The sequence below is a fragment of the Pseudomonas sp. Y39-6 genome (assembly GCF_023651955.1).
Taxonomy (GTDB): Bacteria; Pseudomonadota; Gammaproteobacteria; order Pseudomonadales; family Pseudomonadaceae; genus Aquipseudomonas; species Aquipseudomonas veronii.
On record NZ_CP069594.1, the window covers coordinates 6,931,959 to 6,988,997 of the forward strand.

The following is a 57,039-nucleotide window of genomic DNA, read 5'->3' on the forward strand; positions in this document are numbered from 1 at the left end:
CCGCTCGCTGTTCCTGAAAGCCAAGCCTCAGCCCTCAGCCTGACCGGTCCAGGCCTGGCGCAACCGCGCGAGCGCCTGACGGATCGCCGCCTCGGGCACTGCGGCAAAGCCCAGCACCAGGCCGGCGCGTTGATCGTCCGGGGGCCCGGCCTGCGCCAGCCAATAGCTGCTCAGGCCATTGACCTCCACGCCCACTGCGCGGGCCTGCGCCACCAGTTGTTGTTCGCGGGCAAGGCTGTCCACCCGCACAGTGAGGTGCAGGCCCGCCGCACTGTTCGGCAGGCTGCCGACCCCCGGCAGCTCGTCCGGCCAGCCGTTCAACAGGACGTTGCGTCGACTGAGCGCAGCGCGACGCATGCGCCGGATATGCCGCTGAAAGTGCCCCGCCGCCATGAACTCCGCCATCACCGCCTGGGTGCTGACCTCCGAGTGCCGCACGTCCACGGCGCGGCGCTGGGCGAATGCGTCGACCAGCGTCGGCGGCAACACCAGGTAACCCAGGCGCAGCGCCGGGAACGCGACTTTGCCGAACGTCCCCACATACAACACCCGCCCGCTGCGATCCAGGGCCGCCAGCGGGGCCAGCGGCGCGCCGCTGTAACGGTACTCGCCGTCGTAGTCATCCTCGACGACCCAGCCACCGCTGCGTTCGGCCCAGGCCAGCAACTCCAGGCGCCGGGCCAGGCTCATGACCACGCCCAATGGGTACTGATGGGACGGCGTGACATAGGCCAGGCGGCAGTTGTCGAGGCCGCTCAACACGCTGCAGTCGATCCCCTCGCTGTCCACCGCCACACCTTGCAACTGCGCACCGGCCAGGGCGAAGGCATGACCGGCGGCGCGGTAGCCGGGATTTTCAATCGCCACGCCATCACCTGGGCTCACCAGCAACTGTGCACAAAGGCTGATTGCCTGCTGCGCGCCACTGGTGATCACAATTTGCTCAGCCGTACACTGCATGCCCCGCGAGCTGCGCAGGTAGGCGGCAATCAGGCTGCGCAAGCGCTCGTCCCCGGCCGGGTTGCCATAGCACAGTTGCTTGAGGTCCGGCTTGCGCCAAAAAGCCGCATTCAGCTTGGCCCAGACGTCAAAAGGGAACAGGTCGAAGGCCGGAACCCCCACCCGAAATGCCCGTGGAGGCCCCGTGGGCGGCAAGGGCAAATGGTTGTTTTCGAGGCGCTCCAGCGCCGCGCTGTGGATAACTTTTTCGCTCGAAATATCGGCGTTTTTCAGCTCGATTGTGGATAAGGCTGGGGATAAGCCTGTTGAAAACCCTGTGGACAGTTTTGTGGATAGTTTTTTTGAACTGGGCAGTTGGGCGACATACGTCCCGTCGCCGACCCGGCTTTGCGTAAAGCCCTCGGCATACAGCTGATCGTAGGCACGCACCACGCTGTTGCGCGAAATCGACAACGCCGCCGCCAGGTCGCGCGTGGCGGGCAAACGCGTGCCGCCGGCCAGTCGCCCGTCCAGCACGCGTTGGCGCAAGGCTTCGTACAGCTGGCGGGTCAGCCCCTGACGACGATCCAGCTCGATTCCCGCAGGGTTGAACGACAACGGCGGCGCAAGGGACGACATTGGGCAGGCTCCGGAATTGGACCCATGAAATGGGTCATAGATGGCTCTTACAACGAACCATTAGCCTGCCTAGGATGCAGGCATTCGCCAAGGAATACTTTTATGTACACACCACGCGCCTTTGCCCTCGACGATTTGCCCGAACTGCAGCAACTGATCCAGCACACGCGTCTGGCGCAGGTGGTGACCGTGGGTGAACACGGCCTGCTAGCCAGCCACCTGCCACTGCTGCTCAACCCCAACGAAGGCCCGAACGGTACGCTCTACGGCCACATGGCCAAGGCCAACCCGCAGTGGCACGACCTGCAGAACGGCGGCGAAGCGCTGGTGATCTTTGCCGGGGCCGACGCCTATGTCAGCCCGGCGTTTTACCCGAGCAAGGCCGAGCACGGCAAAGTGGTGCCCACCTGGAACTACCTGGCCGTGCATGCCTACGGCACGGCCGACGTGTTTACCGACGCCGAGCGCCTGCGCGGCGTGGTCAGCGCCCTCACCGACCGCCACGAAGGCCGCCGCGCCCAGCCCTGGAAGGTCAGCGACGCCCCGGCCGACTACATTGAAGGCATGCTCAAGGCCATCGTCGGTTTCGCCTTGCCCATCGAACGTCTGATCGGCAAACGCAAACTCAGCCAGAACCGCAGTGCCGCCGACATCCAGGGCGTGCGCGAGGGGCTGGCCACCAGCCTCGACGTGCGCGACCAGACCCTCGCCCGTTTCATTCCCCAAGGAGCCCCAGAATGAGCCCGATCGACATCCGCCCCGTCACCGCCGCAGACCACGCCGCCTGGCTGGCGCTGTGGCACGCGTACTTGCAGTTCTACAACACCGAACTGCCAGACGCCGTCAGCCAGAGCACCTGGCAACGCCTGATCGACGCCCATGAGCCGACCCACTCCGCGCTCGCCTGGCAGGACGGCAAAGCGGTAGGCATGGTCAACTTCATCTACCATCGCTCCAACTGGAGCATTGAAAACTCCTGCTACCTGCAAGACCTGCTGGTGGCGCCGGCCCAGCGCGGCGGCGGCGTGGGCCGCAAATTGATCGAACACGTCTATGCCACGGCCAAAGCCGACGGCTGCTGCGAGGTCCATTGGCTGACCCACGAGACCAATGCCACCGCGATCCAACTGTACGAACGCATCGCCGAACGCCCTGGTTTCATCCAATTTTGCAAAGGTCTTTAAGGAGCGCAGCATGTCCACCTCTCTCGCCGACTGGCAAGGTGCCCCGGCGCCCACGGTCCAACTGCTCGAAGGGCGTTTCATCCGCCTGGAAAAACTCGACCCGGCGCGCCACGCCGACGGTCTGTGGCAAGCCCTCGAAGGCCCCGGCGCCGACCCCAAGCTGTGGGACTATTTGCCGTATGGCCCGTTCAGCGACCGCACCGCGTTCGATGCCTGGCTGAACAACCATGCCCAGCACAACGAGCCGTATTTCTTCAGCGTGATCGACCGCGCCAGCGGCGATGTGCAGGGCATCCTCAGCCTGATGTCCATCGTCCCGGCCCACGGGCGCATCGAAATCGGCCACGTCACCTTCGGCGCGCCGATGCAGCGCTCGCCGAAAAGCACCGAGGCCGTGTATCTGTTGGCCAAGCATGCTTTCGAACTGGGCTACCGCCGCCTGGAGTGGAAATGCAATAACGGCAATGCCCGCTCCAAATACGCCGCCGAGCGCCTGGGGTTCAGTTTTGAAGGGGTGTTCCGCCAGCACATGGTGGTCAAGGGGCAGAACCGGGACACGGCGTGGTATTCGATTCTGGACTCGGAATGGCCGCCGATCGGGGCAGGGTTTGAGCACTGGCTGTCGGAAGCCAATCAGGCAGGTTCAGGCCAATTGAAAAGCCTGGCGGAGTGTCGCGCCTAAATCCCACAGACAGCGCAGCACCAGAATATGAGAGCGGGCTTGCCCGCGAGGCGGTGGGTCAGTCGAGATTGATTTTCGACTGGTCTACCGCTATCGCGGCGTAGGTATCTACACATCCGATGACGCTGAAAACCCCGGTCGTATCGCGAGCTGTTGCTCTGTTTTTGCTCTGTTTTTGATTTTGATCTTAGGCGCCCCGTTAACCACGCTGGCCGAACGCAGGCTTGAATCCGTGGGCAACCCGGCAGGACGCCGGGTTAGCCGTCCTGGGCCAGGGATGGCCCATGACGGCGGCCCACGGATTCAAGCCTGCGTTCGGGCATGCCGAGCCTAAGCGAGGCACCGAGTGGTGGGGCAAGAGCGTTTTGCTTACTTTTGCGCTTTTCAAAAGTGAGCCGCCGTAAGGGCGGAACCCATAGCGGCCGTCATCTGAATAATGGATATGTACTCATTCCAACCCGAGCGAAGGGTCGGCCCACAGGCCGCCACGGGAGCAAGCTCCCTCCCACACTCGATCGTCAGTGCAATCCGCACTGGGTGTCAGTCGGCAAGCTGCTCGGCCAACACCGCAATATGCTCCGGTCCGATCCCGCAGCAACCGCCCAAATGGCTGGCGCCGCGCTTCTGCCAATCGGCAGCCCATTGCAGGTAGCCCGGCGGGTCGAGGTCGTCGCGCAACGGGTCGAGGCCGTCGTTGGCCGTGGCCTCCTTGGGCTGTGGCGGGAAGGCGTTGGCATAGGCGCCGATCTGGATCGCCACCCCCAGGCGCTCGAAGGTCTGGCGGGCCGCATCAATCGCCGCGCCGATCACCTCCGGCTGGCTGCAGTTGAACAACAACACCTGCACGCCCAGTTGCGCAGCCGCTTCGGCCGCCTCGGCCACCGGCTCGCCGGAACGCAGGCGCGGCACCTCGTCGGTGTCTTCGTCCTTCAGGGTAAACGACAGCCAGAACGGTTTGCCGTCCGCCGGCAGACCGGCATGAATGGCCCGCGCCTCGACGATCGAACTCTGGGTTTCTGCCAACCATAGGTCGACATAAGGCGCCAGGCCGGTCACCAGGGGCGTCAGCAGTTCGCTGACCCGGTCGGCCTCGAACAGGTCAGGCCGATACGAGCCGAACAGCGGCGGCAGGGAACCGGCCACGCGCACTGCTTGGCCGGACGCCACCACCGCGCGCCGCGCCAATTCACCGGCCAACGCCGCCAGGGCCTGGCCCTCGGCGGCAAACCGCGCTTCGCCGATATGAAACGGTACGACGGCATAGCTGTTGCTGGTGATCACGTCGGCACCGGCCTGGATGTAAGCCGCGTGTACCGCTTCCACCGCCTGCGGCGCTTCGCTCAACGCCAGCGCCGACCACTCCGGCTGTCGGAACGGCGCGCCGCGACGTTGCAGTTCGCGGCCCATGCCACCATCGAGAATTACTGTGCGTACTGCGGCCATATGCTTTTTACTCATAAGCTTATGAAAATAACTCACTATGAGAGTCGCTCTTATAACTATTTAATACGGTAAATTCGCTTCATAACAACTTCTTTTTTTATTCGGGTGCCTCTCTTGAAACTCAAACCGCTACTGGCCCTGGGCCTGACCATGCTGGCTGCCTCCACCCAAGCCTTCGGCGGTGCAACCCTGGACCGGGTTGAGCAAAACCACGAATTGGTCGGCGTGCTGATGGAAAGCTATCCGCCTTTCTCGTTCCTCAACGAGCAGAACCAGCTCGACGGTTTCGACGTCGACGTGGCCAAGGCCGTCGCGCAAAAACTCGGGGTCAAACTGCGCCTGGAAACCCCGTCCTGGGACGTGATCGCCGCCGGCCGCTGGAGCGGGCGCTACGACATCTGCATCTGCTCGATGACCCCAAGCAAGGCCCGCGCCGAAGTGTTCGACTTCCCCGTGGAGTACTACGCCTCGCCTGCGGTGATCGTGGTCAATGCCAAGGATGAGCGCATCCACGGCGCCAAGGACCTGAGCGGCAAGAAAGTCGGCCTCACCAGCGCCTCCAGCTACGAGAGCTACCTGAACAAAAACCTGGTGATCGAAGGCGCCGAAGACACCCAACTGCAGTACCCGTTCGAGAACGTGCAGATTGCCCCCTACGACACCGACAACGTGGCCTTCCAGGACCTGGGCCTGGGCGCCGGCGTGCGCCTGGATGCGATCCTCACCAACCTGGTCACCGCCCAACCGCGCCTGAGCCAGGACAAGCGCTTCAAGCTGGCCGGCGAAGCGCTGTACGCCGAGCCCAACTCGGTGGCCATCGAAAAAGGCGACCCGCAGTGGGACAGCAAAGTGCGTGAAGTCTTCGCGCAGTTGAAACAGGACGGCACCTTGAGCAAGCTGTCGCAAAAATGGATCGGCGCCGACATCAGCCAATGACCGCGTTCCCCACCCCACCCAAACCACCGATCAGCGCGTCGCGGCTACAACGATTCTTCGGTTTTCGCACGCGCCTGTACCTGACCTGGGCCGCGCTGTTCTGCCTGTTCGCCAGCTTCTTCCTGAGCTTTGACCTGAAGTTCTCGATCATCCTCGACAAGCTGCCCAATCTGGTCGGCGTGCATCTGGCGCCCAACGGGTTTCTGCAAGGCGCGGCGCTGACGGTGTTCCTGTGCCTGTGCTCGATCGTGGCGTCATCGATACTGGGCTTTATCACCGCCCTGGGGCGCCTGTCGAAAAGCGCGGTGGCCTTTGGCGTCGCGAGTTTCTATGCCTCATTCTTCCGTGGCACACCGCTGCTGATCCAGATCCTGCTGATCTATCTGGGCCTGCCGCAACTGGGCCTGGTGCCGGGGGCCATCGTCGCCGGGATCATCGCGCTGTCGCTGAACTACGGCGCCTACCTGAGCGAAATCTTCCGCGCCGGCATCCTCGGCGTGCCCCACGGCCAACGGGAAGCCGCCCTGGCCCTGGGCATGCGCGACAGTGCGATCTTCTGGCACGTCACCCTGCCCCAGGCCATGCGTACCATCGTCCCGCCCGCCACCAACCAGTTCATCTCGATGCTCAAGGACTCCTCCCTGATCTCGGTGATGGGCGTGTGGGAAGTGATGTTCCTCGCGCAATCCTACGGCCGCTCCAGCTATCGCTACATCGAAATGCTCACCACGGCGGCGATCATCTACTGGGTGATGTCCCTCGGCCTGGAACTGATCCAGGCGCGCATGGAGCGGCATTACGGCAAGGGGTATGTGCGACGGGGGTGAGGACTCAGTCATCCCACTCGCGACGCACCTTGACCACGCCCATCTGTAAGCCAAAGGGGCGGAACACGGCGTTCAGCGATTTCAGGGTTTGATTGCCCTCGCCGTGTTCGATATGCACCAGGGTACGCACGGAAATCTTGCACATCTTGGCGAACTGGCTTTGGTGCAGGCCAGTGACTTCGGTGCGCAGGCGGCGCACGGCTTCGCCAATTGCAAGGGAACCGTCAGCCAGCCCCTGTTCGACACGTTCGATTAACAGGGCGCGGGCATCCAGGGTAATGGTCATTTCAGCCCCCATTGCTTCAGACGCATGTCCAGTTTCCCCAACGGGACGCTGGGGTGGTTCAAGGTGACCGCTGGCAAACCGCCTGCAGCCAAGATGTCCGGCAGAGCTCGCAAGTGTTCGGCGTCTTGTCGCAGCCGCTCAAAACTTTGCTCAGGGTCAATAATCTCGGCCAGTGCATCGCAGACCCCTCGCCAATTGATATCACCTGCCACTTCCAGCGCTTTGGGCCACTTGGTCGTTCGGGTAACGCCCTCGGCATCCATCACCATGGGGGCCAAGTCATAAATCGGCGCCAGACGCAGAGAGTCGGTACCTCGGATGATCGACATATTTCGCCCGTGGTTATCCGAGTTACCCAACACCTTGTTCAACAGGTCTCGGCGTAGGTACTCCGCAACCAGATCGGCAACCTGCTCTTCTTGCCCAACCGCGCGCCATTGATTCACCAGCAGTCTGATCACCTCAAGATGATCCATGTAACTGCCAGGCGTCGTCACTCCCGCCAAGGAATAAATCGACTCAACGGCCAATCGTTCGACACCGGCGTTACTGACCTTGCGATCAAAGCGGTGCATCCAAAGGCTCGGCTTAGTGGCCTCTTCCAATGCTAGCCCTTCGGCACCCACCGCCTCTATTCCCAGGGCCTGAAGAGCTCTGTAGTAGTGATACTCACTTCTCAGGATGTCTTGATCATTCTGGGTCGCCTGGTTACGTGCGAACTTGATAAACCAATGTTGGGTAACCTCGGCATCGTTCAGGGTAGCGTCCGGGTACAGCAAACCATCAGCATTCTGCGTCATCAACAGTTTCGGAGCCTCACCGCCCGCGCCCGTTGCCCCGCCGATTGCCGCGCCTTGTTCATAGGCATATTCCAGAAAGCTGTTATCGCGGTTGATCACTTCCCGACGAGGGAAACCAATCGGTGCGGTACCGTCCAGTACCTGCACGGATTCCTTGACCCGCATATGGCCAATGGGGGCCGGCGTACTGCGACCCAGTAGAAACAAATCGGCACTGACGCCCTCCGGCTTCTCATGGCCGATACGTTTCATCAAAGAACGTTTGGCGGCCCCTGCCGGTGCAATATCGTGCAAAAAAGCAGGCGCTTTCTTGAGAACCGCAACATCCCACTCCAGTGGAAACCGCGCACTGACAGATTTGGAAAAAGGCAATCGGACAGCGTCCAGGTTATCGACTAGATAATCCTGTCGATAATGAAACCTGCAAGGTCCATCAAAACCCTTTTCAGGCTCCGAGAACTCCAACCGCATAGCGTCACGCCAATGACCAGCGGTGAAAATCTGCAGTATCAAAGAGTAGGTCGTTTCCATCTGCATTTAAGTGCACCTGGCAAGCAATGTTCGGGACGCGTACTGCAATATAGTGCATTTCCTGCTCAGCAGATGACCAGATTTACGCATTAAAATGCATTTGTATCGCCAGAATTAATCTAAAAATGCATTTTAATGCAAATGAGATGGCCATTTATCCTGTCGCGGACAAAGCCCGATGCGTTTTTAATCGCACCGCACTACAGACAACTCCCGCAAACCAGGGGTCGATAGCCTGACAGTTATCGCCCCGCCATCTCGCTAAATTTCCGGCCTCATTCATCAGAGGTTGGGATCACATGCCCTTTACACCCCCACGATTTGCACTTGTCATGGCGCTTGCGATCAGCGCCGCCAGCCTTCAACACGCCCAGGCGCGGGGCGATATCGAATACCGGCCGTACCATTTCCAACCCTATGAGGCGCTTGATAATGAGTGGGCCGACGCAGCGTCTGAAAAAGCCGAACCCATCGACGGCTACCTCACTCAGCGCGCCACCACGCACAATGGCCTGCAGCTCGCCAAGGCCCTGGAACCTGCGCTGGTTCAGTTGCTGGAGTCCGGCGAACTGACCTCCGAACAGATCAAAGCCCTGGAAAAATTCGCCGACGCGCTGGACAAGCAGCCCGGCGGCATCGGCGCGGCCCTTGAGCAATTGGCCGCCAGCCAGAACGCCAACCTCGCCGCCGCGACCCAGAACACCACGCAGCAACTGAGCAGCCAACTGTTGTCGATCCTGCGCACCCTGCCCGCCGACGACGCTGGCCACTTCTGGGTGCAAAGCCTGGGCAACGACGGCACGCTCGACAAAAAAGGCGGCAGCGCCGGTCTGAAACATGGTACCCAAGGCCTGTTGCTGGGGGCCGATTGGGCGCTGGACCACGCCTGGCGTGTCGGCGTGATGGGCGCCAAATCCAGCAGCCACCTCGACGCCGCGCGTTTTTCCGCCGACCTCGACAGCTGGCACCTGGGCAGCTATGCCGTGCGGCAGGACGGCCCGTTGGCCCTGCGCCTGGGAGCGATCTACAGTAGCCATGACGGGCAGAACAAGCGCAGCGTCAAGTTGCTCGATTACACCGAGCAGCTCAGGGCCAATTACAACGCCAACAGCCAAACCGTCTTCTCCGAAATGGGCTACCAATTGGGCACTGCGGATTTGAGCGTGGAACCCTTCGCCGGCCTCGGTTACCAGCGCTATCACCGCGACGGCTTCAAGGAGCGGGGTGGCCTGACCGCGCTGAACGTCGGCTCGCAAAACCAACAGAACCTGAGCAGCACCTTCGGTCTTCGCCTGGCGTCGCTGTATCGGTTCGATAACCAGATGAGCCTGGCCCCCCACCTCAGCGCCAGTTGGAAACACCTGTACGGCGACGTCGACAGCCGGGTCAGCCAATCCTTTCGCGCTGCGCCGGGGCTGATTGACAGCTTCACTGTCCAGGGCACGTCGCTGGACCGCGACAGCCTGAACGTCCGAGCCGGCCTGGACCTCGCGCTCTCGCCGCAACACACCGTGGGCCTGACCTACGCCAGCGAAACAGGCAACCATAGCCGCAACCAGGGCCTGATGGGCCAATGGCAAATGCGGTTCTGAGCCCACGCTGCGCGCGCCGGCCAAATTACGGGCGAAAAAAAAGGGGAGCACCTGCTCCCCCGAGGATTAAACGGTAGTGTCGAAGGCTGGATCAGCCTTCGATTTCAATCAGGATTTCGCCAGGGTTCACCCGGTCGCCCTTGGCTACATGAACGGCGGTCACCTTGCCAGCAATCGCGGCCTGCACTTCGGTTTCCATCTTCATCGCTTCGGTGATCAGCACCGCCTGGCCGGCCTTGACGACGTCGCCTGGCTTGACCAGCACGTCGACGATATTGCCCGGCATCGTGGTGCTCACATGGCCTGGCTCGGTGGCTTGCTTGCGCTTGCTGCCGCCACCGCCGACGAACTCGTTGAGCGGTTCGAACACCACTTCTTCGGGCATGCCGTCGATGGACAGGTAGAAGTGACGCTTGCCTTCAGCTTTCACGCCAACACCGGTGATGTCGACGCGGTAGCTTTCGCCGTGGACGTCGATGACGAACTCGGTCGGTACGCCTTCGCCACCCGCACGGGCCACGCCGCCGGCTTCCGGGATCGGCAGCAACACTTCCGGAGTCAGGGTGCCGGCGTCGCGTTCTTCGAGGAACTTGCGGCCAATGTCCGGGAACATGGCGTAGGTCAGCACGTCTTCTTCAGATTTGGCCAACGCACCGATTTCGCCGCGCAGCTTGTTCATTTCCGGCTTGAGCAGGTCGGCCGGGCGCACGTCGATCACGTCTTCGCTGCCGATGGCCTGGCGACGCAGTTGCCCGTTCACCGTGCCCGGCGCTTTGCCGTAGCCGCCTTGCAGGTAGAGCTTCACTTCGTTGGTGATGGTCTTGTAGCGCTCGCCGGCCAGCACGTTGAAGAACGCCTGGGTGCCGACGATCTGCGAGGTCGGGGTGACCAGCGGCGGGAAGCCCAAGTCTTCACGCACCCGCGGAATTTCAGCCAGCACTTCGCCCATGCGGTTGAGTGCGCCCTGCTCTTTGAGCTGGTTGGCCAGGTTGGAAATCATCCCGCCCGGCACTTGGTTGACTTGCACGCGCGTGTCGACCGCGGTGAATTCGCTTTCGAACTGGTGATACTTCTTACGCACGGCGTAGAAGTACAGGCCGATTTCCTGCAGCAGTTCCAGGTCGAGGCCGGTGTCGAATTCGCTGCCTTTAAGGGCGGCGACCATCGACTCGGTGCCCGGGTGGCTGGTGCCCCAAGCGAAGCTGGAGATCGCGGTATCGATGTGCTCGGCACCGTTTTCGATGGCCTTGAGTTGGCACATCGCAGCCAAACCCGCCGTGTCATGCGAGTGGATGAACACCGGCAGGCTCTGCTCGGCTTTCAGTGCCTTGACCAGCTCGCCGGTGGCGTATGGCGTGAGCAGGCCGGCCATGTCCTTGATCGCCACCGAGTCGCAGCCCATGGACTCCATTTGCTTGGCCTGGGCCACAAACGCGTCGATGGTGTGTACCGGGCTGGTGGTGTAGGCGATGGTGCCCTGGGCGTGTTTGCCGGCGGCCTTGACCGCTTCGATGGCCACGCGCAGGTTACGCACGTCGTTCATCGCGTCGAAGATCCGGAACACGTCGATACCGTTGACGGCGGCCTTGGCGACGAAGGCTTTGACCACGTCGTCGCTGTAGTGGCGATAGCCCAACAGGTTCTGGCCGCGCAGCAGCATTTGCAGGCGGGTGTTAGGCAACGCAGCGCGCAATTTGCGCAGACGCTCCCACGGGTCTTCTTTCAAAAAGCGCACGCAGGCGTCGAAGGTCGCGCCGCCCCAGACTTCCAGGGACCAGTAGCCGACTTTGTCGAGCTTGTCGCAGATCGGCAGCATGTCGTCAGTACGCATGCGGGTGGCCAGCAACGATTGGTGAGCGTCGCGCAGGATGGTGTCGGTGACAAAGATCTTCTTGCTCATTGTTATATTCCTCACAGGCCTGCGTGGGCGGCGATGGCGGCGGCGATGGCCAGGGCCAGCTCTTCGGGTTTGCGCTTGATCGAGTAGTTGGTCAGCTCAGGGTGGCTTTCCACGAAACTGGTGTTGAACTGGCCGCTGCGGAATTCCGGGTTGCGCAGGATTTCCTGGTAGTAGGCGGCGGTGGTCTTCACGCCTTGCAGGCGCATGTCATCCAGGGCACGCAGGCCGCGGTCCATGGCTTCTTCCCAGGTCAACGCCCACACCACCAGTTTCAGGCACATGGAATCGTAGAACGGCGGGATGGTGTAGCCGGTGTAGATCGCCGTGTCGGTACGCACGCCGGGGCCGCCGGGCGCGTAATAGCGGGTGATCTTGCCGAAGCTGGGCAGGAAGTTGTTCTTCGGGTCTTCAGCGTTGATCCGGAACTGCAACGCAAAACCACGGTGCTGGATGTCTTCCTGCTTCACCGAGAGCGGCAGGCCCGAGGCGATGCGGATCTGCTCGCGAACGATGTCGATCCCGGTGATTTCTTCGGTGATCGTGTGTTCCACCTGCACCCGGGTGTTCATCTCCATGAAGTACACCTCGCCCTCGGCGAGCAGGAACTCCACGGTGCCAGCGTTTTCGTAACCCACGGCCTTGGCTGCGCGCACCGACAGGTCGCCGATGTAGGCGCGCTGTTCAGGGGTCAGTTGCGGGCTCGGGGCGATTTCGATGAGCTTCTGGTTACGGCGCTGGATCGAGCAATCGCGCTCGAACAGATGCACCACGTTGCCAAAGCTGTCACCGAGGATCTGCGCTTCGATGTGCTTGGGGTTGACGATGCATTTTTCCAGGAACACTTCCGCCGAACCGAAGGCCTTGGTGGCTTCGGAGATCACGCGGGGGAAGGCTTGTTCGAGTTCTTCACGGCTGTTGCAACGACGAATGCCGCGACCGCCGCCACCGGAGGTGGCCTTGAGCATCACCGGGTAACCGATGCGGTCGCCTTCGGTGAGGGCTTCGGCGATGTCGGCGACGTTGCCTTCGGTGCCGGGGGTGACCGGTACGCCGGCCTTGATCATGCTGCGGCGCGCTTCGGTCTTGTCGCCCATGCGGCGAATCACTTCCGCGGATGGGCCGATGAATTTAATCCCACGTTCGGCGCAAATGTCCGCCAGTTCCGCGTTTTCCGAGAGGAAACCGTAACCGGGATGCAACGCATCGCAACCGGTTTCCACGGCCAGGTTCACCAGCTTGCGCGGGTTCAGGTAACCGGCAAGGGGCTCGGCCCCGATGCTGTGGGCCTCGTCGGCACGCTTGACGTGCAACGCGTGGCGGTCGGCGTCGGAATAGACCGCGACCGAGCGAATGCCCATCTCGGCGCAGGCACGCACGATTCGCACGGCAATTTCACCACGGTTGGCGATCAGGATCTTTTTTATCACTTGGAAATTCCCTTGAGCCGATTGCTGCGTTCTTCGACCCGCTAGACTCGGGTCGGCGCGTGACTAAATGTTTCAAGCCAGTCGCGAGGCACACACTAAGCCTGCTGAGGGATTAACAAAAATCAATAATTATTGGGTCATGCATAAGTAAAGACTTATAGTTTGCGGACCGGACGCCGCCAAGAGGCTTGAAAAAATGCGTAAGTCATTGATGAGACTGACATTACGTCAACTTCAGATCTTCAATGAGGTGTGTGATTTGCGCTCCTACAGCCGGGCGGCCGAGGAAATGTCCCTCACCCAGCCGGCCGTCAGCCTGCAAATTCGTCAGCTGGAAGAGCTGATCGGCCAGCCGTTGTTCGACTACGTCGGTAAGAAACTTTACATGACCGAGGCGGCCGAAGCGCTGCAACGGGCCAGCCGCGATATTTTCGGACGCCTGGAAAACCTCGATATGCAGCTGTCGGACATGCAGGGCTCGCTGCAAGGCCAACTGAAACTGGCGGTGGAGTCCAGCGCCAAGTACTTCGTGCCGCACCTGTTTGCCGCGTTCAAGCGCCAGCATCCGGAGGTGCAATTGCATCTGACGGTGGTCAACCGCGCCCAGGTGATCCGCCGGCTGTCGGACAACCGTGACGACTTGGTGATCATGTCCATGGTGCCCCAGGACATGGGCCTCGAATTCCTGCCGTTCCTCAACAACCCGATCGTCGCCGTGGCGCTGCCCGACCACCCCTTGAGCCAGCAAGGAGCGCTGCGCCTGCGCGACCTGGAGCCTTACACGCTGTTACTGCGCGAACCGGGTTCCGGCACGCGGCTGGCTTGCGAGGAGTACTTCAAGGAAAAACGCGTTCACTTCAGCCAGACGGTGGAAGTCGCCTCGGCCGAGGCGCAGCGTGAATGCGTGTTGGCCGGGTTGGGCGTGGCCTTGTTGACACGCCACGCCCTGAACCTGGAACTGGCCACCGGCGGGCTCAAGGAGCTGCCGGTGGAAGAGCTGCCGCTGTACCGCAGTTGGTGCCTGGTGCAGGCCAAGGCCAAGCGCCTGTCACCGGTGGCCCATGCGTTCCTGGGCTTTATCCGCAGCGAGCGGGTGCAGATCAGCGCGCTGGCTGAGCGCTTCGCTGGGCAGCCGCGGGTGCCTGCCAGTGCAGTTCCGGGTAGTCCGTGATGCTTTGCAGCAATTGGCGTTGATCACAGCGGTCTTCGATTGCGCGACGGAACGCCATGCGGCGCTGGTCTTCCTGCTGACGACGGGTCTTGACGGAGCTGTTGCTATCTTCGTAGGGCCGGGCCATTTGGAGTCTCCCAATGCGAGTGCGGGGAGTTCAGAATGGGCGCGAGGGATGACGGTTTGGCGGCGCGGGGATGACAGGACGATGAATCTTCTGGACAGGTGAGACATGCACATGTGGGAGGGGGCTTGCTCCCGATGGCAGAGTGCCAGTCGATGCATCTGCGACTGAACCACCGCTATCGGGAGCAAGCCCCCTCCCACATTTGGATCGCTGTATCGCGCTCAGTCGTCGAGGGCTTTGACGGACTTGGGCGACAGACGAAGGCTGCGCAGGCTGCGCTTGACGCTCTTGAGGTGGTTGACCAGGCTCGGCCCGCGCGCCATGGCCACGCCCATCGCCAGCACGTCGATCACCACCAGGTGGGCGATGCGCGAGGTCAACGGGGTGTAGATTTCGGTGTCTTCGTGGACATCGATCGCCAGGTTGACCGTGGACAGTTCCGCCAACGGCGTCTGGCTCGGGCACAGGGTGATCAGCGTGGCGCCGCTTTCACGTACCAGGTTGGCGGTGATCAGCAAGTCCTTGGAGCGGCCGGACTGGGAAATACAGATGGCCACGTCGGTCGGCTTCAACGTCACGGCCGACATCGCCTGCATGTGCGGGTCGCTGTAGGCCGCCGCCGTAAGCAGCAGTCGGAAGAATTTGTGCTGGGCATCGGCCGCCACCGCACCCGACGCGCCAAACCCGTAGAACTCGACACGCTGGGCCTGGGACATCGCCGTCACGGCCTTTTGCAGCGCCACCGGGTCGAGCTTCTCGCGCACTTCCATCAGGGTGTGCAGCGTGGTGTCGAAGATCTTGAGGCTGTAGTCGGCGACGGAATCGTCTTCGTGAATCGCAAACTGCCCGAAGCTCGCGCCGGCGGCCAGGCTTTGGGCCAGCTTGAGTTTCAGGTCCTGGAAGCCGGAACAACCGATGGCACGACAGAAGCGCACGATGGTCGGCTCACTGATGCCCACGCTGTGGGCCAGGTCGGCCATGGAACTGTGCATTACGGCCGCAGGGTCAAGCAGCACGTGGTCGGCAACCTTGAGTTCCGATTTGCGTAACAGGTGGCGCGACTGGGCGATATGTTGCAACAGGTTCAAAGGACAGGACTCTTGTTATTGGCAGACGCCAGGGATGTAGCAAGCTTGTAGTTATACTACAAGAATTGCCGTTTTGCCCGTCCGATGCATCACTAAATCGCCCTGCTGCCCTTTGAATCTAAGGGCAGCCAAGTTGTAGCCACAAAGGCTGAAGGCACGTCTCTAGGAAAAATCCGCATTCTTCCGTAACAAATCTGCCAGCCCTTCGGCCTTCATCGGCCGGCTGATCAAGTAGCCCTGCACCTCATCGCAACGCTCCCGGCGCAGGAAATCCAGCTGCTGCTGATCTTCCACGCCTTCGGCCACCACCTTGAGCGCCAAACCGTGGGCCATGGCGATGATCGCACGGGTAATGGCCGCGTCTTCCCGCCCCTGGCCGAGGCCGCGGATGAAGGTCTGGTCGATCTTCACGTAGTCCACGGGAATGCGCTTGAGGTAACTGAGAGACGAATAGCCGGTGCCAAAATCGTCGATGGCCAACTTCACCCCCAGATCGCGCAGTTGCTGGAAGGTGGCGATGATGTGCTCGACACTGTCGAGCAGCTGGCTTTCGGTCAGCTCCAGCTCCAGGTATTGCGGGTCCAGGCCGGTTTCTTCCAGCACCTGGCGCACCAGGCTGACCAGCTTGCCTTGACGCAGTTGATGCACCGACAGGTTCACCGACACGCGTATCGGCGCCAGCCCCTGACGCTGCCACTCACAAGCCTGCCAGCAGGCCTGGCGCAGGACGAATTCACCCAACGGCACGATCAGGCCGGTTTCTTCGGCCAGGCCGATGAAGTCGCTTGGCGGCACCGTGCCCCACTGCGGATGCTCCCAACGAATCAACGCCTCGGCGGCGTTCAGTTTGCCGCTAGCCAGGCACAATTTCGGTTGGTAGAACACCGACAGCTGGCGCTCGTCGATGGCCTTGCGCAGCTGGTTTTCCAGCTGCAAACGCTCCAGGGTGCTGGCTTGCAGACTGTCGGTGTAGAACTGGAAATTATTCCCACCCAGGTGTTTGGCGTGTTGCATGGCCATGTTCGCCTGGCTAACCAACGCCGAAATTTCCCGCGCATTATCCGGAAGCAGGCTGACGCCCATCGAGGCGCTGACCACCAATTCATGCCCTTCCACCGTCACCGGCACGCGCAACTTGGCCAGCAGGCGCGTGGCCACCCGCGCCAGGCTTGAGAGGTTGCCGTAGGCATCGAAAAGCACGGCGAACTCATCCCCGGACAAACGCGCGATGGTGTCGGCCTCGGGCAGGGCATTGATCAAACGTCGCGCCATTTTTTGCAGCAATTGGTCGGCGACATCATGGCCCAGGCTGTCGTTGAGCAACTTGAAACGGTCCAGGTTGATATGCAGCAACGCCAGGCTGCGCCCGCCCTGGCGCACCCGCTGATGCGCTTCGCGCAGCCGCTCGCGAAACAGCGAGCGGTTGGCCAGGCCGGTCAATTCGTCATAGTGCGTGAGGTAGCGCATGCGCTCCTCGGATTCACGCCGCGCCGAGAGATCGGCGAAGAAGCCTACGATATGACTGACGTTTCCTCGAATATCGCGCACCACGTTCAGTTGCAGCCACTGCGGGTACAGTTCGCCGTTCTTGCGCGTTTCCACCAGCTCGCCCTGCCAGGTACCGTGACTGAGCAGCGCCTGGCGGATCAGCGGAAAGTGCCGCCGAGCGTCGCGGCTGCACGGCAACTCCACCACATTGCGCCCGAGCATGTCGTCGATATCAAAGCCGGTGACGCGACTGAAGGCCTGGTTGACGGCGAGCAGCGCGTAGTCCGGGTCCAGGATCACAATACCTTCGCTGGCCGCTTCGAATACGGTCGAGGCCAGGCGTTGCTGTTCCTCCAGCGCCTTGCTTGCGCTGATGTCGCGGCGCGTGCCGAGCATGCGCGTCACGCGACCGCTGGGCGCACGCTCCACGGCGCGGCCGCGGTCTTCGATCCACACCCAGTGGCCATCGCCATGGCGCACCCGGTATTCCACCAGATAGTCCTCGCTGCGGCCCTTGAGATGCTCCACCAGGGCACGCTTGAGCAGCGGCAAGTCGTCGGGGTGCAGGCGCGGCTTGAGGTGGCTGAGCATCGCCGTGACGAACTCGGGCTCCAGGCCGAACAGTTCCTTGAGCTGGGTGTGGTGGACTTCGTCGGTTTGCAGGTTCCAGTCCCACAGGCCCAGTTCGCTGGCTTGCAGAGCCATCGCCAGGCGCGCTTCGCTTTTATTCAGGGCCAGGCTGGCGGCGTCCAGTTCCTGGCTGCGTTGCGCCACGCGGTCCTGCAGGCCGATTTGCGCTTCGCGCAGTTCCTGCTCGACCTGGCGGCGTTGCTCGACTTCGCGCACCAGTTCCTGATTCAACTGTTCACTGCGCTGCTGTGCCTGTTGCAGATGCTCGATCAGCGCCTGGTTCTGAAAGCGCCGCAACAGCCCGTGCTGGATCAGGCGGTTGACCTGCCACGCCACCACACTCAAGGACGCCAGCAGGATCAGGCCGAGCACACCCCAACCCTGTTGCTGCGCGGCGCCGTTCCAGAAGAGATAGACAATGGCCGGCACCAGGCACGGCAGCGCGAATGACAGGAACGCCGGCAGGCTCACCGCATAGGCGACGCTGGCGGACAACGTCGCCGCACCGATCAGGCCGAACACCCAGGCTTGCTGCGTAAAGCTGTCCGCCGGCACCAGGGCGATGGCGGCGATGGCCAGGGTCAGGCCGCTGACCGCCGAGCCGAGCATGAACATGCGCCGCCAGATCGGTTGGGCCTGGCGGCTGGGCATCGCCGAGTCGAAGGCGGCCACCTGGATCACGCGCAGCGCGACCAGCGCCAGCAGCCAGACCAGCCAGATGCTGTCGAGCAGGTAATGTTTGGGGTTCCAGATCAACCAGGCGCAGACCAGGCCGTTGACCAGCATCAATAAGGTCGGCAGCAGCGAACCCTGGTAGAGCAGACGCGTGCGTTCGACCGCCATCTCGGTAGCGTAGTGTTTTCGGATAACCTGCGCGGGCGCCGCCATGGGGCTAAACAGGTCGGTGCTGAGGGTCATAGGCAGTGTTCTTATAATGGTGAGCCCGAAACGTCGACGGAGCATACACAAGCAAGCGCTCGGGCCAAACTGCTGCGCGTCATAAAAACCAGCGAGGCGTACCGCGCAAACCTCGGGGCCAGACGGCTTGAGCGAGACGCGGCGCGGCCTGTGGCCCATGACCAACCAGTCATCAGCCCCGCCGGAACGCGTGCCCGCCCCGGCACGCGCCGCAGGTTTTCCGTCGGCCATCCGCCAATGGGATTTGCCCCACTCCCCCGCGGGCCATAGAATGCGCCGATGCGCGATGATCTCTCCCTTTTGCTGAATTCCCTCAACGATGCCCAACGCCAGGCCGTAGCGGCCCCCGTTGGCCGTCAGTTGGTCCTGGCCGGTGCTGGCTCCGGTAAAACCCGAGTGCTGGTACACCGTATCGCCTGGTTGATCCAGGTCGAGAACGCGTCCCCGCATTCGATCCTGTCGGTGACCTTCACCAACAAGGCCGCTGCCGAGATGCGTCACCGCATCGAGCAGTTGATGGGCATCAGCCCGGCCGGCATGTGGGTGGGCACCTTCCACGGCCTGGCGCACCGCCTGCTGCGGGCGCATTGGCAGGAAGCGGGTCTGGCCCAGACCTTCCAGATCCTCGACAGCGATGACCAGCAACGCCTGGTCAAGCGCGTGATCCGCGAGCTGGGCCTCGACGAACAGCGTTGGCCGGCGCGCCAGGCCCAATGGTTCATCAACGGCCAGAAAGACGAAGGCCTGCGCCCGCAACATATCCAGGCCAGCGGCGATTTGTTCCTGGCCACCATGCGCAGCATTTATGAAGCCTACGAGGCGGCCTGCGTGCGCGCCGGCGTGATCGACTTCTCCGAGCTGCTGCTGCGCGCCCTCGACCTGTGGCGCGATAACCCCGGCCTGCTGGCCCATTACCAGAAACGCTTCCGGCACATCCTGGTCGACGAGTTCCAGGACACCAACGCCGTGCAGTACGCCTGGTTGCGCCTGCTGGCCAAGGGCGGCGACAGCCTGATGGTGGTGGGCGACGACGACCAGTCGATCTACGGCTGGCGCGGCGCGAAAATCGAGAACATCTACCAGTATTCCGAAGACTTCCCGGACGCGGTCACCATCCGCCTGGAGCAGAACTACCGCTCCACCGCCGGGATCCTCAAGGCCGCCAACGCCTTGATCGCCAATAACACCGGGCGCCTGGGCAAAGAGCTGTGGACCGACGGCGGCGAAGGCGAAGCGATCAACCTGTACGCGGCGTTCAACGAGCACGACGAAGCGCGCTACGTGGTGGAAACCATCGAAAGCGCATTGAAAACCGGCCTGGCGCGCAGCGACATCGCGATTCTGTACCGTTCCAACGCCCAATCGCGGGTGCTGGAAGAAGCCTTGCTGCGCGAGCGCATCCCGTACCGTATTTACGGCGGCCAGCGCTTCTTCGAGCGCGCCGAAATCAAGAACGCCATGGCCTACCTGCGTTTGCTGGAAGGTCGCGGCAACGACGCGGCGCTGGAGCGGGTGATCAATATCCCGGCCCGCGGCATCGGCGAAAAAACCGTTGAAGCGATTCGCGACCATGCGCGCCACGCCGATGTGTCGATGTGGGAAGCCATGCGCTTGCTGATCGCCAATAAAGGCCTGACCGGCCGTGCTGCCGGGGCGTTGGGTGTGTTTGTCGAGCTGATCGAGAACCTGACGGCCAAGTGCGCGGACATGCCCCTGCATTTGATGACCCAGACCGTGATCGAGCAGTCCGGGCTGATTGCCTATCACGAAGCGGAAAAAGGCGAGAAAGGCCAGGCCCGGGTGGAAAACCTTGAGGAACTGGTCAGCGCCGCCCGCGCGTTTGAAAACACCGAGGCCGATGAAGAACTGACCCCGCTCGCCGCGTTCCTCGGCCATGCGTCGCTGGAAGCCGGTGATACCCAGGCCGATGAGCATGAAGACAGCATCCAGCTGATGACCTTGCACAGCGCCAAGGGCCTGGAGTTCCCGTATGTGTTCCTGGTGGGCATGGAAGAAGGCCTGTTCCCCCACAAGATGAGCCTGGAAGAGCCCGGCCGCCTTGAGGAAGAACGCCGCCTGGCCTATGTGGGCATTACCCGGGCGATGCAGAACCTGGTGATGACCTACGCCGAGACCCGTCGCTTGTATGGCAGCGAGACCTACAACAAGGTGTCGCGCTTCGTGCGGGAAGTGCCGAAGGGGCTGATCCAGGAAGTGCGCCTGTCCAACAGCGTCAGTCGCCCGTTCGGCGGCGGCCAGCAGCAGAACTCCAGCAGCCTGTTTGCTGGTTCCGAGATCCCGGAAACCCCGTTCAGCCTTGGCCAGCAGGTCAAGCATGCGATCTTCGGCGAAGGGGTGATCCTCAACTTCGAAGGCGCCGGCGCCCAGGCACGGGTGCAGGTGAACTTCGCCGAGGGCAGCAAGTGGCTGATGATGGGTTACGCGAAGCTCGAAGCGGTCTGACACGCTGACCCCTTCCCCCTGTAGGAGCGAGCTTGCTCGCGAAAAACCCTCAGACAACGCGTCTCATCCAGGATGCCCGCGTTATCGTTGGCGATCTTCGCGAGCAAGCTCGCTCCTACAGACAGAAGGACGGTTCAGCATGAAGGTTTCGCGTCCACCCTTGTTTTTGATGCGCGCGGGCCAATATCTGTAACTAGTCCTACAGACCCTTCGGATTCTGTCTTACGCAAAAGCCCGAAACATTATGTCGCTAGCCACTGTCACGACACCTGTGCAACATGGCGCGCGTGCAATCCACAAATGGGAATTCCCTTTATGAAACGTTTTCTTAGCATCGCCATGGCGCTGTGCATTGGCCTGACGATGAGCCTCGATGCCAACGCCAAACGCTTCGGTGGCGGCAAAAGCATAGGCTCGGCACCAACTCACCAGACCAGCCAAATGGCTCCGTCCGCCGGCGTCGGCGGTGCTGCCGCCACTGCAGGCGCGGCCGGTGCTGCAGGCGCAGCCGCCAAGGCCGGCGGTGCTTCGCGCTGGTTGGGCCCTCTGGCCGGTATCGCCGCCGGTGGCCTGCTCGCATCCATGTTCATGGGCGGCGGCTTCCAGGGCATGCAGATCTTCGACATCCTGATCATGGCGGTCATCGCCTTCCTGATCTTCCGCTTCATCGCCGCCCGTCGTCGCAAGCAGCAGGAGCACATGGCTCCAGCCGGCGCGCCGATGCAGCGTGAAGTGTTCGAGCAGAAGCCAGCCATGGGTTCGATCTTCGGTGGTTCGGCCGCACCTGCTGCTGCCCGCCCGGTGATCAATGCGCCGGCCTGGTTCAACGAAGAACGTTTCGTCGAAGCGGCCCGCAGCCACTTCCAGTCCCTGCAGCAGCACTGGGACGCCAACGAAATGGATAAAATCTCCGAGTTCGTGACCCCGCAACTGCTCGAGTTCCTCAAGCGCGAACGCGCCGATCTGGGCGACGGCTTCCAGTCGACCTACATCGACGACCTGCGCGTGCAGCTCGAAGGTGTGGACGATCGCGCCGACAAGACCATCGCCACCCTGACGTTCAGCGGTGTGTCGAAGACCTCGCGTTTCGACCAGGGCGAAGTGTTCAGCGAAAGCTGGAACATGGAACGCGCCCAAGGCGACAACCAGCCTTGGCTGGTCGCCGGTATCCGCCAGAACGGCTGATAGCCACACGCTTGAACAAGCCGTAAGCAAAACCCCGGACATGTTCCGGGGTTTTCTATTTCACGGTTGCACTTATAGCGAGCTACTGTATAAAACGCCCCTGTAAACCGCGCCATCTAGCAAGAGGATCCCGGCCGTGGAAGAAGTCATCGAACAATTGCGTGAAGCCAACGAACCGGTTCCGGTTCCTCTGGAACTGCCTGATGAAGACCAACTGGTGGAAATCGAGGAACAGCTGTTCATCGACATCCCGTTTGTCTTCCGCGAATTCCTGCTAACTGTCAGCGACGTGGTGTACGGCAGCCTGGAACCGGTGACCGTCACCGACCCGCAGTCCCACACCTACCTGCCGGATGTGGCGGCCAACGCCTGGGATGCCGGTGTTGACCGCAGCATGATCCCGATCTGCCAGGACGGCGACGACTACTACTGCGTCGAAGAAGACGGCACCGTGGTGCTGTGGTGCGCCGAAGAAGAACTCGTCACCGAAGAAACCTGGGAGTCGGTGTGGCACTGGGCACGGGACGTCTGGCTGGAAAGCTGACACCTGCGGCTCGCGCGCGGGGCGGCCCAGCCTCCTCAGTGTTCCGGCGTATCCTTGTGGTTATCCAGAGTCTCCAGCAAAGCGACCTGCATCCGCGTATGCACGCGGATGAACCACCGCCAGAGCACGGCCGCCACCGCCGCCGCGACCACGGCGATCAGCACCAGCAACTTGTTGGTCGGCAGAATACTCGCCGACAACGCCGCCAATAGCAGGAAGATCACCAGCAGCGACAAAATCGGGATCACCTCGGCGATCACCCGACGCACGCGCTGGGTATGCCGCCCGGCCATTTCCGGCTTGACGCTCATCTCCGCCAGCAGCATCGACAGCGCCTTGAGCTTGCGGTACGCCGCAATCAGGAACGGCAGCGACAACAGCAACGCCGCGCCCCAGATCAACGCCTTCTGCCAGCTTGGATCACTGATCCAGCCCTCCAGATACCCGCCGATACGCAGCGCGAAGTAACTGCCGGTAAAGAAGATCGCCACCACCAGCGCCAGGTTCACCCCCACTTGCAGCACGATTTTGCGGATCATCGACGCTAGCAGCGCCCCCTCGCCGTGGGGCTGAATGCTGCGCAGCCATTCGCCATAGAGGCCAAATACCCGGCTCATGCGCTTGGGCATCACGGCGGCAATCTTCAGCGACAATGGGTCGGCGCCGCGAATCAGGTATGGGGTGAGCAATGTGGTGATCGCCGACACCGCGACCGCCACCGGGTAGAGGAAGTCACTGGTCACCTGCAAGGTCATGCCGAGCGCCGCGATGATGAAGGAAAACTCACCAATTTGTGACAGCCCCATCCCAACGCGCAACGACGTGCGGCCGTCATTGCCGGCGATAAATGCGCCCATGCCGCAGGACAACATCTTGCCCAGCACCACGGCCACGCTGATCACGGCAATCGGCCAGGCATATTGCAGCAGGATCTGCGGGTCGATCATCAAGCCAATGGCGACAAAGAAGATTGCGCTGAACATGTCGCGAACCGGCTCGATCAGGCGCTCGATCTTAATCAACTGGCGGGATTCGGCCATGATCGCGCCGATCAGGAACGCCCCCAGCACCATGCTGTATTCCAGCTTGACCACCAGCAGGCAAAAACCGAAACACAGGCCCAGCACGGTGATCAGCAGCATTTCATTGCTGTCGAACCTGGCCACGTAGGCCAGCAAGCGCGGCACCAGCAAAATCCCGATGACCAGCGCGACGATCATGAACAGCGAGAGCTTGCCGACCGTGGAAAACACCTCACCGGAGCTGACCGTGCCACTGACGGCGATGCTCGACAGCAAGGCGATGATGCCGATGCCGAGGATGTCCTCGACGATCAGCACGCCGAAAATCAGTTGGGCGAAGCGCTGGTCTTTCATCTTCAGGTCGTTGAGCGCCTTGACGATGATGGTGGTCGAGGAAATCGCCAGGATCGCGCCGAGGAACAGCGAGTCCATGGTGTTCCAGTCGAACCAGCGGCCGATCTCGTAGCCGATCCAGATCATCAGCACGATTTCCAGGAAGGCCGCGATAAACGCCGTGGCTCCCACCTTGAACAGCTTGCGCAGGCTGAACTCCAGGCCCAGGCAGAACATCAGGAAGATCACCCCCAGTTCGGCGAGGGTCTTGATGGTGTCTTCATCGTGGATCAGGCCGAACGGCGGCGTGTGGGGGCCGATGATGAACCCGGCGACGATGTAACCGAGCACCACCGGCTGCTTGAGGCGATGAAACAGGATAGTCACGACCCCAGCCACCAACATGATCACGGCCAGATCCTGGATAAAGCTGATGGCGTGCATGGCGAGGGGCTCCTTGAGGGTACTGGCGCTTTTCCCACGTCCACCGCGCCTTTGAAACTTCGTAAAGAGCGGAAGGAAAAGTCTGCCTTGATCGTAAGAAATGCCCTTAGAAAGGCTTTTGAAGGTTAACACCGCGACTTCCGCCGAAAAGCCGGTGCAATATATGGAAACAGATCGCTGCAGGCGTGACGGCAAGCCGCCCGCCGGCGTCCCGTAAGAGATGGCGCTGCAATGACTCGAGCATCCACAGAGGTGCCTCCCCACCAATGCCTAACCCGTGAGTGTGCTATGGAACCCGGAAACGCCCAGCTGTCGATGACGGTACTGATGACCCCTGATATGGCCAACTTCTCAGGCAATGTCCATGGCGGCACCCTGCTCAAGTACCTCGACGAAGTGGCCTACGCCTGCGCGAGCCGTTATGCCGGGCGTTATGTCGTGACCTTGTCGGTGGACCAAGTGATTTTTCGTGAACCGATCCACGTCGGCGAGTTGGTGACCTTCCTCGCATCGGTCAACTACACCGGCCACACCTCGATGGAGGTGGGCATCAAGGTGGTGACCGAAAACATCCGCGAGCGCTCTGTGCGCCATACCAACAGTTGCTTCTTCACCATGGTCGCCGTGGACGACCAGCGCAAACCCGCCGCCGTGCCGCAACTGCAACCGCACAACAGCGAAGACCGCCGCCGGTTTGCGCAGGCGCAGCAACGCCGGCAGATCCGCCAGGAACTGGAAAAGCGCTACCAGGAAATCAAAGCCGACGCACTGTAAGCCCCAGGCTGTATACCCAAGCAAAATGTGGGAGGGGCTTTGCCCCCTCCCACATTGGGTTTTGTGTCCTTACAGGCCGATCGGCGTGGCCTCGAAACGCACGCGGGGATGGGCGATGCGATCCTGGGCACGTACCAGCTCCAGTTCATAACTGGCGCAGGCCTGGGTTTCCAGCAGCACTTCATGCACCGCCGCCGCGGTGAACTCGAAAGCGGCCACCAGGCTGTCGCCCAACAATACCCGCGCCAGGAACAACCCTGAGGTCAGGTCGCCCACGCCCACCGGCTGGCGGGGAAACGCCAGCAGCGGCCGACGCAGGTGCCAGCTGCCTTCGGCTGTCACCAGCAGCATCTCAAAGCCTTCCGGCAATTTGCCCGGGTAATCCAGGTGCTTGACCAGCACGGCCTTGGGCCCGCGTGCCAGCAGGGCTTTGGCCATGCCCAGGCAGTCGAACAGCGATTGCGGCTTGCGCCCGGAAAAGCTGTCCAGTTCCAGCTGGTTGGGGCACAGGAAGTCGGCCATGGCAGCGGCTTCGTCCAACAGAAAATCACTGACTTCCTGCGGCACAATGCAGCCCTTTTCCGGGTGGCCCATCACCGGGTCGCACAGGTACAGGGCCTTGGGGTTGATCGCCTTGATCCGCGCCACGCCGGTGAGGATCGCCCGGCCCTGGGCCGCGCTGCCGAGGTAGCCGGAGAGTATGGCGTCGCAGTTGCCCAATTCACCGATGGCCGCAATGCCCTCCACCAGCGCTGGAATCTGCTGCGGCGCTAACACTTCGCCCGTCCACTGGCCATACTGGGTGTGGTTGGAGAATTGCACCGTGTTGAGCGGCCACACGTTCACCCCGACCCGCTGCATGGGGAACACGGCGGCGCTGTTTCCGGCGTGGCCAAAGACCACATGAGACTGGATCGCAAGCAGATGAGGTGTGCGTTTCATGCAGGGGATTTCCGTAAAACCATTGAAATTCTGGTCGCGCAGTATGCGACCAAACACAGCCTGTACGACAGGCTAACGACACAGTTAAGCTGCTCTCACTTCGTTGGAGTTTTTTTCGCATGCTGACCCTGGGAAACATCTTCGTGTTGATGCTGCTGGCGACCGGCGCCGCCTGGGTATGGCACAACCACGGCCTGCGCGAGCGCGCGTTGGAGCGGGTCAAGCAGCATTGCGCCAAGCTCGATATCGAGTTGCTCGACGGTGCCGTGGCCTTGAAGCGCATCGGTTTTGTGAAGGATGCCAAAGGACGGCGACGCCTGGCGCGCATCTACAATTTCGAATTCACCGTGACCGGCGAAACCCGCCACCCCGGGACCATCACCCAGTTCGGCGCCCACAGCGCGCAGATCGAACTGGCGCCCTACCCGTTCGAAATCAAGACGCCGCTACCCAGCGCCGACGTGATCGAACTCAGCCAGTGGCGCCAGGACCACGCCAAGCACCGTCAATGACGGCAGGCGGCCAGCGCCTGCTGTAGCGCGGCCACGTCCTGTGGCGCGCTGAAAATCAGTTCGATACGCGAATCACGCCGCCATTCGCTGGGTTGCCAGACGAGTGGGCTGTTATCCACAGCGTTGCCGGAGATCCAGCCGTCGGTGCTGTGGATAACCAGTTTGGCGCGGCGCCAATCCAGGTGTGTCAGCCATTGCGCCAGGCGCTGGTGATCGAATGACTGGCTCGGATGCCAGCGCCAACCGATGCTCCAGCCGCCCTCTTGGGCCTGGCTCAAGCAGATCGGCAACGCAGGATCGCTCCACACCGCCGGCATTTGCGCCACGCCCTTGGGCGCCACGAAGTTATCCACAGCCGCTGCAGCCTGTGCGTTCAGGCCTGGCAAAAGCTGCAGTGGCAATTGCGCCTGACGCGTCCAGTAAAACGGAACCTCGACTAACTGTCGTTCGATCGCCTCGCGCTGTGCGGCGTCCAACGTCTCATCCTTGTTCAGGACCAACAGGCCGGCGCTGGCGAGTGCTTCGCGCTGCGCCTCCGGCAATGGTTTGCCCGCCGCCAGGGCTTGCGCATCCAGCACCAGCACGCAGGGCTGAACCGCGAGCACATCCTGCCATGGCGCCTCGCGCAATTGCTTGAGCACCTGCACCGGGTGCCCGAGCCCCGAAGGCTCGATAAACAGGCGGTCCGGCTTGGCCTTACGCAGCAAGCGGCCCAGTCCGACCTGGAACGGCGCACCATTCACACAGCACAAGCAGCCACCCGCCACTTCGCCCAGGGCAATGCCGTCGTCGGCCTGGGTCAGCAAGGCCGCATCCAGACCGATCTGCCCGAATTCGTTGATCAACACCGCCCAGCGCTCGTTGGCCGGGCGTTGGGCGAGCAGGTGTTTGATCAGGCTGGTCTTGCCGGCGCCCAGGGGCCCGGCAATCACATGAGTAGGAATGTTCTGCAGCATAGAGGGCATCATTCAAGCCGTGTAGAGCGTTTGATCCTACGCGGTTATGCCAGCCAATCCAGCGTCAGAATTAACCGTCGCTCATCGGCTTTAAGCTGCGGCGAGCGGTGAATCAGGCCGTGAGCTTCGTTGCCATGCCACTTCGTCCCTTTGAGCAACGCCACTTCGCCGCAGTGAATCTGCTCGATACGCTCGCTGGGCTCGGCATCCGCCTGGCCCAACTGGCGGCGGTCCATCACGCCTTCGCGCAACCATTGGCTGCCGATGCCGGCGTAGGTGGTGATCAGGCGCACGGGCACATGATCGACGTGAAAGCGCGGGCACATGGCTTTGTCCAACAGGCGCAAACGCACGCCGATCCGACGGGCGCCAAGCAGGCAGGCAAACGCGCCGATCAGCCACGACACATCGGCGATAAACCCTTCGTAACCCTCAAGATCGCGGCAGCAGGCGGCTAATCCCTGCACGTTCGGCACCGCGTCGTCGCTGGCCAACTCGATGACCAGCGACTCGGCCAACGGCTCGTCGAGCGCCACCAGCAAGGCGCCGAACTCGGCGATGTGAAACGGCAATTGAAGCTGCCACAGCGCCAGGTTGACGCCGTCTTCGAGAATCTCGGACAGCGCCAGCGGGGTGTCGCCGCAGGTCTGGCGGATCACCGGGCGCAGGGGGATGAGCGGTGCCAGCATCAGGCGGCCGCCTCTTCATACCAAGGGCCAAAAGGATCGGCCAGCAAGCGCCATGCGTCGACGCCCAGGGCCATTTCTTCATCGGTCAGCAGGCAGGCGTCCAGTTCGGCACGCATCTGCGCGAAGTCGATGTTCTGCCCGATGAACACCAGTTCCTGACGGCAATCGCCGGTGCTTGCTTGCCAGTGGCCCATGATCGCGGCGACGCTTTCTTCGTCCTGCGGCCACTGGCTTTTCGGCACAAAACGCCACCAACGTCCGGCAAAGCCATGGCGCATCAGGCCGCCGGCCTGGGACCAACTGCCGGCGTCCTGCGGCTTGCTGGCCAGCCAGAAAAAGCCCTTGGAGCGCAGGAGTTTGCCGTTCACCCAAGGGCGGTCGATAAACTCGAAAAAGCGCTGCGGATGGAACGGACGGCGCGCGCGGTAAGCCGTGGAGGCGATGCCGTACTCTTCGGTTTCCGGCACATGCTCGCCGCGCAGTTCCTGCAGCCAGCCGGGGGCCTGGGCGGCACGTTCGAAGTCGAAGCGGCCGGTGTTGAGGATTTTGTTCAGCGGCACTTCGCCCATGACCATCGGAATGATCTCGGCCTGGGCATTCAGGCGTTCGAGGATGGCCATCAGTTCCTCACGCTCGTGGCGGCCGATCAGGTCGATTTTGCTGATCAGGATGACGTCGGCAAATTCGATCTGCTCGATCAACAGGTCGGTGATCGAGCGTTCGTCTTCTTCGCCAAGGGTTTCGCCCCGCGATGCGAGGCTTTCGGCGGCCTGGTAGTCGAGCAGGAAGTTCATGCCGTCGACCACAGTGACCATGGTGTCCAGGCGCGCGATATCGGCCAGGCTCTGCTCGTTTTCATCGCGAAAGGTGAAGGTTTCGGCCACGGGCAACGGCTCGGAGATGCCGGTGGATTCGATCAACAGGTAATCGAAGCGACCGTCCCTGGCGAGTTTTCCGACCTCTTCGAGCAGGTCTTCACGCAAGGTGCAGCAGATGCAGCCGTTGCTCATCTCTACCAGTTTTTCTTCGGCGCGGTTGAGGGTGACGTCGCGCTGCACCTCACCGCCGTCGATGTTGATTTCGCTCATGTCGTTGACGATCACCGCCACCCGCAGGTTGTCGCGGTTGCGCAGGACATAGTTGAGCAGCGTACTTTTACCGGCGCCGAGAAAGCCGGACAACACGGTAACGGGGAGACGATTGGGCATCAGGTCATTCTCATCAGGCCGCCCGTTCAAGCCGGGCTGTACTTAATGTTATATTATAACAACACAAATAAGCCAATCCCCCGCTTGCTCATCATGACCAACGGAGCAATGCTGGCGCCTGTCTACGTCGAGAAACCCTATGAAATATCTACTGTGCAGCCTGCTGTTGCTCATCACGACCCAGGCCTGCGCCCAAGTGCCGAGCCTGTCGGCCAATTGCACGCGCAGCGCCAACCTGCTGGCCTGCGTCGATCCGCTGGGCAATGCCTACAGCGTGGCAACGGTTGGCAGCACCACGTATCTGCGCGGTTTCGAGGCGATCGGCAGGCGCTATTGGGCGCAAACCAACAGCCGCTACGGGCAACTGACGTTCTTCACCGGCTTGGCCTCGGACGGTGAAGCGTGGGTCGGCTACACGCGGCGTGTGGGCTGGACCACAATCAACCGGTTTTCCAGCTCCGGTGGCGCCAGCGCCACGTTCACCTGCAGCCGTGTGACCGGCTGTTAGGCCTGGTTGTGTTTCTGTTCCTGGACCCAAGCCATGTAGCTGTTCACCGGCGGGTTCTTCTGGAAATAGCGCTGCAGGCCGAGGAACAAACCCTCCGCCACCGCCTGTTGATGCCGCGCCGTGACCAGCCGCGCACTGTCCCGCGCATTGGAGATAAACCCGGTCTCCACCAGGATCGACGGTACATCCGGTGACTTGAGCACCGCGAACCCGGCCTGTTCCACACGCTTCTGATGCAACGAGGTGATGCCTTCCAGGCTACCCAGGATCGAGCTGCCCAGTTGCAGGCTGGAAGCGATGGTGGCGTTCATCGACATGTCGAGAATTACCCCGGCCAGCATCGGGTCCTTGTCCTTGAGGTTCAGCAGACTGGTGGCGCCCAGCAGGTCGGCGCCGTTTTCCCGTTGCGCCATGAACCGCGCCGTGGCCGAGGTGGCACCGCCTTCGGACAAGGCATACACCGAAGCCCCCGACGCGCTGATCCGTGGTGCCGCATCCGCATGCACCGAGATAAACATGTCGGCGTTGTGTTTGTGGGCGATCTCCACGCGCTTGCGCAGCGGCACGAAGAAGTCATCGTTGCGCACCAGCTTCACATCGAAACCTTTCTCGCGCTTCAAGCGTTTGGCCAGCAATTGGGCAATGGACAGCACCACGTCTTTTTCGCGCTGGCCCTTGGAACCAATAGCGCCGGGGTCCTTGCCGCCGTGGCCGGGGTCGACCACCACGATGATGTCGCGCTTGGGGTGCGCCCTGTCGACCAGCGGCCGGGGTGCGGCCGCTATCGGGTGAGGCACCTGGGTGGCGCTGGTGAGATCAAGCACCAGGCGGTGCCCTTGCCCATCCTGGGGCGGCAACAAAAAGCTGGTGAGCTGCATCGGTGTGGCGAGGTCCAGCACGATGCGCGTATCCGCCTTGCCGAAGTGCCCAGAGCGAATCGAGGTGATCCCGCTGTTTTTCAAGACCAACTGAGAGAAGTCGCCACTGAGCCCGGCGCCGCTCAGGTCGATGATCAGGCGTTCCGGCGCGGTCAGGGAAAAAGTCTTGTAGTTCACCGGGCCACTGAGGTCGAACACCAGCCGCAGCTTGTCGTCCGAGCGCCACAGGCGGGCGTTGCGAATCTGCGTGGCCGACGCGGTGAAGGGCAAGGTGAACAGCGGGCTGACCAGGAGCAGGTTGAGGAGCTGACGTCTGTGCATGACAAATACCGCAAATAAAGGAGCGTCCTTACTCGACATGACTGAAAAAAGGCCGGAGCAGAAAATTCATCGTCGACTCAATAGTTATAATATAACATGTCTTTTTTATCGCCAACGATGGACCTGCTCATGAATGCGCTGACTCTGCCGGATATCGCCGCGCAGGCTTCACGCCAAGCCTTGCCGCTCGACTGGGTGGGCATGTGCGGCATCGCCTTGCCTATTTTGATCGACGACCAACGCCTCGCCGCCACGGCCGATGCCGGCGTCAGCCTGGACGACGGTGCCGCCCGTGGCATTCATATGTCGCGCCTGTACCTGGCGCTGGAGATGCTCGACCAGCAGCCACTGACTCCGGCACTTCTGCGTAAGGTACTGCAGCGTTTTCTCGACAGTCATGAAGGTTTATCTAATAACGCCTACCTGCGTATCCACACCGATCTGCTGCTCAAGCGCCCGGCATTGGTCAGCCCACTGGCTGGCTGGAAGGGCTACCCGGTGAGTATCGAAGCGCGCGTGGAAAACCAGATGTTCCACGTGGAACTAAACATTGAGGTGACTTATTCCTCAACCTGCCCGTGCTCGGCGGCCCTCGCCAGGCAGTTGATTCAGCAGCAATTTCTCGAAGATTTCGGCAACACGCCGTTGCAGCATGCCGATGTGCTGACCTGGCTCGGCAGCGCCAACGGCATCGTCGCCACGCCCCACAGCCAGCGCAGCAGCGCGCAACTGCGCGTCCAGTTGCGCGGCGAGCAGCTGGCGCTGACCGAGTTGATCAATACCGCCGAAGCCGCCCTCGGCACCGCCGTGCAAACCGCGGTGAAACGTGCGGACGAACAAGCCTTCGCCCTGGCCAACGGGCAGAACCTGATGTTCTGCGAAGACGCCGCCCGCCGCCTGAACCTCGCCTTGAAACGCTCGGATGCCGTCCAAGCCTTCCACCTCAAAGTGATCCACGCCGAAAGCCTGCACGCGCACGATGCCGTGGCTGAAAGCCGTTGGACGAGACACTCAGCATGATCACCTGCACCGCTTTGCGCTGGGGTGCCCCCGGCCAACCCCTGACACCCGCCGTGGACTTCACCCTGGAAACCGGCAGCCTTACTGGCGTGATCGGCCCCAACGGCTGCGGTAAAAGCAGCCTGCTCAAAGTCATCGCCGGCCTGCAAAAACCGCTGGCGGGCAAAATCCGCGTGGATGTGCCGCGTCGCGGCGGCGTGTCCTTCCTGCCCCAGCAACAACACCTCGATCGGCAGTTCCCCATCAGCTTGCAAGAGCTGGTCGCCGCCGGTTTCTGGGGCACCCGACTCACCCCGCAACAACGCAGCGAACGCCTGCACGCCGTGTTGGAAGACTGGTGCCTCAGCGGCCTGGAACAGCGCCCGTTGATGGCCTTGTCCGGCGGCGAACTGCAACGCGCCCTGCTCGCCCGCATGAGCCTGGCCGAAGCGCCGGTGTTGCTGCTCGACGAACCCCACGCCGCCCTCGACGAAGACGGCCAGGCCCTGTGCTGGAAACATATCCACGCCTGGCATGACGAGGGCCGCACGGTGGTCGTGGTCTGTCATGACTTGGCCTCCGTGCGTCAACACACCCAGCAAGTGGTGCAGATCAAAAGCACGGGCTGCCTGTTCGGGCCGAGCAAAGAACTGATCCGCCCGCAACCGCACATGCAGGTGGCCTGATGCACTTCACCGCCCACCTGTGGATGCCGTTTCTCGACTTCGTGTTCATGCGCCGCGCCTTGATCGGCGGCCTGGTGCTCGCTTGCAGCACCGCGCCGCTGGGGGTGTTCCTGATCCTGCGGCGCATGAGCCTGATCGGTGACGCCGTCGCCCACGGCATCCTGCCCGGTGCCGCCCTGGGTTTCTGGTTCGCCGGCCTGAGCCTGCCCGCGCTGACCATCGGCGGCCTCGGCGCCGGCCTGAGCATGGCGGGGTTGGCCGCGTGGATCACCCGTCGCACCGGCCTGCGCGAAGACGCCAGCCTGGCCGCCATCTACCCCATCTCCCTCGCCGCCGGTGTGCTGATCCTCGGCCTTGCCGGCAAGCGCCTGGACCTGCTGCACCTGCTGTTCGGCTCGGCCCTGGCCGTCGACGAAACCACCTTGACCGGCATGCTCTGGGTCTCCGGTTTCAGCCTGGTCGCCATGGTGCTGATCTATAAACCGCTGCTGCTGGACACCCTCGACCCGCTGTTCCTGCAAACCGTCAGCCGCCTCGGCCCATTGGCCCACGGGCTGTTTTTGACCCTGGTGGTGCTGAACCTGGTGATCGGTTTCCAAGCCATCGGCGCGCTGATGGTGGTGGGTTTGATGATGTTGCCGGCCATCGCGTCCCGCTTCTGGAGCCGGCGCTTGCCGGTGCTGATTGCGGTATCGGCAGTGCTGGGATGCCTGTCGGTGTGGCTTGGCTTGTTGCTGTCGTTCTACTACTCACTGCCCAGCGGCCCGGCGATTGTGCTGGTGGCTGGCGGTGGGTACCTGCTGTCCGTGATCTTCGGTCCGATGCATGGCTTGCTGCGCCGCCCGCCCTTGCTGTCATCCCAATGAGGTGTCTCCCGATGCGTGCTCTACTCGTGTTGTTCAGTCTGCTACTGCCGTTGTCCATGGCCCAGGCCGCCGACAAACTCCAGGTGGTGACCAGCTTCAGTATTCTCGACGACATTACCCACCAGATCGGTGGCGAACACATCCAGATCAGCAACATGGTCGGCCCCGACGCCGACGCTCATACCTACGAGCCGACCCCGGACGACGCCAAGGCGCTGCTCAAGGCCAAGCTGATCATCAAAAATGGCCTTGGCTTCGAGCCGTGGCTGGACCGCCTGGTGACCAGCACCGAAACCCGCGCCACCGTGGTTACCGCCAGTAAAGGCGTGATTTCCCACACCATGGAAGAAGACGGCGAAACCATCCCGGACCCGCACGCCTGGCATAACCTGGCCAACGCCGAAATCTATGTGAACAACATCACCAAGGCGCTGGTGGCCGCCGACCCAGCCAACCAGGCCGACTACCTGCGCAACAGCCAGGCGTACCTGAAAGACATCTACCGTTTGCTCGCCGAGGCCAAGGCCAAGTTCGGCGCACTGCCAGCGGGCAACCGCCGCATCGTCACCTCCCATGACGCGTTCGGCTACCTGGGCCAGGCCTATGGCATCCAGTTCCTCGCGCCTCAGGGTTTGTCCACCGAGCGTGAGCCTTCCGCCGCCGAAGTCGCCGCGCTGATCACTCAGATCCGCAAGGACAAGGTCAAAGCCGTGTTCATTGAAAACATCAAGGACTCGCGCCTGCTCAAACAGATCGCCAGCGAAAGCGGCGCGCAGATCGGCGGCACGCTGTATTCCGACGCCCTCGCCGCAGAAGGCCCGGCCAGCACCTTTATCGGGCTGTTCGAATACAACCTCAACACCCTGTGCGCCGCGTTGGGCAAACCATGATCCGCAAGAACCCATCCGGTGATCTGCCGGTGATTGCCGAATCGGCCTACGTCGATAAAACCGCGATCATCTGCGGCAAGGTCATCATCGGTGAGAACGTATTCGTCGGCCCCTACGCCGTGATCCGCGCGGACGAAGTCGACGCCAGCGGCGACATGGACCCGATCACCATCGGCGCCAACTCCAATATCCAGGACGGCGTGGTGATCCACTCCAAATCCGGCGCGGCGGTGACCATCGGCGAGTTCACTTCCATCGCCCACCGCTCCATCGTCCACGGCCCCTGCAGCGTCGGCGACCGCGTGTTCATCGGCTTCAACAGCGTGTTGTTCAACTGCGCCGTCGGCGACGGCTGCGTGGTGCGCCACAACTCGGTGGTCGACGGCCGCGACTTGCCCGCCGCGTTCTACGTGCCTTCGACCACCCGCATCGGGCCCAACACCGACCTGTCGCAATTCCCGCCGGTGAGCGTCAGCGCGTCGGAGTTTTCCGAGGACGTAGCGCGTACCAACGTCGATCTGGTGCAGGGTTACAAAGCCCTGCAAAACGAGTTCTGAAGCATGAGCCGCCTGTTGATCCGCAACGCCCGACTGGTGAATGAAGGCCAGGTATTCGACGCCGACGTGCTGGTCGCCCACGGCCGTATCGAGAAGATCGCCAGCAGCATCACGGAGCACACGGCGCCTGTGGAAATCGACGCCCACGGTCAATGGCTGCTGCCGGGGATGATCGATGACCAGGTTCACTTTCGCGAACCCGGCGCGCCGGACAAAGGCGGTTTCTACAGCGAATCCCGTGCAGCGGTGGCCGGCGGCATCACCAGTTTCATGGACATGCCCAACACCCGGCCGGCCACCCTCACCCTGGAAGCGCTGGCCGACAAAAAACGCCGCGCCGTCCAGCACTCGGTGGCCAACTACGGTTTTCACTTCGGCGTCAGCAACGACAACCTCGACACCGTCGCCGCGCTCGACCCGCGGCAAGTGGCCGGGGTCAAAGTGTTCATGGGCGCGTCCACCGGCAACATGCTGGTGGACGATCCACGGATTCTGGAGCGCCTGTTCGCCGATGTGCCGACGATCCTGCTGGCCCACTGCGAACACACGCCGAGTATCCAGGCCAACGAACAGCGCTTGCGCGAGCGTTTCGGCGACAACATCCCTGCCGCCGCCCACCCGCTGATCCGCGATGCCGAAGCCTGTTATCGCTCGTCTTCACTGGCGGTGGAACTGGCCAAGCGCCACGGCACGCGCCTGCATGTGTTGCACCTGAGCAGCGCCCGCGAGTTGGCGTTGTTCGAAGACCAGCCGCTGGCGCAGAAACGCATCACCGCCGAGGTCTGCGTCCATCACCTGTTGTTCGACGACCGCGACTATCACCGCCTGGGCCACCAGATCAAATGCAACCCGGCGATCAAGACCCGCGCCGACCGCGACGCCTTGCGCCTGGCCCTGCTCGGCGAGCGGCTGGATGTGATCGGCACCGACCATGCACCGCATACCTGGGCGCAAAAGCAGTTGGCGTATGGTGAGGCGCCGTCGGGTTTGCCCCTGGTGCAACATGCGTTGCCGGCGTTACTGGAGTTGGTGGCCGATGGGCTGCTGCCGCTGACCACCCTGGTGGCGAAAACCAGTCATCGCGTCGCCGACCTGTTCGCGATCCCGGACCGTGGCTACCTGCGTGAAGGCTATTGGGCCGACCTGGTGCTGATCAAACCCGAACCCGAAGGCAAGCCGGTCCGCAGCCAGCCGATCCTGGCGCGCTGCGGCTGGACACCGTTCGCCGAGCGCCGCTTTCGCCACAGCGTCAGCACCACTCTGGTGTCGGGCCAGTTGGCCTGGCACAACGGCCAGGTGGTCGACAGCTGCCAGGGCCTGCCCCTGCACTTTCAGCGTTAAGCGCGTGGTTTGACGCTGCCGCAGTTTTCCCCCAGCCACTGGGCGTGACTGTCCAAGCTGCCCTTCTGCTGAATGCCGGTGGCATTGAAGGTGCCGTTGACCGTGGTGGTGAATTCCTTCTGGCTCTGGAAGGTGGCCACACCGGTGCCCTGGGCTTTCGGGCAGCTGAAACGGAATTTCCACTGGTTGCCGCTCTTGTCGGTCACTTGCTGTTTGCAGCCCGACTGCGGATCGGTCAGCGGGATCGCATCGGAGGCGACCTGGGCGGGGGTGAGGCACACCTGCACGCCTTTACCGGCCATGGTGATGCCTTGTTTTTCCAGCATGGCGCGCTGTTCGGGGGTCATTTGTTGCTTGAGCTGACCGAGGATCAATGACAAATCCGGCAGGTCCTGGTTATCCACTTTCATGTTGCTCGTGGTCAATTCCCACAAACCAGGCGCCAGCATCTGCGCCTGGGCCGCCACGGGCAGCGACAAACCAATAACCATGGCCAAACCTAGCAGACGAGCATTCATCGGGTAACTCCTGGATAATTGTGGGCATTAGACGCCACAAAAGCGCCAGTGTTGCACGGCAAATAAAATAGCGACATTCCTGACCGAACATGGTCTGTTAGGCACTGGATTGCCTGGAGTACCATCGTCCATGGATTTTTTTGGCCCGCACCTGCTCGCCTACTTCATCGCCACGCTGCATTTTCTCGGGACGCTCGCCGCGATCCATGCAGTGCTGACCGTCAGGACCGCCCAAGGCTCGATTGCCTGGGCGTTGTCGCTGATGTTCATACCCTACCTCACGCTGATCCCGTACCTGATCTTCGGCCGCAGCACCTTCGATGCGTACATCCAGGCGCGGCGCCAGGCCAACCAGGAAATGCACACTGCGATCAACGAGCTGAACTGGCGCCCGTGGGTCGAGGAAGCCCTGGCCGCCCGCAACTCCAGCGCCTACGCCTCCTTGCGGGCGATGCCGAAGCTGGGCCGCATGCCGTGCCTGGCGAATAATGAAGTGCGTTTGCTGATCAATGGTGACGCCACCTTCAGCGCGATCTTCGAGGCGATTCGCCGCGCCAAAACCGCCGTGCTGTTCCAGTTCTTCATCATTCATGACGACGAGCTCGGTCGGCAGTTGCATGCCTTGCTGAAGGAAAAAGCCGCCCAAGGCGTCGCCGTCTACGTGCTCTACGACCGCATCGGCAGCCACGCCCTGCCCTCTCACTATGCACAAACGCTGCGCGACGCCGGGGTGCAGGTCAAGGCGTTCGCCACCCGCAGCGGCTGGCTCAATCGCTTCCAGGTCAACTTCCGCAACCACCGCAAGATCGTGGTGGTGGATGGCATCACCGGGTTTGTCGGCGGGCATAACGTCGGCGATGAATACTTGGGCAAAAAGCCGCCGCTGGCACCGTGGCGCGATACCCATGTGCAGGTCACCGGCCCGGTGGTGGCGTGCCTGCAGGAATCGTTTGCCGAAGACTGGTTCTGGGCGGCGCGGGAACTGCCGCCGCTGATCCTGCCGGACACCTACCCCGAAAACGGCGTACTCTGCCAATTGCTCGCCAGCGGCCCGGCCGACCCTTATGAAACCTGCTCGCTGTTTTTTGTCGAAGCGATCCACGCCGCGACCGAACGGGTGTGGATCACCAGCCCGTATTTCATCCCGGATGAAGCGGTGTTTGCCGCCCTGCGCCTGGCGGTGCTGCGCGGGGTCGACGTGCGCCTGCTACTGCCGTCGCGGCCCGACCACCGCATCGTGTATGCCGCCTCCAGCCTTTACGCGATCGAAGCGGTGCGCGCCGGGGTGCGGGTGTTCCGCTATACGCCGGGGTTTCTGCACCAGAAAGTGGTGTTGGTCGACAGCGAAATCAGCGCCATCGGCAGTGCGAACATGGACAACCGTTCGTTCCGCCTGAATTTCGAGGTGATGTTGCTGACCGTCGATGAAGCCTTCGCCCAGCAAGTGGAACACATGCTGCTCGATGACTTCGCCCTGGCCCATGAAGTCAGCCAGGAAGAAAGCCGCGAAACCCGCCGCCTGCAACAACTGGGCATGCGGGTCGCGCGGCTTATCTCACCGATTCTCTAACAGATGCTGCGGTAAAAAGTGGGAGGGGGCTTGCCCCCGATAGCGGTGAATCAGTGCCCAATCCGCTAGCTGACACACCGCAATCGGGGGCAAGCCCCCTCCCACACTTGGATCTGCGGGGCTGTGGGAAAATGCTTCAGCGGTAGATATCTTCCCGCGTCCACGGCAGTTCATGGCTGCCATCGGCGAAGGGTTTTGCCGCCAGTATGCGGATCCCACGGCGTGTTTCACCGCTGCACCAACAGACGCTGCGGTAAAAATGTGGGAGGGGGCTTGCCCCCTCCCACACTTGGATCTGCGGGGCTGTGGGGAAATGCTTCAGCGGTAGATATCTTCCCGCGTCCACGGCAGTTCATGGCTGCCATCGGCGAAGGGTTTTACCGCCAGTATGCGGATCCCACGGCGTGTTTCACCGCTGCACCAACAGACGCTGCGGTAAAAATGTGGGAGGGGGCTTGCCCCCGATAGCGGTGAATCAGTGCCCAATCCGCTAGCTGACACACCGCAATCGGGGGCAAGCCCCCTCCCACACTTGGATCTGCAGGGCTGTGGGAAAATGCTTCAGCGGTAGATATCTTCCCGCGTCCACGGCAGTTCGTGGCTGCCATCGGCGTGGGGTTTTACCGCCAGGATCTGGTGCAGGTTAATCCAGCCCCGCGCAAACGCGTAGGCGCAACCGGCCAGGTACAACCGCCAGATGCGCAACGCCTGCGCCGGCACCATCTTCGCCGCCGCTTCCAGGTTGTCTTCCAGGCGTTCGCTCCAGTGGTCCAGGGTGCGTGCGTAGTGCAGGCGCAGGCTTTCCACGTCGACCACTTCGAGCCCGGCTTCGCTGAGTTCGGCGGTCATCATCGCCAGGTGCGGCAGTTCGCCGTTGGGGAAAACGTAGCGCTCGATGAAATCCCCGGCGCCGCGGCCCACGGGGCGCCCGTCGGTGTGCTTGGCGGTGATGCCATGGTTCATCACCAGCCCGCCTTCGCGCACCGCGCCAAACAGGGTTTTGCAGTACTGCGCCAGGTTGGCGTGGCCGACGTGTTCGAACATACCCACGCTCACCACTTTGTCGAAACGACCGTCCTGGGGCAGGTCACGGTAATCGAGCAGTTGCAGGTCCACCTGATCGTCCAGGCCCTCGGCTTTCACGCGTGCCTTGGCCAGGGCCAGTTGCTCCTTGCTCAGGGTGATGCCGAACACCTTTACCCCGAACTCCCGCGCCGCATACCGCGCCAGCCCGCCCCAACCACAGCCGACATCAAGCAAATACTCCCCCGGCTGCAAGCGCAACTTGCGGCACAGGTGGCGGAATTTGTCTTGTTGGGCCTGATCGATGGATTCGCTGCCGGTTTCGAAATAACCGCAGGAATACGCCATGTCCTGGTCGAGCCACAGCTGGTAGAACTCGTTGGACAGGTCGTAATGGTAGGAAATCGCCGCTGCGTCAGTGGCCTTGTCGTGGAACGAGCGCACCGGACGATTGCCCCCATCGTCATCGACCAGGGCGTGACTCAACTCGTCACACACCCGGATCACCTCGGAGATGGAGCCTTCCAGCTCCAGTTTGCCCTCGACGAAGGCTTCGCCCAATGAATCGAGCGTGGGATGGGAAAGCTTGGACACAATCGTGGGGTCCTTCACCACGATGGTCACACTGGGCTCAGGGCCCAAGTTGAATTCATGGCCGTCCCAGAGTCGAAGACGCAGCGGTAGCTGAAGATTCTGTAAGGCCGGTGGAAGTTGCGCGAGCATGAGTAGTCCCCCCTTGTTTCAGACGTCTGGAAAGAGGGTAGACCATCCGACGACCGGGTAGGAAGCTATCGATCTGATAACCTGCGCTTATGGAATCCGGCGTTCGAGCAAACCGTCCTGAACCCACTGTTTCAGCCATGAGACTGCTTGCAGGGGCGCACCCTCTCCATGACTGACCGCCAAGCGTTCGCACAGTTCTGAAAAACACCAGCCGGTGCTCACCATGCCCGCCAGGGCGCAGGTTTGTGCGGGTTCCAGGCTGCGGTAGCGGCATATCTGCTGATCGCGCCACACCAGGCAGACCTGCGGCGCGTCCAGAGGCTGGCCGGCGTGCAAGGCCGATTTAGCCTTGGCGGCACGCCAGGTTTCGACGGTATTGAAGCGGCAGAATATCTGCTGAACGGTCGGCGCCAGGGTGACCTGCAAGCCCGGCCAGTCGGGCGGCGGCAGTCGCGCCATATCGTCCAGGGTCAGCGGCGTGCCCGGCGGCGCATCGAACGCCAGGGTAAACGCCCACTCCAGCCGTGCCAGCTCGGCCAACGGCGCGCTTTGTTCAGCCACCAGGTGCTCCTGGATAAACCCCGCAAACCGCTCGCCCAGCCAGCGCAGGCTGTAATGGGCGGACGGATAGCGACGCACGTAGGCCTCAGTCAGCGAGGCGAATTCGTCATCGCCCAGCCAATACCAGAGGGCGCCGAAGTCCTGCCGTAATACGTCCTGCAAGCGCGACAGGTAGGCGTTGTGATAAATCGCCAGGCCGGTTTCCACATCCAGCGTAGGACCACCCAGCAAGGTGGCGGCAAAGCCAATGTCGGCCACGGGCGTTTCGGCTAATAAATGCTCTTCGAAAGCCCGCTGCCAATCCGTCAGGCGCATAGCGTTCTCCTGAGCAAGGCGCTCGCCCCCAGCGACCGGGCCTTGTCCAACTCGCTGAGCAAGTCTTCGAACGGCGGGAAATGGTCGTCGCGCTCGAGCAACGTCGAGACCGGGCCCAGGTGCTCCAGGGTCTGTTGATACAGCGCCCACACCGGATCACACACCGGGTGGTCATGGGTATCGACCACGTAATCGCCGTAGTCCATATGCCCCGCCAGATGCAGCTGGCGGATGCTCTGCGGCGGCAAGTTGTGAATGAACGTCCAGGCATCGAAGCCATGATTGCGCGAGCTGACGTACACATTGTTGACGTCCAGCAGCAACTGGCACCCGGTCAAGTGGGTCAGCGCGTTGAGGAATTCCCACTCGGTGAATTCATCCGCCTTGGCGCGCACATAGCTGGAGACGTTTTCCAGCACCAGCGGGCGCTGCAACACATCCTGTACCTGAAGCACGCGACTGGCCACGTGATACAAACTTTCTTCGGTGTACGGCAGGGGCAGCAAGTCATGCAATTGGTGCGCGCTGCCGCGGCTCCAGCACAGGTGATCGGAGATCCACGCCGGCTGGATGCGCGCGGCGAGTTGCTGGAGCTGCTTGAGGTAATCGGTATCGAGCGGATGGGGCCCGCCGATGGACAGGGACACGCCGTGCATCACCAGCGGGTAGCGCTCGGCGATCGCGTCCAGGTAGTACAAGGCTTTACCGCCCTGCACCAGGTAATTCTCGGAGATCACTTCGAACCAATCCACGGCCGGCGATTGTTCAAGGATCTGCTGGTAGTACTCACTGCGTAGACCCAGGCCGTAACCCAGGCTCGGAAGGGATGTAGACATCAGGCACTCCTGGGCAAAAGTGTCCGCAGCGGTGACGGCGACCGCTGCGGGGTACGCGGGGCCGATTACGCGCCGACTTTGCCACCGGCCGCGTCGCACGCAGCCTTGGTCATGGCCTTGAAGCCATGGCCCTTGCAGACCGCCTGGCCCTTGCAGGCGTTTTCAGCGGTCTTGCAGTCATTCATGCCTTTGCAGGAGGTTACGCCGTAGCAATGAACCGGAGCGTCGGCGGCCTGGACCTGGGTGGTGACACCGGCAAACAAGGCGGCGGCAGCGAAAGCCAGGGCAGCACCGGAAACGGCGTTTTTGATGGTCATGGGGTCATCCTCATAAATCGTGGTTAGGTCGGCTGGGCGGAATGCTCAGTCGCGACATAGCACTAGAGTGAGGTGCCCCCTTGCCGTTACAGCACCATCGAAAAAAACCTGGAATTTATTCCTCCAGCTTCGACAGCGGCTCCTGAAACCGCAGCAACCGCCCGGCATTGCCCAGCACCAGCAAGGTGCTGAGGTTGTGCAACACCGCCGCGATCATTGCGCCGGCGGCGCCCAACCAGCCAAACGCGGCGAACACCACGATCGCCAGCGTCCAGCCCAGGCCGATGATCACGTTGACCTGCAACGTCTGCCGGCACCGTCGGCTCAAGCGCACACAGGTGCCCAGGCGGCGCAAATCGCTGCCAATCAACACCACATCCGCCGAGGCCAACGCAATGTCCGCACCGCCCGCGCCCATGGCCACGCCGACCACGCCGGCCTTGAGCGCCAGGGAGTCGTTGATGCCGTCGCCCACCACCATCGGCCGGAAACCGCTGCTGATTTCGCCCAACACGCGGTTGAGCTTGTCTTCCGGCAACGCCTGGGCTTCGACATCGCTGATGCCCACGTCGAGGGCCAGGCTGTCGGCCACGCTTTGGCGGTCGCCGGTCAGCAGCAGTTGCCGCCCCAGGCCAAGGTCGCGCAGCTCTTGCAGGGCCTGGCGGGCTTCCGGTTTGACGCTGTCGGCCAGCAACAGCCAGGCGAGGAACGCACCGTTCAACGCCAGCCCGGCAATCGGGCCATCATGGTCGGGGACGCGGGTAGTGACGATGCCCAACTGCTCGAACAACTCCGGCCGGCCCAAGGCCGCTTCGCCCTGCGCAGTCTGGGCCACCACGCCGAGGCCTTGGCGTTCGCGGATGTCGGTGAGCACCAACAGCTGTTCCTGGCTCGCCAACCCGGCCAACGCGCGGCTGACCGGGTGGCTGCTGGCCGAACCGAGGCTGGCCGCCAGGTTCAACAACCCTTGGCGGTCCGGCGCGGTGGTTTGGATGGACTGCAGACGCAGAGTGCCGAAGGTCAGGGTGCCGGTCTTGTCGACCACCAGCGAGGTCAGGTCCGCCAACTCTTCGAGGAACGCCGAGCTGCGGATCAGAATCCCATGCCGCGCCGCCACGGCAATCCCGGCAATCGCCGTGGCCGGGGCCGACAGCACCAGGGCGCACGGGCACGCCGCGACCAGCACCGCGAGCATCGCCTGGGCGTCATTGGTGACAAACCAGGTCACCGCCGCCAGCAACAGCACCAACACCATATAGCTGCCAGCGTAACGCTCCAGCAGCCGCGTGATCGGCGGCTTGGAGCGCTCGGCGTTCTGCATCAGGGCGATGACCTTGCCCAGGGTCGACTCGTTGCCGGTACGCGTCACTTCCAGGCGCAACAACCCGTCGAGGTTGATCGCACCGCCGAACACTTGCACGCCGACACTGGCTTCCAGCGGCACCGACTCGCCGGTGATCGGCGCCGTGTCGAGGCTGGCCTGGCCGGACAGCACCACACCATCGGCAGGCACGCGGTCGCCGGCGCGCACTTCGACGATGTCGCCGCTGTTCAGCGTGCCGTTGTCGACTTCGCTGATGCTGCCGTCCGCCTGCACCAGGCGTGCGTGGCTGCGGGTCAGTTTGCCGAGGGCGTGGATCGCTTCCTGGGAGCCGATCACGCTGCGCTCTTCGAGCACATGGCCGAAGATCATGATGATCGGCAGCAACGCGGCGGTCAGCAGATCACCCGTGGCCCACGCGCCGAGCATCGCCAGGGCGATGAGCTGGTCGGTGATGCCATGCAGGCTGGGAAAACGCAGGCTGTACCAGGCCGAGCGCATCACCGGCACGGCCACCAGCAGCGAGGCCACGCCGAGCAGCAACTGGCTGACGCCGCTCTGGTCCGGCGCCAGCCAGCGCCACACCAGGCCCAGCACCAGCAAGCCCAGAGCGAGCATGGCCAGGGTCAATTGCCGGGCGGCGCTGCGCTGCTCGGCGGATGTCAGCATGGGTGCGCTCATTGTTCGGCTCCCTGAATGATCAAGCGGGAGTCGTCTTTGGGATCGACCGTGGTCACGGAACCGGCCTGGCCGAGAATCTTCGGCAAGCGCTCGCGGTATAGGCGCAACAGCAAGCCGGGGTCTTTGACCTGGGCCAGGCTGGCGACGGTGGCGGTTTGCGCCTGCGCGTTGGCCAGGCGTTCGCTGGCCTGGGCGTGGGCGACTTGCACCAGGCGGTCAGCCTGCTGGTTGGCGGTCTGGGTGAGCTTTTCCGCGTCGGTGCGCGCATTCGCCACCGCTTTGTCGGCTTGCTGGCTGGCGGTGAGCACCGCATTGAAGGCGTTCACCGCCGGGCTCGGCAGGCTCGATTGCACATCGACGCGGGTGACTTCGATGCCCACCCCCAAGCCGCTGGCGGTCAACTCCGCCAGGCGCTTGTTGATGCCTTGCACCAGGTCGCCGCGCAGCCGTTCACGGCGCTCGGCGGCGCCGTTGTCGCTGCCGATCAATTCGGGGCGCGCCACCAGGATGGTGTCCAGATCCCGCGCCGCCGTCAGGGCCACGGCGCTGCGCGTCACCAGGCGATCCAGCGCCGGCAGCACGTGCTCGCCCTGCAGCACAAACGCATAAGGTTCGGTGACTTTGTAGAACACCCGCACATCCAGCTGCACCACGCCGGCATCGCCGGTCAGCAGGTAGCCGGACCCGGCCAGAGCATCGCTCAACGGCGTGGCGAAGCTGGCCACGCGATCGGCCTGCACCGCGGCATCGGAACGCAGCAGGTTGCCGACCCGCCGCTCGATCACCCGGTCTGCCGCCGGCAACAGCACGACTTGCTCGAACGGCTGCGGCCACGCCAGCAACAGTCCGGCATTCTGAACCCGATCGAGTGCGCCGAAGTGCAGCACCACGGCGCGATTCTGCGGGTCGATCTGCCGCACATTGGAAAACGCCCAGGCCAGGGCGGCCAATACCGTCACCGCGTACAGCGCCATGAACGTCAGGCGCCCGGCCTGAATCCACGGGCTGTCCGGGCTGTCACGCTCGATCATGGCTGGACGTCCTTCGGCCCGTCCACCAGCGCGCGGAACGGCGCGGCATCGGTGCGCAGGATGACCTTGGTGCCAGGGGTGACCACGGTGCCCAGGGTATCGAGGGAACGCAGCAGGTTGTACAGCTGGGGATTGCCGGCGTAGGCGCGACCATAGATCTGCGCCGCTTCGACCCGCGATTGCGCTTCGATGTCGGCGGCTTTCACCGTGGCATCGGCCTGCACGATGCGCGCATCGCGCTCGGCGGCGGAACGGATCTGCGCCGCCTCACGCTTGCCCACGGCGGTGCGTTCGGTGGCGATGGTTTCGCGCTCGGCGCGCATGCGGTCGACGGTGGCGGTGAGCGTCACCGACGGCAAGGTCAGCCGCTCGATGCCCACCTGCGCCACGCGCACGCCATAGGTGGTGAGCAATTGTTGATCGATCTGCTGGCGCAACTGCGCTTCGAAATCGCTGATGCGTACCTGGCTGGCGTCGGTATTGATCAGGCTGGACAGGTCGAAGCTGGCCGCCGTGGTTTCCAGCGCCGAACCGACAAACGTCCGAATCTGCCGCGCCGCTTCATCCGGCTGGTTCTGCACCGCGCGCATGAAGCGCTGCACATTGTCGGCATCGCCCTGCACCTGCCACGCCACATAAGCCTGCACGATGATGCGCAGGCCATCGCGGGTACCGACATCCTGCAAACCGCTGGAGGTGGTGCGCAGGCGCAGGTCCACCGGGATCGCCGCTTCGAACGGCGCCGGCCAGCGCCAGCCCAGGCCCGGTTCCAGCAGCACCCGCGACGGGTTGCCGAAACGGGTAATCACCGTGGCTTCGCCGGAGCGCACTTGCACCAGGCTGGCGGCCGCTACCGCAAACAACACCAGCAACACAGCCCAGGCCATGCGCCGCCAAGGGAATGGGCCGGCGGGCTGTTCGTCACCATGGTGGTGATGATGGTGGCCGTGGTGGTGGTGACCATGATCGTGAGAATGAGCGCTCAACAGACAGACTCCTTATTGAACGGCTTTACGCGGCACCGAAGGATCGGCCGGCAAGGTAAAAGAACGCAGATCGATCGTCGGCGCACTGTCGGCGCCCAGGCGATGATCCAGAATCAACAGCTTGGCGTGAGCCAGGCCCTGGGTCAGCTGGCCGAGGTACTGCTCCAGCACGAAGGCTTTGCCCGCGCTGGCGTAGGCTTTTTGTTCGGCGGCAAAACGCAGGTCCGCCGCCCGGGCCCCGGCATTGACCTCGTGCGCGGTGGCCTGGGCCTGGTCGCGGACGGTGCTGGCTTGCAGCAGGGCCTGGTTGGTTTGTTCGCTGGCGGCGCCGCGTTCGCGGGAGATCAGCGCCTGGGCGCCGATCTGCGCCGCTTGCACGCCGTGGTAGGCGTTGGCGGCACCGGACGGCGGGTGGATGGCTTCGACCACCGTGGCGAGAATCTCCACGCCGCTGTCGAGTGTATGCAGGTCCGCTTGCACGGCGCGGCCGATCTCGTCGGCCAGGCCGGTGCGTTGTTCGCCGAGCAACTCGTCGAGGGTACGCGAGGCAAAGTCATGCACGAGGATGCGGCTGGCAGTGCTGCGGATCAGGGTCGGCACATCCGCGCTGTTATAGGTGGCGGCCAGTGCGGCCTGGTCGGTCAGGCCGATACGGTAGACGAAGCGCACATCCATATTGACGATCTGGAAGCTCTGCTTGTCGCCACGGCTGCTGGCGATCACCTGGGACTTGTCGTTCACATGGCTGGCGTCCCACAACCGGTTGGCGATCAGCGGTGCCGGGCCTTCGGCCGCCGCGAGTTCCGGGCTGGCGGCTTCGCTGACGCTGGTCGCCAGCTCATGCACCACGCCGTTTTCCACGTTCAGCACGCGGCCCAGCGGCCACGGCAACCCGGCATGCAAGCCAGGGCCGAAGACTTGCACCGGTTTGCCAAAGCGCTCATAAATCCCACGGCCTTGCAGGGGCACTTCATGCACCCCCGTCAGCGCCCAGCCGACGGCCAGTACCACCAGCAGCACCGGCAGGAATGCCCGACGCATGTAGGTAAACGCCCAGATCTGGCGCAGGTCGATGCCGAAGCGGTTGTGCAATTCGTGCTGCAAGGCCTGCAGCGGTTGCGGCGGCCAGCGCAGCAGCCCGGCGACAAAACTCTGCGCCATCAGGCGTGGTTCGAGGCGCGGTTGGCGCGGGCTGAACAGTGACAGCGCGGCCCGTAACAGAAACTCCAGCGCGACCAGCGCCGGCAACAGCCCGACCAGCGTCGCCAGGCGCAGCGGCCACACCGACCCGGCACTGGCAAACAGCAGGCAAATCGCGCTGATCACCAGGCACGCAATCGCCACCCGGCTCAGTTGCGCCAACTGCGCGGCTTCCGGCCATTGCGCGGCGGTTTCCTGGGCCAGGCGCCGCTCGAACACCAACAGGCCAAAGGCCAATGCCAAGGCCAGCGCAGCGCCGATACTTGCGCCTTGGCCGACCGCTGCCGCGGGCAAGCCCAGATTCCAGAACTCGACAATGCTGACCAGCGCGAACAACGACCAACCGCCGAGCCACAACACCGGCGCGCCGATCTGCGCCAGCAACCCTCTGCCGAAACGCCCTACCAGGCGCGCCTGCCAGCCAGCGGGTTCACTCTCTGCTTCGAGTAACTCAGGTGCCGACGCTTCCAGCGCCTGGGCACGCCAATCGGCCACCCACCACGCCGACTGCAACCCCGCCACCAGCACCAGCAACGCAGACGCACAATTGATCAACACCACCGGCCAGATCGACAACGGGGCAAACAGCGCGACGAACAACGCCAGCACCCAGCCGCTGATAGCCACCGCAGTCAGGCTGATACCGGCTTGCCTCAATCGACGGGCATGGAACAGCCCTTGCTGAAAACGCGGCAGTCCTTCAACCGAAGCGCCGTCAGCTTCTAGATCCACTTGCATCCACTCATGCCCGTTCACACATAATTCGTTACGATATAACACATGGCGTGAAATTTTTGTTCGTTAAACACCGTATTCACCTGCAACACAGACCCACTGTGGGAGCGGGCTTGCTCGCGATGGCGGTGGGTCAGGTGATACATGGGTTGGCGGGGCCGCCGTCATCGCGAGCAAGCCCCCTCCCACATTTGTTCTGCATCGCGCTCCGGAACGTGACTAACCCCCCATAAACACGTGCCATCACTGGTGCAGGCCACGATTAATCGGCACACTTCAGGCCAGTTTTTCGCGGGCTTACGGACAAGGAAACGTCACTCCCATGATTTCGATCTATCAGCTCAAACCGCGTTTTCAAAACCTGCTGCGCCCCCTCGTGCAGCGCCTCTACGACAACGGCACCACCGCCAACCAGATCACCGTGCTGGCCGGGGTCATCTCCCTGCTGGTCGGCCTGCTGATCGCCGGCTTCGCCCAACACCTCTGGCTGTTCGCGCTGATCCCGCTGTGGATGATCCTGCGCATGGCCCTCAATGCCATCGACGGCATGCTCGCCCGCGAATTCGGCCAGCAGTCGCGCCTGGGCGCCTACCTCAATGAACTGTGCGACGTGATCGCCGACAGCGCGCTGATCCTGCCCTTTGCGTTGATCCCCGGCGTCAGCCTGGCGCCGGTGCTGCTGGTGACCTTGCTGGCAGTGTTCAGCGAATACGCCGGGGTGCTCGGGCCGATGGTCGGCGCGTCGCGGCGCTACGACGGGCCGATGGGCAAGAGTGATCGGGCCTTCGTCCTCGGCGTGCTGGCCAGCGGCGTGGCGCTGGGCTGGCTCGGTGCCGGCTGGGTCGACACGGTGATGTGGCTGGTCGCCGCCCTGCTCGCCTACACCGTGGTCAACCGAGTGCGCCAGGGCCTCAAAGAAGAACAACACATTTCCCCTTCTGCATAAGGATTTTGCGATGCGCGAACAGCGAGAACACACCTTCAGTACCCATGATGGCGTCGAGCTTTTCTACCGGCACTGGCCCGCCACCGCCCCGGCAGGCGGCGAGCCGCGCAAGGCGATCCTGCTGTTCCATCGCGGCCATGAGCATTCGGGGCGCATTGCCCATCTGGTCGATGAACTGAACCTGCCCCATTTCGACTTCTTCGCCTGGGACGCCCGTGGCCACGGCCAATCCCCCGGCGAGCGCGGCGACAGCCCCAGCTTCGCCACCAGCGCCCGCGACGTGCAGACGTTCTGCGAGCATATCGGCGCCACTTACGGCGTCGAGGCAGAAAATCTTGCAGTCATCGCCCAAAGCGTCGGCGCGGTGATCGCAGCCACCTGGGTCCACGACTACGCACCGAAAATCCGCGCCCTGGTGCTCGCCTCCCCGGCGTTCAAAGTCAAACTGTACGTGCCCTTCGCCCGGCCGGGCCTGGCGCTGATGCGCAGGTTTCGCGGCAACTTTTTCGTCAACAGTTACGTCAAGGCCAAGTTCCTCAGCCACGACCCGGAGCGCGTCGCGTCCTACGACAGCGACCCGCTGATCACCAAGGCGATTTCGGTGAATGTGCTGCTCGGGCTGTATGAAGCGGCCGACCGGGTTGTCGCCGATGCCCAGGCGATCCAGGTGCCGACCCAACTGCTGATCTCCGGCTCCGACTTCGTGGTCCACCGCAAACCCCAACAACAGTTCTTCGACCGCCTCGGCAGCCTGAAAAAAGAGCTGCATATCCTCCCCGGCTTCTTCCACGACACCCTCGGCGAGCGCGACCGTGCGGTGGCCGTGAGCAGCGCCCGGCGTTTTATCCTGCAGAACTTCGCGCACCCGCTGGACCGCGCCTCGCTGCTCGATGCCGACAAACTGGGCGCCACCTGTGCCGAATCCGAAGCCCTCGCCGCGCCGCTGCCGCGCAATTCCCTGCGCGACCTGTACTGGCGCCTGACCCGCGCCAGCATGGGCCTGGGCAAGAACCTGTCGGACGGCGTCAAGCTGGGCTTCGACACCGGTTTCGACTCCGGTAGCACCCTGGACTACGTGTACCGCAACACGCCCACCGGCAAAGGCGCGCTGGGGCGGATGATCGACACCAATTACCTCAACTCCATCGGCTGGCGCGGCATTCGCCAGCGCAAGCTGAACGTCGAAGAGCTGCTGCGCCTGGCCATGGCCACGCTGCGCACCGATGATCGCGAAGTGCGTATCGTCGATATCGCCGCCGGCCACGGTCGTTACATTCTCGAAGCTTTGCAGGGCGTTTCGCCGCTGCCGGAATCGATCCTGCTGCGCGACTACAGCGACATCAACGTGCGCGACGGTGGTGCGTTGATCCGCGAGAAAGGCCTGGGCGAGATTGCGCAGTTCATCAAAGCCGATGCGTTCGACCGCGCGGACCTGGCAGCGCTGGCGCCCAAGCCGACGCTGGCGGTGGTCTCCGGGTTATATGAACTGTTTGCCGACAACGCCATGGTCGGCGGTTCGCTGGCGGGCCTGGCTGAAGCCGTGGAGCCCGGCGGTTATCTGGTCTACACCGGCCAGCCATGGCACCCGCAGTTGGAACTGATCGCCCGCGCATTGACCAGCCATCGCCAGGGCCAGGCCTGGGTGATGCGCCGGCGCAGTCAGGCGGAAATGGATCAACTGGTGCAAGCCGCCGGTTTCCGCAAGATCACCCAGCGGGTGGATGAGTGGGGCATCTTTACCGTATCCCTGGCACAGAAGATCTGAACATGCGCGAACCCGGCCTGTTAAAGCCCGCGTTCCTGTGGCTGTTGCTGTTGGCCCCGCTGTTTTTCAGCACCTACGGCTTTGCCACATGGGTCACCAGTCAGCGCAGCGACGTCGGCACACTGGTGTTCGATTGGGAAACCCACATGCCGTTCTGGGCCTGGACCATCGTGCCCTACTGGACCATCGACCTGCTCTACGGTTTCTCCTTGCTGCTGCCCAACAGCCGCCATGAACTGAAGCAACATGCGCTGCGCCTGCTGAGTGCGCAGCTCATCGCCGTGAGTTGCTTCCTGATCTGGCCGCTGCGCTTCACCTTCGAACGGCCGGAGCTGGATGGCGTGTTCGGCTGGCTGTTTGCCGTGCTGGCCGGTTTCGATAAACCGTTCAACCAGGCGCCGTCGCTGCATATCGCGCTGCTGGTGATCCTGTGGATCATGTACCAACGCCACACCCAGGGCGCCTGGCGCTGGCTGGTGCATGGCTGGTTCGGGTTGATCGGGGTTTCAGTGCTGACCACTTATCAACACCACTTTATCGACTTACCCACAGGTGCCCTGGCGGGTTGGCTGTGCGTGTGGCTGTGGCCGCTGGAACATCCGAGCCCGCTGCTGAATCCGCGGCTGACCCGTGATTCCACGCACTGGCGCCTGGGGTTGCGCTACGGCCTGGGCGCGCTGGGGCTGTTCATCCTCGCGCTGACTTACGGCGGGTGGTGGCTATGGCTGCTGTGGCCGGCGCTGTCCCTGGGGCTGATCATGGCGAATTACGTCGTCCTCGGCGCGCCAGGTTTCCAGAAGCGTGCCGACGGTCGACTGACCCCTGCGGCGCGCTGGCTGTATGCGCCGTATCTGGCGGCGGCGTGGCTCAATTCACGGCTGTGGACGCGCACGCATCCACAGCCCGACCTGATTGTGGATAACGTCTCGCTCGGTCGGCTTCCTACCGTGCGCGAGCAAGGTTCATTCAAGGCCATCGTCGATCTGTGCGCGGAATTGCCGATTAATCCACAGGGCCGTGCCTATCAATGCGTCCCCGTCCTCGACCTGATCGCGCCGACCCCCGCCGAATGCCTGCAAGCCGCGCAAGCCATCGAACGCCTGCGCGCCAGCGGCCCGGTGCTGGTGTGCTGCGCCCTTGGCTATTCGCGCAGCGCCACCGCTGTGGCGGCCTGGCTGCTGCACAGCGGGCGCGCCGCCACGGTGGATCAGGCACTGACTATTATTCGTACAGCGCGGACCCAGGTGGTCCTGCATCCCGCTCATCGCCATGCTTTGGAGGCCTTGCCCCATGCCTGCTGATATGGAACTCCAGGTCGTCGCCAGCCTGCTGCGCCGCGGCCGCTCACTGGATCAGTTATCCACAGGCCTGACGCTGCTGGGCGTATTGTTCGGCCTGGCGCAACTGCTGATGGCCAGCATCGCGCCGATCTGCCTGCTGCTCAGCCTGTGGATGATTATCCTCGGCCTGCTGCAAAAGTACTGGGCGCTGCGCGTGGCCTTCGATGCCGACCTGTTCGCCCTGCTCGCCCGTAACACCGAACGCACCCCGGACCTCGACCAGGCCCTGCAAACCCTCGGCCTGCAGTCGCCCAAACGCGCCGGCCGACCCTGGACCGAACGCCGTCGCGGCGCCCTCAAACTGCTGCGCAAGCAAGCCTGGCTGCTGGGCGCGCAAGTGCTGTTGACCCTGGGCGTGATTCTCGCCAGCCCTTGGCTACCTTTCGCCGGATAAGGAATTCCCATGTTCGAACCCGTGGTCGCCACCCTGATTACCTCGATGGCCCGCACCGTCACCGGCGCCCGCAGCCTGTGGCTGGGCTGCGCGCCGGTGCCGGTGCAACGCATCTACTTCGCCAACCACAGCAGCCACGGCGACTTCGTGTTGCTGTGGGCATCGCTGCCGCAGAACCTGCGCAAATTCACGCGCCCGGTGGCCGGCAGCGACTACTGGAACAACAGTGCGCTGCGCCGCTACATCATCCACCGCGTGTTCAACGGCGTGTTGATCGACCGCGAGCGCAAAGACCCTGTGGATAACCCCTTGCAGCCCATGCTCGCCGCACTGGAAGGCGGCGACTCGCTGATCATCTTTCCCGAAGGCACGCGCAATCTGGAAGACGGCTTGCTGCCGTTTAAAAGCGGCCTGTATCACCTGGCAAAAAGTTACCCACAGGCCGAATTGATCCCCGTGTGGATTGCCAACCTCAACCGCGTCATGCCCAAGGGCCGCGTCCTGCCGCTGCCTCTGCTGTGTACCACCAGCTTCGGCGCGCCACTGCAATTGGAAGAAGGCGAAGACAAAGCCGCCTTCCTAGCCCGCACCCGCGACGCCCTGCTCGCCCTCGCCCCGGAGCATTCCTGAGATGGATAGCCAAACCCTGATGCTGTTCGGCGGAATCGGCGCGATCCTGGTACTCGCCTCGCTGATCGGCCTGATCCTCAAGCTGCGCACCCGTGGCACGCCGAATGCGGTGATCGACAATCTCAACGCCCGCATCAACGCCTGGTGGGTGATGGTGGTGATGATCGGCATCGCCTTCTGGCTCGGCACCGGCGCGGTGATCGTGCTGTTCTATGCCGTGTCGTTCTATGCCCTGCGTGAATTCCTCACCCTCACCCCGACCCGGCGCAGCGACTACCCGGCGCTGGTGGCCGCGTTCTACCTGGCGCTGCCGCTGCAATACCTGCTGATCTACGCCGACTGGTACGGGCTGTTCTCGATCTTCATCCCGGTGTACGTGTTCCTGCTGCTGCCGATCCTCGCCTCCCTCGGCGGCGACAGCACACACTTCCTGGAGCGCGCCTCGAAGGTGCAATGGGGCTTGATGATCGCAGTGTTCTGCGTGTCCTTCGTGCCCGCCCTGCTCACCCTCGACATCCCCGGCTATGAAGGCCGCAACCTGCTGCTGATCGCCTACCTGGTGATCGTGGTGCAACTGTCGGACGTGTTGCAGTACGTGTGCGGCAAGCTGTTCGGCAAACACAAGATTGCGCCCAACTTGTCGCCGTCGAAAACCGTCGAAGGCTTTGTCGGCGGCATCCTGCTCTCCTCGCTGATCGGCGCGGCGCTGTGGTGGACCACGCCGTTCAACCCGTGGCAGTCGTTTCTGATTGCGCTGCTGATCAACTTGCTGGGGTTTGCCGGCGGCATTGTGATGTCGGCGATCAAACGCGACCGTGGCGTGAAGGACTGGGGGCATATGATCGAGGGGCACGGCGGAATGCTCGATCGGCTGGATTCGGTGTGCTTTGCGGCGCCGATTTTCTTCCACCTTGTGCGCTACTGGTGGACCTGACCGACACCGCCCTCAAGCCCGACGAAGATCAACATATGAGGGCGGGCATGCTCCCGCACGCTCGGCATTGATGTGACGTATCGCCCTCATCTTTTGTCGCAAAGACGCGTGTAAGATACGCCGCACTTAGCCAGGGATGCTCACCATGTTCGACACGTTAAAAACGATCTTTCGCCGTTTGTTCGGTGCGTTAATAACTGTGGTGGGTGCCCTGTTCGGCCAATGGCAGCCGCCGTTCTGGCTACGCGCCATCGGCCGGGGCGTGCTGAACCTGGGCAGCAAGGCCCGCGCTTACCCGCGCCGGGCCGGGGGCGGAGTGTTGGGCCTGGTGCTGCTGGCCGCCGCCGGGTTCTACGGCTGGCAGTGGTACTCCAACCTGCCGCAGCCGCACACCGTGGGTTATTCGCTGCACAAACCCAACCTGACCGACTACACCCAGCAACCCGCGGTTGTGGATAACTTGCAGGTGCGTTTTGCCGAGTCCGTCGCGCCCCTGGCGGCGATCGGCAAGCCGGTCACCGCCGGCATTACCCTTAAACCCGCTGTAGCCGGGGCCTGGCGCTGGTCTGATGACCGCACATTGCTGTTCACGCCGGAAAAAGACTGGCCCATCGACACCCATTACACCTTCGATCTGGCGAAGAAAAACCTGCTCGCCGACGGCGTGTTGCTCAGCCAGTACAGCGGCCAGTTCTCCACTCAACCGTTCCGCGCCAGCCTTTCGCAGAACGAGTTGTATCAGGACCCGTCCAACCCGACGCTGAAACAACTGGTGGCGACTTTCCGTTTTTCCCACCCGGTCGACGAGGAAAGCCTACGCAAGCGGGTTTCGATCATTCTCGGCAAAGGCCTCGCCTACCGCGACGCCCAGTTACCCAATCGCCCGGAAATCAGCTTCGACGAGACCAAGCTCAACGCCTATGTACGCTCCGCCGCCCTGGCCACCCCGCTGGAAAGCACGCCCGTCAGCGCCAAGCTCGACGAAGGCATCAAGGCCCGGGACGGCGGCAACGCCAGCAACGCGCCATTGGTGGCCGAAGTCACCGTGCCCGGTCGCTATCGCCTGACGTTTACCGCTGCCGAAGTGAGCTTTGTCGACAACGAACGCGGCGAACCCGAGCCGGTGTTGATGTTCAGCAGTTCCAGCGCCGTAGCCGATGACACCATCGCCGGTAAGGTCCAGGCCTGGTTGCTACCGGAAAAAGCCGAGGACGACACGCGCCCCTATAACAGCAACGACATCGATGATGCCCTGCTGGCCCGCAGCACCAAGGTCAACCTGACCCACGTGCCCAGCGTCGAACCGCTCAACACCCTGCACGCATTCAAGTTCAAGGCCCCGGCCGGTCGTGCGCTGTATGTGCGCGTGCCCGCCAACCTGGAAGCCATCGGCGGCTACCTGGCGAAAAACCCCACAGCGTCGCTGATCAGCATGCCGGCCTACCCGCGCACGTTGCAGTTCCTCTCCGACGGCGCCTTGCTCAGCCTCACCGGCGAAAAACGCCTGGGTTTCATGGCCCGTGGCGTGCCCGGTGCCCATGTGGAAATCGCTCGCCTGCTGCCCAACCAGTTGCAGCATTTGGTGGACCAGAGCAGCGGCAGCTTTGCACGGCCGAACTTCGGTAATGAGTACTTCGATCGCATGGTCGAGCGTCAGTCGCTGGATATTCCGCTGTCGTCCAACGACCCGGCGAAAACCGTCTACGACAACGTCGACCTCAGCCATTACCTGACCGCCAACGGCGGCCGACGCGGTATTTTCGTACTCAAGCTCAGCCCACAGGATGACCCGGCCGAACGCACATTCGACTACTCCCGCAGCAGCACCAGCGACCTGCGCTTTATCGTGGTGACAGACCTCGGGATCATCGCCAAGCGCTCCAGCGACGGCAGCCATGACGTGTATGTGCAGTCCATCGGCAACGGTTCGCCGGTGGCCGACGCGCAAGTCGACATCATCGGCCGTAACGGTCTGCCGGTCGCCAGCGGCCACACTGACGCCGAAGGCCACGCGCATTTCGCCAAACTCGATGAACTGCGCCGTGAGAAAACGCCGCTGATGTATGTGGTCAGTCGCGGTAATGACCAATCCTTCCTGCCGATTGCCCGTCAGTCCCAGCAGTTGGATCTGTCGCGCTTCGACGTAGGTGGTTTGCAAGAAGACGGTGCGATCGACCGCCTCAGCGCCTACCTGTTCACCGACCGTGGCCTGTACCGGCCCGGCGAAACCGCGCACCTGGGCATGATCGTGCGCAGCGGCAACTGGAAAGGCGCCCTGCAAGGCTTGCCGGTGGAGCTGCAAATCACCGACCCTCGCGGCCTGGAAGTGATTCGCCAGCCGCTGAAGCTGTCCGCCAGCGGTTTTGAAACCTTTGATTTCCCCAGCAGCGAAGTGGCCCCGGCCGGGGATTACACCGCGACCTTGCAACTGATCGGCGCGAAACAGACCCGCACCGACCTGGGCAGTGTCAGCTTCAAGGTCCGCGA

Annotated in this window: 52 protein-coding genes (2 of these 52 running past the window's edge); 28 read left to right on the plus strand and 24 right to left on the minus strand. The window is 62.8% G+C overall.

The window, feature by feature from the left end; all coding sequences use genetic code 11:
- Positions 1–43, plus strand: the final stretch of a protein-coding gene (locus JN756_RS31680) for a dermonecrotic toxin domain-containing protein (RefSeq protein ID WP_201021662.1). It extends 4,526 nt beyond the left edge of the window; the window shows 43 of its 4,569 coding nt (coding positions 4,527–4,569); its start codon lies beyond the left edge, outside the window; it ends in the stop codon at positions 41–43.
- Here the strand turns inward: JN756_RS31680 and pdxR are convergent.
- Positions 28–1,578, minus strand: a complete 1,551-nt coding sequence (pdxR, locus tag JN756_RS31685) for a MocR-like pyridoxine biosynthesis transcription factor PdxR (protein WP_128192117.1) — start codon at positions 1,576–1,578, stop codon at positions 28–30. The two genes, JN756_RS31680 and pdxR, sit on opposite strands and share 16 nt — an antisense overlap.
- A 102-nt stretch (positions 1,579–1,680) precedes the next feature.
- Here pdxR and JN756_RS31690 point away from each other — a divergent pair, with 102 nt between their 5' ends.
- From JN756_RS31690 to JN756_RS31700, 3 genes are read left to right on the plus strand one after another with little or no spacing between them, the layout of a single operon-like run.
- Positions 1,681–2,319, plus strand: coding sequence for an FMN-binding negative transcriptional regulator (locus JN756_RS31690; RefSeq protein ID WP_108525811.1), 639 nt, complete (start codon positions 1,681–1,683; stop codon positions 2,317–2,319).
- Positions 2,316–2,762 carry a GNAT family N-acetyltransferase gene (locus JN756_RS31695; protein ID WP_108525809.1) on the plus strand — a complete coding sequence of 149 codons (447 nt, stop codon included), beginning with the start codon at positions 2,316–2,318 and terminating at the stop codon, positions 2,760–2,762. The genes JN756_RS31690 and JN756_RS31695 overlap by 4 nt, the downstream gene beginning before the upstream one ends.
- Positions 2,763–2,772: 10 nt before the next feature.
- A complete protein-coding gene (locus JN756_RS31700) occupies positions 2,773–3,444 on the plus strand; it encodes a GNAT family N-acetyltransferase (RefSeq protein WP_017850023.1) in 672 nt (223 codons plus the stop codon).
- Positions 3,445–3,984: 540 nt separating this feature from the next.
- On the opposite strand, the gene JN756_RS31705 is transcribed toward JN756_RS31700, so the two are convergent.
- Positions 3,985–4,887: a homocysteine S-methyltransferase family protein gene (locus tag JN756_RS31705; RefSeq protein ID WP_026140405.1), complete on the minus strand. Its 903-nt coding sequence runs from the start codon at positions 4,885–4,887 to the stop codon at positions 3,985–3,987.
- A gap of 114 nt (positions 4,888–5,001) precedes the next feature.
- Here JN756_RS31705 and JN756_RS31710 point away from each other — a divergent pair, with 114 nt between their 5' ends.
- Both JN756_RS31710 and JN756_RS31715 read left to right on the plus strand, forming a co-directional pair.
- Entirely contained in the window at positions 5,002–5,823 is an 822-nt protein-coding gene (locus tag JN756_RS31710; protein ID WP_017850025.1) for an ABC transporter substrate-binding protein, read from the plus strand.
- Positions 5,820–6,650: an amino acid ABC transporter permease gene (locus tag JN756_RS31715; protein WP_057005205.1), complete on the plus strand. Its 831-nt coding sequence runs from the start codon at positions 5,820–5,822 to the stop codon at positions 6,648–6,650. Before JN756_RS31710 ends, JN756_RS31715 begins: the two co-directional genes overlap by 4 nt.
- A gap of 4 nt (positions 6,651–6,654) precedes the next feature.
- Here JN756_RS31715 and JN756_RS31720 read toward each other — a convergent pair whose 3' ends face one another.
- Positions 6,655–6,936, minus strand: coding sequence for a helix-turn-helix domain-containing protein (locus tag JN756_RS31720; protein WP_017850027.1), 282 nt, complete (start codon positions 6,934–6,936; stop codon positions 6,655–6,657).
- Positions 6,933–8,273, minus strand: coding sequence for a type II toxin-antitoxin system HipA family toxin (locus tag JN756_RS31725; RefSeq protein WP_128192118.1), 1,341 nt, complete (start codon positions 8,271–8,273; stop codon positions 6,933–6,935). Before JN756_RS31725 ends, JN756_RS31720 begins: the two co-directional genes overlap by 4 nt.
- Positions 8,274–8,566: 293 nt before the next feature.
- Between JN756_RS31725 and JN756_RS31730 the strand changes: the two genes are divergently transcribed.
- The gene (locus JN756_RS31730) at positions 8,567–9,859 is read left to right on the plus strand and encodes an autotransporter outer membrane beta-barrel domain-containing protein (RefSeq protein ID WP_026140406.1); all 1,293 of its coding nucleotides are present in this window, start codon (positions 8,567–8,569) and stop codon (positions 9,857–9,859) included.
- 91 nt (positions 9,860–9,950) lie between these two features.
- Here JN756_RS31730 and oadA read toward each other — a convergent pair whose 3' ends face one another.
- Complete coding sequence (gene oadA / locus JN756_RS31735) at positions 9,951–11,759, minus strand: sodium-extruding oxaloacetate decarboxylase subunit alpha (protein WP_046381604.1); 1,809 nt, start codon at positions 11,757–11,759, stop codon at positions 9,951–9,953.
- Positions 11,760–11,770: 11 nt separating this feature from the next.
- Positions 11,771–13,186: an acetyl-CoA carboxylase biotin carboxylase subunit gene (locus JN756_RS31740; RefSeq protein WP_003213442.1), complete on the minus strand. Its 1,416-nt coding sequence runs from the start codon at positions 13,184–13,186 to the stop codon at positions 11,771–11,773.
- Between the two features lie 196 nt (positions 13,187–13,382).
- Between JN756_RS31740 and JN756_RS31745 the strand changes: the two genes are divergently transcribed.
- Positions 13,383–14,357 (plus strand): LysR family transcriptional regulator, encoded by a 975-nt coding sequence (locus tag JN756_RS31745; protein WP_017850031.1) that lies wholly within the window; start codon positions 13,383–13,385, stop codon positions 14,355–14,357.
- Here the strand turns inward: JN756_RS31745 and JN756_RS31750 are convergent.
- From JN756_RS31750 to JN756_RS31760, 3 genes are all read right to left on the minus strand, one after another.
- A complete protein-coding gene (locus JN756_RS31750) occupies positions 14,287–14,484 on the minus strand; it encodes a PA3496 family putative envelope integrity protein (RefSeq protein WP_079444958.1) in 198 nt (65 codons plus the stop codon). The genes JN756_RS31745 and JN756_RS31750 overlap by 71 nt on opposite strands.
- A gap of 221 nt (positions 14,485–14,705) precedes the next feature.
- Complete coding sequence (gene hexR / locus JN756_RS31755) at positions 14,706–15,572, minus strand: transcriptional regulator HexR (protein WP_017850032.1); 867 nt, start codon at positions 15,570–15,572, stop codon at positions 14,706–14,708.
- A gap of 162 nt (positions 15,573–15,734) precedes the next feature.
- Positions 15,735–18,608: an EAL domain-containing protein gene (locus JN756_RS31760; protein ID WP_017850033.1), complete on the minus strand. Its 2,874-nt coding sequence runs from the start codon at positions 18,606–18,608 to the stop codon at positions 15,735–15,737.
- Positions 18,609–18,887: 279 nt separating this feature from the next.
- Here JN756_RS31760 and uvrD point away from each other — a divergent pair, with 279 nt between their 5' ends.
- The 3 genes from uvrD to JN756_RS31775 all read left to right on the plus strand — a co-directional run bounded on the left by uvrD (position 18,888) and on the right by JN756_RS31775 (position 22,800).
- Positions 18,888–21,071: a DNA helicase II gene (gene uvrD / locus JN756_RS31765; RefSeq protein ID WP_057005204.1), complete on the plus strand. Its 2,184-nt coding sequence runs from the start codon at positions 18,888–18,890 to the stop codon at positions 21,069–21,071.
- Positions 21,072–21,386: 315 nt separating this feature from the next.
- Positions 21,387–22,256 carry a Tim44 domain-containing protein gene (locus tag JN756_RS31770; RefSeq protein WP_017850035.1) on the plus strand — a complete coding sequence of 290 codons (870 nt, stop codon included), beginning with the start codon at positions 21,387–21,389 and terminating at the stop codon, positions 22,254–22,256.
- Between the two features lie 136 nt (positions 22,257–22,392).
- Complete coding sequence (locus tag JN756_RS31775; protein WP_046381602.1) at positions 22,393–22,800, plus strand: SMI1/KNR4 family protein; 408 nt, start codon at positions 22,393–22,395, stop codon at positions 22,798–22,800.
- A gap of 35 nt (positions 22,801–22,835) precedes the next feature.
- Here JN756_RS31775 and JN756_RS31780 read toward each other — a convergent pair whose 3' ends face one another.
- Positions 22,836–24,599, minus strand: coding sequence for a cation:proton antiporter (locus tag JN756_RS31780; RefSeq protein ID WP_017850037.1), 1,764 nt, complete (start codon positions 24,597–24,599; stop codon positions 22,836–22,838).
- Between the two features lie 288 nt (positions 24,600–24,887).
- Between JN756_RS31780 and JN756_RS31785 the strand changes: the two genes are divergently transcribed.
- Positions 24,888–25,373 carry an acyl-CoA thioesterase gene (locus JN756_RS31785; RefSeq protein ID WP_017850038.1) on the plus strand — a complete coding sequence of 162 codons (486 nt, stop codon included), beginning with the start codon at positions 24,888–24,890 and terminating at the stop codon, positions 25,371–25,373.
- A gap of 69 nt (positions 25,374–25,442) precedes the next feature.
- Here the strand turns inward: JN756_RS31785 and pdxY are convergent, their stop codons facing one another.
- A complete protein-coding gene (gene pdxY, locus JN756_RS31790) occupies positions 25,443–26,315 on the minus strand; it encodes a pyridoxal kinase PdxY (RefSeq protein ID WP_017850039.1) in 873 nt (290 codons plus the stop codon).
- A gap of 119 nt (positions 26,316–26,434) precedes the next feature.
- On the opposite strand from pdxY, the gene JN756_RS31795 reads away from it, so the two are divergent.
- Positions 26,435–26,827: a DUF3301 domain-containing protein gene (locus tag JN756_RS31795; RefSeq protein ID WP_017850040.1), complete on the plus strand. Its 393-nt coding sequence runs from the start codon at positions 26,435–26,437 to the stop codon at positions 26,825–26,827.
- On the opposite strand, the gene JN756_RS31800 is transcribed toward JN756_RS31795, so the two are convergent.
- The 3 genes from JN756_RS31800 to zigA are packed head-to-tail and all read right to left on the minus strand — an operon-like array spanning position 26,821 to position 29,680.
- Positions 26,821–27,783, minus strand: coding sequence for a CobW-like GTP-binding protein (locus tag JN756_RS31800; protein WP_108525805.1), 963 nt, complete (start codon positions 27,781–27,783; stop codon positions 26,821–26,823). The genes JN756_RS31795 and JN756_RS31800 overlap by 7 nt on opposite strands.
- A 44-nt stretch (positions 27,784–27,827) precedes the next feature.
- Positions 27,828–28,472 carry a DUF1826 domain-containing protein gene (locus JN756_RS31805; protein WP_201021663.1) on the minus strand — a complete coding sequence of 215 codons (645 nt, stop codon included), beginning with the start codon at positions 28,470–28,472 and terminating at the stop codon, positions 27,828–27,830.
- Positions 28,472–29,680, minus strand: coding sequence for a zinc metallochaperone GTPase ZigA (gene zigA / locus JN756_RS31810; protein WP_017850043.1), 1,209 nt, complete (start codon positions 29,678–29,680; stop codon positions 28,472–28,474). The genes JN756_RS31805 and zigA overlap by 1 nt, the downstream gene beginning before the upstream one ends.
- Before the next feature lie 139 nt (positions 29,681–29,819).
- Between zigA and JN756_RS31815 the strand changes: the two genes are divergently transcribed.
- Positions 29,820–30,188 carry a glutamine synthetase gene (locus JN756_RS31815; RefSeq protein ID WP_108525801.1) on the plus strand — a complete coding sequence of 123 codons (369 nt, stop codon included), beginning with the start codon at positions 29,820–29,822 and terminating at the stop codon, positions 30,186–30,188.
- On the opposite strand, the gene JN756_RS31820 is transcribed toward JN756_RS31815, so the two are convergent.
- Entirely contained in the window at positions 30,185–31,387 is a 1,203-nt protein-coding gene (locus JN756_RS31820; protein ID WP_108525799.1) for an N-acetylmuramoyl-L-alanine amidase, read from the minus strand. The two genes, JN756_RS31815 and JN756_RS31820, sit on opposite strands and share 4 nt — an antisense overlap.
- 129 nt (positions 31,388–31,516) lie before the next feature.
- Here JN756_RS31820 and folE2 point away from each other — a divergent pair, with 129 nt between their 5' ends.
- Genes folE2 through JN756_RS31850 form a run of 6 tightly spaced genes read left to right on the plus strand, consistent with a single transcriptional unit; the run spans position 31,517 to position 36,726 of the window.
- Positions 31,517–32,407: a GTP cyclohydrolase FolE2 gene (gene folE2, locus JN756_RS31825; protein ID WP_017850046.1), complete on the plus strand. Its 891-nt coding sequence runs from the start codon at positions 31,517–31,519 to the stop codon at positions 32,405–32,407.
- Positions 32,404–33,072 carry a metal ABC transporter ATP-binding protein gene (locus JN756_RS31830; RefSeq protein WP_201021664.1) on the plus strand — a complete coding sequence of 223 codons (669 nt, stop codon included), beginning with the start codon at positions 32,404–32,406 and terminating at the stop codon, positions 33,070–33,072. The genes folE2 and JN756_RS31830 overlap by 4 nt, the downstream gene beginning before the upstream one ends.
- Positions 33,072–33,938, plus strand: a complete 867-nt coding sequence (locus tag JN756_RS31835; protein ID WP_201021665.1) for a metal ABC transporter permease — start codon at positions 33,072–33,074, stop codon at positions 33,936–33,938. Before JN756_RS31830 ends, JN756_RS31835 begins: the two co-directional genes overlap by 1 nt.
- A gap of 11 nt (positions 33,939–33,949) precedes the next feature.
- Complete coding sequence (locus JN756_RS31840; RefSeq protein WP_017850049.1) at positions 33,950–34,828, plus strand: metal ABC transporter substrate-binding protein; 879 nt, start codon at positions 33,950–33,952, stop codon at positions 34,826–34,828.
- Positions 34,825–35,385, plus strand: a complete 561-nt coding sequence (locus JN756_RS31845) for a gamma carbonic anhydrase family protein (RefSeq protein ID WP_017850050.1) — start codon at positions 34,825–34,827, stop codon at positions 35,383–35,385. Before JN756_RS31840 ends, JN756_RS31845 begins: the two co-directional genes overlap by 4 nt.
- 3 nt (positions 35,386–35,388) lie before the next feature.
- Entirely contained in the window at positions 35,389–36,726 is a 1,338-nt protein-coding gene (locus JN756_RS31850; protein ID WP_201021666.1) for a dihydroorotase, read from the plus strand.
- Here JN756_RS31850 and JN756_RS31855 read toward each other — a convergent pair.
- Positions 36,723–37,244, minus strand: a complete 522-nt coding sequence (locus tag JN756_RS31855; RefSeq protein WP_017850052.1) for a DUF3617 domain-containing protein — start codon at positions 37,242–37,244, stop codon at positions 36,723–36,725. The genes JN756_RS31850 and JN756_RS31855 overlap by 4 nt on opposite strands.
- A gap of 130 nt (positions 37,245–37,374) precedes the next feature.
- Here JN756_RS31855 and cls point away from each other — a divergent pair, with 130 nt between their 5' ends.
- Positions 37,375–38,814: a cardiolipin synthase gene (gene cls / locus JN756_RS31860; RefSeq protein ID WP_046484309.1), complete on the plus strand. Its 1,440-nt coding sequence runs from the start codon at positions 37,375–37,377 to the stop codon at positions 38,812–38,814.
- Positions 38,815–39,375: 561 nt separating this feature from the next.
- Here the strand turns inward: cls and cfaB are convergent.
- From cfaB to hflK (JN756_RS31900), 8 genes are all read right to left on the minus strand, one after another.
- Positions 39,376–40,560, minus strand: a complete 1,185-nt coding sequence (gene cfaB / locus JN756_RS31865) for a C17 cyclopropane fatty acid synthase CfaB (protein ID WP_026140407.1) — start codon at positions 40,558–40,560, stop codon at positions 39,376–39,378.
- A gap of 87 nt (positions 40,561–40,647) precedes the next feature.
- Positions 40,648–41,436 carry an HvfC/BufC N-terminal domain-containing protein gene (locus JN756_RS31870; protein ID WP_169881602.1) on the minus strand — a complete coding sequence of 263 codons (789 nt, stop codon included), beginning with the start codon at positions 41,434–41,436 and terminating at the stop codon, positions 40,648–40,650.
- A complete protein-coding gene (gene bufB / locus JN756_RS31875; RefSeq protein ID WP_017850056.1) occupies positions 41,427–42,272 on the minus strand; it encodes an MNIO family bufferin maturase in 846 nt (281 codons plus the stop codon). The genes JN756_RS31870 and bufB overlap by 10 nt, the downstream gene beginning before the upstream one ends.
- A 65-nt stretch (positions 42,273–42,337) precedes the next feature.
- Positions 42,338–42,589, minus strand: coding sequence for a BufA2 family periplasmic bufferin-type metallophore (gene bufA2 / locus JN756_RS31880; RefSeq protein WP_017850057.1), 252 nt, complete (start codon positions 42,587–42,589; stop codon positions 42,338–42,340).
- A 115-nt stretch (positions 42,590–42,704) separates the two neighbouring features.
- Positions 42,705–44,591 (minus strand): cation-translocating P-type ATPase, encoded by a 1,887-nt coding sequence (locus JN756_RS31885; protein WP_046381595.1) that lies wholly within the window; start codon positions 44,589–44,591, stop codon positions 42,705–42,707.
- Positions 44,588–45,622, minus strand: a complete 1,035-nt coding sequence (gene hflK / locus JN756_RS31890; protein WP_046381594.1) for a protease modulator HflK — start codon at positions 45,620–45,622, stop codon at positions 44,588–44,590. The genes JN756_RS31885 and hflK (JN756_RS31890) overlap by 4 nt, the downstream gene beginning before the upstream one ends.
- Complete coding sequence (hflC, locus tag JN756_RS31895) at positions 45,619–46,608, minus strand: protease modulator HflC (protein ID WP_201021667.1); 990 nt, start codon at positions 46,606–46,608, stop codon at positions 45,619–45,621. Before hflC ends, hflK (JN756_RS31890) begins: the two co-directional genes overlap by 4 nt.
- A gap of 12 nt (positions 46,609–46,620) precedes the next feature.
- On the minus strand, positions 46,621–48,546 hold the full coding sequence (gene hflK / locus JN756_RS31900) for a protease modulator HflK (RefSeq protein ID WP_102617670.1): 1,926 nt from the start codon (positions 48,544–48,546) through the stop codon (positions 46,621–46,623).
- 319 nt (positions 48,547–48,865) lie between these two features.
- On the opposite strand from hflK (JN756_RS31900), the gene JN756_RS31905 reads away from it, so the two are divergent.
- The 7 genes from JN756_RS31905 to JN756_RS31935 form a co-directional block, all read left to right on the plus strand.
- Complete coding sequence (locus tag JN756_RS31905; RefSeq protein WP_046381592.1) at positions 48,866–49,489, plus strand: CDP-alcohol phosphatidyltransferase family protein; 624 nt, start codon at positions 48,866–48,868, stop codon at positions 49,487–49,489.
- Positions 49,490–49,499: 10 nt separating this feature from the next.
- Positions 49,500–51,254, plus strand: coding sequence for a bifunctional alpha/beta hydrolase/class I SAM-dependent methyltransferase (locus tag JN756_RS31910; RefSeq protein ID WP_046381591.1), 1,755 nt, complete (start codon positions 49,500–49,502; stop codon positions 51,252–51,254).
- A gap of 2 nt (positions 51,255–51,256) precedes the next feature.
- Positions 51,257–52,555, plus strand: coding sequence for a phosphatase PAP2/dual specificity phosphatase family protein (locus JN756_RS31915; RefSeq protein WP_201021668.1), 1,299 nt, complete (start codon positions 51,257–51,259; stop codon positions 52,553–52,555).
- Positions 52,545–52,988, plus strand: a complete 444-nt coding sequence (locus tag JN756_RS31920; protein WP_017850065.1) for a hypothetical protein — start codon at positions 52,545–52,547, stop codon at positions 52,986–52,988. Before JN756_RS31915 ends, JN756_RS31920 begins: the two co-directional genes overlap by 11 nt.
- Before the next feature lie 9 nt (positions 52,989–52,997).
- Positions 52,998–53,618: a lysophospholipid acyltransferase family protein gene (locus JN756_RS31925; protein ID WP_017850066.1), complete on the plus strand. Its 621-nt coding sequence runs from the start codon at positions 52,998–53,000 to the stop codon at positions 53,616–53,618.
- 1 nt (position 53,619) lies between these two features.
- Entirely contained in the window at positions 53,620–54,552 is a 933-nt protein-coding gene (locus tag JN756_RS31930) for a phosphatidate cytidylyltransferase (RefSeq protein WP_017850067.1), read from the plus strand.
- 145 nt (positions 54,553–54,697) lie between these two features.
- On the plus strand, positions 54,698–57,039 hold the 5' portion of the coding sequence (locus JN756_RS31935; RefSeq protein WP_201021669.1) for an MG2 domain-containing protein. Its footprint extends 3,460 nt past the window's final position; 2,342 of the gene's 5,802 nt are visible here — the first part of the coding sequence; it begins with the start codon at positions 54,698–54,700; its stop codon lies off the right edge, out of view.

Coding starts and splice junctions, on each gene's coding strand:
- JN756_RS31730 (WP_026140406.1), top strand. CDS start 8,567: ATGCCCTTTACACCCCCACGATTTGCACTTGTCATGGCGCTTGCGATC.
- JN756_RS31915 (WP_201021668.1), top strand. CDS start 51,257: ATGCGCGAACCCGGCCTGTTAAAGCCCGCGTTCCTGTGGCTGTTGCTG.
- pdxR (WP_128192117.1), bottom strand. CDS start 1,578: ATGTCGTCCCTTGCGCCGCCGTTGTCGTTCAACCCTGCGGGAATCGAG.
- JN756_RS31835 (WP_201021665.1), top strand. CDS start 33,072: ATGCACTTCACCGCCCACCTGTGGATGCCGTTTCTCGACTTCGTGTTC.
- JN756_RS31750 (WP_079444958.1), bottom strand. CDS start 14,484: ATGGCCCGGCCCTACGAAGATAGCAACAGCTCCGTCAAGACCCGTCGT.
- JN756_RS31770 (WP_017850035.1), top strand. CDS start 21,387: ATGAAACGTTTTCTTAGCATCGCCATGGCGCTGTGCATTGGCCTGACG.
- JN756_RS31725 (WP_128192118.1), bottom strand. CDS start 8,273: ATGCAGATGGAAACGACCTACTCTTTGATACTGCAGATTTTCACCGCT.
- uvrD (WP_057005204.1), top strand. CDS start 18,888: ATGCGCGATGATCTCTCCCTTTTGCTGAATTCCCTCAACGATGCCCAA.
- JN756_RS31840 (WP_017850049.1), top strand. CDS start 33,950: ATGCGTGCTCTACTCGTGTTGTTCAGTCTGCTACTGCCGTTGTCCATG.
- JN756_RS31700 (WP_017850023.1), top strand. CDS start 2,773: ATGTCCACCTCTCTCGCCGACTGGCAAGGTGCCCCGGCGCCCACGGTC.
- hflK (WP_102617670.1), bottom strand. CDS start 48,546: ATGCAAGTGGATCTAGAAGCTGACGGCGCTTCGGTTGAAGGACTGCCG.
- JN756_RS31885 (WP_046381595.1), bottom strand. CDS start 44,591: ATGAGCGCACCCATGCTGACATCCGCCGAGCAGCGCAGCGCCGCCCGG.
- JN756_RS31905 (WP_046381592.1), top strand. CDS start 48,866: ATGATTTCGATCTATCAGCTCAAACCGCGTTTTCAAAACCTGCTGCGC.
- JN756_RS31745 (WP_017850031.1), top strand. CDS start 13,383: ATGCGTAAGTCATTGATGAGACTGACATTACGTCAACTTCAGATCTTC.
- hflK (WP_046381594.1), bottom strand. CDS start 45,622: ATGATCGAGCGTGACAGCCCGGACAGCCCGTGGATTCAGGCCGGGCGC.
- JN756_RS31715 (WP_057005205.1), top strand. CDS start 5,820: ATGACCGCGTTCCCCACCCCACCCAAACCACCGATCAGCGCGTCGCGG.
- JN756_RS31815 (WP_108525801.1), top strand. CDS start 29,820: ATGAAATATCTACTGTGCAGCCTGCTGTTGCTCATCACGACCCAGGCC.
- JN756_RS31720 (WP_017850027.1), bottom strand. CDS start 6,936: ATGACCATTACCCTGGATGCCCGCGCCCTGTTAATCGAACGTGTCGAA.
- bufA2 (WP_017850057.1), bottom strand. CDS start 42,589: ATGACCATCAAAAACGCCGTTTCCGGTGCTGCCCTGGCTTTCGCTGCC.
- pdxY (WP_017850039.1), bottom strand. CDS start 26,315: ATGAAACGCACACCTCATCTGCTTGCGATCCAGTCTCATGTGGTCTTT.
- JN756_RS31795 (WP_017850040.1), top strand. CDS start 26,435: ATGCTGACCCTGGGAAACATCTTCGTGTTGATGCTGCTGGCGACCGGC.
- JN756_RS31780 (WP_017850037.1), bottom strand. CDS start 24,599: ATGCACGCCATCAGCTTTATCCAGGATCTGGCCGTGATCATGTTGGTG.
- JN756_RS31800 (WP_108525805.1), bottom strand. CDS start 27,783: ATGCTGCAGAACATTCCTACTCATGTGATTGCCGGGCCCCTGGGCGCC.
- bufB (WP_017850056.1), bottom strand. CDS start 42,272: ATGTCTACATCCCTTCCGAGCCTGGGTTACGGCCTGGGTCTACGCAGT.
- JN756_RS31925 (WP_017850066.1), top strand. CDS start 52,998: ATGTTCGAACCCGTGGTCGCCACCCTGATTACCTCGATGGCCCGCACC.
- JN756_RS31850 (WP_201021666.1), top strand. CDS start 35,389: ATGAGCCGCCTGTTGATCCGCAACGCCCGACTGGTGAATGAAGGCCAG.
- JN756_RS31920 (WP_017850065.1), top strand. CDS start 52,545: ATGCCTGCTGATATGGAACTCCAGGTCGTCGCCAGCCTGCTGCGCCGC.
- oadA (WP_046381604.1), bottom strand. CDS start 11,759: ATGAGCAAGAAGATCTTTGTCACCGACACCATCCTGCGCGACGCTCAC.
- zigA (WP_017850043.1), bottom strand. CDS start 29,680: ATGCCCAATCGTCTCCCCGTTACCGTGTTGTCCGGCTTTCTCGGCGCC.
- cfaB (WP_026140407.1), bottom strand. CDS start 40,560: ATGCTCGCGCAACTTCCACCGGCCTTACAGAATCTTCAGCTACCGCTG.
- JN756_RS31705 (WP_026140405.1), bottom strand. CDS start 4,887: ATGGCCGCAGTACGCACAGTAATTCTCGATGGTGGCATGGGCCGCGAA.
- JN756_RS31830 (WP_201021664.1), top strand. CDS start 32,404: ATGATCACCTGCACCGCTTTGCGCTGGGGTGCCCCCGGCCAACCCCTG.
- JN756_RS31820 (WP_108525799.1), bottom strand. CDS start 31,387: ATGCACAGACGTCAGCTCCTCAACCTGCTCCTGGTCAGCCCGCTGTTC.
- JN756_RS31690 (WP_108525811.1), top strand. CDS start 1,681: ATGTACACACCACGCGCCTTTGCCCTCGACGATTTGCCCGAACTGCAG.
- JN756_RS31870 (WP_169881602.1), bottom strand. CDS start 41,436: ATGCGCCTGACGGATTGGCAGCGGGCTTTCGAAGAGCATTTATTAGCC.
- JN756_RS31855 (WP_017850052.1), bottom strand. CDS start 37,244: ATGAATGCTCGTCTGCTAGGTTTGGCCATGGTTATTGGTTTGTCGCTG.
- JN756_RS31805 (WP_201021663.1), bottom strand. CDS start 28,472: ATGCTGGCACCGCTCATCCCCCTGCGCCCGGTGATCCGCCAGACCTGC.
- cls (WP_046484309.1), top strand. CDS start 37,375: ATGGATTTTTTTGGCCCGCACCTGCTCGCCTACTTCATCGCCACGCTG.
- JN756_RS31845 (WP_017850050.1), top strand. CDS start 34,825: ATGATCCGCAAGAACCCATCCGGTGATCTGCCGGTGATTGCCGAATCG.
- JN756_RS31760 (WP_017850033.1), bottom strand. CDS start 18,608: ATGACCCTCAGCACCGACCTGTTTAGCCCCATGGCGGCGCCCGCGCAG.
- JN756_RS31910 (WP_046381591.1), top strand. CDS start 49,500: ATGCGCGAACAGCGAGAACACACCTTCAGTACCCATGATGGCGTCGAG.
- JN756_RS31695 (WP_108525809.1), top strand. CDS start 2,316: ATGAGCCCGATCGACATCCGCCCCGTCACCGCCGCAGACCACGCCGCC.
- JN756_RS31785 (WP_017850038.1), top strand. CDS start 24,888: ATGGAACCCGGAAACGCCCAGCTGTCGATGACGGTACTGATGACCCCT.
- folE2 (WP_017850046.1), top strand. CDS start 31,517: ATGAATGCGCTGACTCTGCCGGATATCGCCGCGCAGGCTTCACGCCAA.
- JN756_RS31930 (WP_017850067.1), top strand. CDS start 53,620: ATGGATAGCCAAACCCTGATGCTGTTCGGCGGAATCGGCGCGATCCTG.